Origin of the sequence: Sphingomonas cynarae, from assembly GCF_039537815.1 — a bacterium.
Lineage (GTDB): Bacteria > Pseudomonadota > Alphaproteobacteria > Sphingomonadales > Sphingomonadaceae > Sphingomonas > Sphingomonas cynarae.
In genome coordinates, this window is sequence record NZ_BAABBF010000003.1 from 170,070 (window position 1) to 227,340 (window position 57,271).

The following is a 57,271-nucleotide window of genomic DNA, read 5'->3' on the forward strand; positions in this document are numbered from 1 at the left end:
TATTACGACTATAACTGCGGCTATTGTCGCGCCAGCCTGCCCGCGATCCGCCAGTTGATCGCCGAGGACCCCAAGCTGCGCGTCGTCTTCCGGGAACTGCCGATCCTCGCCGAATCGAGCCGCAGCGCGGCACGGATCAGCCTGGTCGCGGCGGCACAGGGCCGGTTCAACGCCTTTCACGACGCGCTCTATGCCGGTGGCCGGGTCAGCGATGCCAGCATCGCCGCCGCCGCGAAGACGGCGGGCATCGATGTGAGCAAGCTTGCCGCGCTGGCACCCCGGATCGATGCGGAGATCGCGCGCAACATGGAAACCGCCGCACGTCTGGGCGTCACCGGCACGCCCAGTTGGGTGATCGGCGACCGGGTATTGTCAGGCGCGCTGCCGGTCGAGGAGCTGAAGCGGGCGATCGCGGCGACGCGGACGGGCCGATGACCGACCCGATCCTGTCGATCGCGGGGGTATCCAAGACCTATGCCGCCCGCGGCAATGCCGCCGCCGTCACCGCGCTGCACAGCGTCGATCTCGACATCCGGCGCGGCGAAATCTTCGCGCTGCTGGGACCGAACGGTGCGGGCAAGACGACGCTGATCTCCATCGTCTGCGGCATCGTCGTCCCCTCCACTGGTACGATCACCGTCGATGGGCTGGATGCGATCGCCGAGTATCGGCAGGCGCGCCGCCGCATCGGCCTCGTGCCGCAGGAATTGTCGACCGACGCGTTCGAAAGCGTCCTGGCCACCGTCACCTTTTCGCGCCGGCTGTTCGGGCGTTCGGCCAATCCCGCCTATATCGAGCAATTGCTGCGTGACCTGTCGCTATGGGACAAGCGCCATGCCAAGATCATGGAACTGTCCGGCGGTATGAAGCGCCGCGTGCTGATCGCTAAGGCGTTGAGCCACGAACCCGATATCCTGTTCCTCGACGAGCCGTCCGCCGGTGTCGACGTGGCCCTGCGCCGCGACATGTGGGTGATGGTGCGATCGCTGCGCGACCGCGGCGTCACGATCATCCTGACCACGCATTACATCGAGGAAGCGGAGGAGATGGCCGACCGCGTCGGCGTGATCGCGGGCGGCAAACTGTTGTTGGTCGACGACAAGGCGGCGCTGATGACCAAGCTGGGCAAACGCACGCTCGACCTGACGCTGGCCGAACCGCTGGCGACGGTGCCTGCGGCACTGGCCACGTGGGCGCCGACGCTGGAGCATGACGGGCATACGCTCCGCTACGTGTTCGACGTGACCGGAGAGGGCACGGGCATCCCGTCGTTCCTGCGCGCGGTGGGCGACGCCGGCATCCAGTTCCGCGATCTGGATACGGCGAAGTCGAGTCTTGAGGACATCTTCGTCGATCTGGTGGGAGAACGGCCGTGAACCTTCACGGTATCTGGGCGATCTACCGGTTCGAGATGGCCCGGTTCGGGCGGACGATCTGGACCAGTCTGATGGTCCCGGTCATCACCACCTCGTTGTATTTCATCGTCTTCGGCTCTGCGATCGGATCGCAGATGCAAGAGGTGTCGGGCGTGCCATATGGGGCGTTCATCGTGCCGGGGCTGATGCTGCTCGCGATCTTCTCGGAGAGCATTCTGAACGCCTCGCTCGGCATTTACATGCCCAAATTCACCGGTACGATCTACGAACTCCTATCCGCGCCGCTGTCGCCGCTGGAAACCGTGCTGGGCTATGTCGGCGCCGCCACGACCAAGTCGGTGGTGATCGGCCTCGTCATCTTCGCCACCGCGCATCTGTTCGTCGACCTGCCCGTCGCGCATCCGGTGGCGATGATCGCCTATCTGTTGCTGGTCGCCGCCGCCTTCTGTCTGTTCGGCTTCGCGATCGGTATCTGGGCGAAGGGGTTCGAGCAACTGCAGGTCGTGCCGTTGCTGGTCGTCACCCCCCTCACCTTCCTCGGCGGGGCATTCTATTCGGTCACGATCCTGCCGGAGCCGTGGCGGACGGTGACGCTGTTCAACCCGGTCGTCTATCTGATCGACGGGTTCCGCTGGACCTTCTTCGGCACCAGCGACGTGGGCGTCGGACCGAGCCTGGCGGTGACGGTGGCGTTCCTGCTGCTGTGCTTGGGCGCGATCACGCTGATCTTCCGGACCGGCTGGCGGCTGAAGAACTGAGCGCCGGCCACACCACCAGCCCGTTCAGGTCGATCAGTATGTGCAGGGCGATCACCAGCCACAGCGCGCCGCTGACCAGATAGACGGCAGTCATCACCCCGCCGAACGATGTCGTAACGATCATCCCGCGCCAGCCCTGATAACGGTGCATCGCCCCGAACAGGATCAACGCCAGCCCGAAGCCGGCGGCCGCGCTGCCGGTGACGATCGCTACCAGCAATGGCAGCAGCAGTCGGAAGAACGGTTCCTCCGTGGCACCCGCGACGGTCGCCACCGCCGCACCCCAGGGCAATTCGTGGCGGGCCCGGGGCATCATTGCACCGGGCCGCCCGATCGGCCGGCCGCCCCGTCGCGCCCGCCATGCCGCAGCCGCCAGACCGATCAGCGTGCCCGCCAGCGCCCCGACGATGACATCGCCCGCCGCCATCTCCGGCAACCAGGGCCGGGCGGCAGCGAACTCGACCGGCAACCGCCACAACGCATCCAGCCGTCCGAGCAGTGCCAGCGCCACCAGCGTCGGCAGCGCGAACGCCATGCCGGCCCTCCGCATCCATGCCCGGTAACGGCCCGCGCGCGTGTCGGCCGCCACACGCGGCCACAGGAACCAGCACGCCGCCGCCAGCGCGCCCGTCAATAACAGGGACGCGAGCAGCGGAGCCGGCATCAGCCCAGCCGGTGTTCGCCCTTCACCCAGCGCACCGTACCCGACGAAGCGCGCATCACGACGCTCTCGGTCGTCATGATCTTGCCCTTGCGCTTTACGCCGGCCAGCAGCGATCCGTCGGTCACCCCGGTCGCGGCGAAGATGCAGTCACCCTTGGCGAGATCGGTCAGGTCGTATTGGCGGTTCAGATCGGTGACGCCCCACTTGGCGGCGCGGCCCCGCTCGTCATCGTTGCGGAACAGCAGCCGGCCCTTGAACTGGCCACCGACGCAACGCAGCGCCGCGCAGGCCAGCACGCCCTCCGGCGCGCCGCCCGATCCCATATACACGTCGATCGTCGTGTCCGGATTGGTCGTCGCGATCACGCCGGCCACGTCGCCGTCGCCGATCAGCATCACGCCGCAGCCCAGTTCGCGCAGTTCGGCGATCATCGCCTCGTGCCGGGGCCGGTCGAGCACGCAGACGATGATGTCGCGCGGGGAGACGCCCTTGGCCTCCGCCACCGCACGCACGTTCTCGCTGGGCGAGCGATCCAGGTCGATGATACCCTCGGGATAGCCGGGGCCGACCGCGATCTTGTCCATGTACACGTCGGGCGCGTTCAGCAGACCGCCCTTTTCCGCGATCGCCAGCACCGCCAGGCTGTTGGGACCGGCGGTGGCGCAGATCGTGGTACCTTCCAGCGGATCGAGCGCGATGTCGATCGCCGGGCCGGTACCGGTGCCGACCTTCTCACCGATGAACAGCATCGGCGCCTCGTCGCGCTCGCCCTCGCCGATCACGACGGTGCCGTCCATGTCGAGTTCGTTCAGCGCGGCGCGCATCGCCTCCACCGCGGCGGCATCGGCCGCCTTTTCGTCACCACGCCCGACCATCGGCAGGCAGGCGATCGCCGCCGCTTCGGTGACGCGCACCATTTCGAGGACGAGGACACGATCGAGGACGGAGCTGGCAGTCGCGGTCATGGTATCTCCCTCGGCGCCCGGCCGATGCGTTGAACACGTTAAACAATGCGATACGCCGGCCGGCCGGTGGGGGCAAGGCCAAGCCGCCCTGCCCCGGGTCGCCCCTGCGATCAGTCCCGCAGCAATTCGTTGATGCTGGTCTTCGACCGGGTCTGCGCGTCGACCCGCTTCACGATCACCGCGCAATACAAAGCCGGCTTGTCGCCGCCGCCGCCGATCGTGCCGGGGACGACCACCGCATAGGCCGGCACCTCGCCACGGAACGTCTCGCCCGTCGCGCGGTCGATGATCTTGGTCGAGGCGCCGAGGTACACGCCCATCGACAGCACCGCCCCCTCGCCGACGCGCACGCCCTCCGCCACTTCGGCCCGCGCGCCGATGAACGCGCCATCGCCGATGATGACGGGATCGGCCTGCAACGGCTCCAGCACGCCACCGATGCCTGCGCCGCCCGAGACATGGACGCCCTTGCCGATCTGCGCACAGCTGCCGACGGTCGCCCAGGCATCGATCATCGAACCCTCACCGACATAGGCACCGATGTTGACGAAGCTGGGCAGCAGCACCGCACCTTTGCCCACGAACGCGCCGCGACGGACGATGCTGCCCGGCACCGCGCGAAAGCCGGCGGTGCGGAACGCCGCCTCGTCCCACCCGGCGAACTTGGACGGCACCTTGTCGAACCAGTGGGCGCCCCCCGGCCCCTCCATCACGACGTTGTCGTTGAGGCGGAACGACAGCAGCACCGCCTTCTTCAGCCACTGGTTGACCTGCCAGCCGCCCTGCCCGTCGGGCTCGGCCACACGCGCCTCACCCCGGTCGAGCAGGGTCAGCGCCTGCTCGACGGCATGACGGACGTCGCCACCGGTGGAAAAGCCCAGATTGGCGCGATCGTCCCAGGCGGCGTCGATGATGGCGAACAGGTCGGTCATGGGGTCTCCAAGATGGATTCGAGCCACGGCGTCAGCGCGTGGAGGTGGAAATCGATGAAGCTGCGATCCTCTTCCGGTCCCTGTTCCGATCCGTTGTCGATCCAGACGGTGGTCATGCCGATCGCCTTGGCAGGTTTCAGGTTGCGGGCCATATCCTCGACGAACAGGCTGGCATGCGGATCGATGTCGAGCGCGGCGCATAGCCCGGCATAGGCGGACGCCTGCGGCTTGGGGCGCAGGTCCATCGCCACGATATCGTGGATCGCCTCGAAACTGCCGCCCAGCCCCAACCGGTCGAGCACCTTCAGCGCATAGGGCTTGTCGCCGTTGGTGAAGACCAGCTTGCGCCCCGGCAGCCGCGCCAGCGCGGCGGCGAGCGGTGCATCCTCCTCCAGCACGTCCATCTCGATATCGTGGACATAGGCGAGGAAGGCGTGCGGATCGACGTCGTGTTCCGCCATCAGCCCGGCCAGCGTGGTACCATGGCCGTGGAAATACGCCTTCTGGATACGCCGCGCCTCCACCGGATCGGCGCCGGTCAGATCGGCGATGAACGCGGTCATCCGCCGGTCGATATGCGCGAACAGATCGGCACTGGCCGGATACAGCGTGTTGTCGAGATCGAAGATCCAGTTGCGGACATGGGAAAGGCGCGCGATCATCGCGTCGGCCTGTAGGCAGGTGCGGCGGCAGCGGCAAGGCGAGGGTTGATGTGTGATGCCGCGCCCATGCCTACGGTTTTGCAATATTTCGGTGTCATGGCCGTGATATGAACAGGACGGCACGATCACAGGGGGGGCATGGCAACGTGGATCGAACGTCATCGGAACCCCGCGCCCATCATGCCGGGACGAGCAAGGCTGCAAGGCGTGGTGCGGGCACATTGACGTTCGCGATGCTGCTTGCCGGCTGTGGCGGCGGCAGCGGCGGGGTGGGCAGCACGCCGACACCGCCCAGTGCGGAGATTCCGACGCCCATCGCGACTCCCGCACCCACACCCCCCGCCACGCCGACGCCCGCCCCGACGCCCAGTGCCACGAATTACGACACCGCCGAGTATCGCGCCACCGTGGGCGCGGTGTCGATGAACGCGCTGACCGCCTATAGTCGCGGCGCGACCGGCGCGGGGGTATCGATCGGTATTATCGACAGCGGTATCGACCTGCAAAGCGAGGAGTTCTCCGGCCGCCTGTCCAGCGCCTCCGCCGATGTCGCGGGCAATACCGGGTTCGACGACGAAGATGGCCACGGTACCGCCGTCGCCTTCACCGCCGCTGGCCGCCGCAACGGCGCCGGTACGCACGGGGTGGCGTTCGAGGCGACCGTCGTCGCGCTCCGTGCCGATCGCCCCGGCACTTGCGCGACCGCGGTCGAGGGGGACGACAGCACCGGCTGCAAGTTCGGATCGGACGCGATCGCACGCGGCGTCGACGCGGCGCGTGCGGCCGGGGCGAAGGTCATCAACATGTCACTGGGCGGCACCAACATGCCGACGTCGCTCCAGAACGCGATCGCCCGCGCCACGGCGGCGGGGATCGTGATCGTCATCTCCGCCGGCAATGACGGCACCGAGAATCCCGATGCCTTCACCGAGGTGGCCAACAACGCCGCGATTGCGCGGGGGCAGATCATCGTCGCCGGATCAATCGGCAGTGGCGACGCCATCTCGTCGTTCAGCGACCGTGCCGGCACCGGCGCCGCGCATTATCTGACCGCGGTGGGGGAGCGGGTACGGGCGCCGGACGAGACGGGCAGCGTGTTCCTGTGGTCGGGCACCTCCTTCGCCGCGCCGCAGATCGCGGGCGCGGTGGCACTGCTGGCACAGGCATTTCCCAACCTGTCCGGGGCGCAGATCGTCCAGATCCTCTATGCCAGCGCGCGCGATGCCGGCGCCAGCGGCGTCGACCCCGTCTATGGCAACGGCGTGCTGGACCTGAGCCGCGCGTTCCAGCCGCTGGGCACCAGCAATGTCGCGGGCAGCACGGCGGCGGTATCGATGGCGGTCAACGCGACCCTCTCCGCCCCGATGGGCGATGCGCGCCAGGGCGGGCTGGGTGCGGTGATCCTCGACGGCTACGACCGCGCCTTCGCGATCGATCTGGCGCAGACGATCGATCGCGCCGCCCCGCCCCGCGCGCTGCTCGGCGCGCTGCAGTTCCGCGGGCGGCAGGTGGCCGCCGCGATCGGCGGCACCAGCGTGTCGATGACGCTCGCCCCCCGGATCGGCGGCAGCGTCGCGGTGGAGCCGACCCGGCTGACCGGGCGCGACGCCGGCATGGCCCGCGCGATCGCCGGCACGGTGACGCAGGCACTGGGGTCGACCCTGTCGTTCGGATTCGGCATTGCGCAAGGGGCGGGCACGCTGACCGCGCAACTCACCGGGCGACGCGAACCCGCTTTCCTGGTCGCGACGACGCCCGGTTTCGGCATCGACGGCACCGCGCGCGCCAGCAGCGCGATCCGCCGGGAATTCGGGCGCTTCGGCCTCACCGCCGCAGTGGAGAGCGGGCGGATGACGACGCGCGGCCGTGATGGGGCCCCCGGCACCGATCCCTATCTTCGCGGCGGCTTCGGCCGGGCCGCGCTGTCGCTCGACCGGCGCTGGGGCCCGTTGGCGCTGCACCTGACGGGATCGGGGCTGGATGAGCGCGACACCCTGCTCGGCGCGCGGTTCGGCACCGGTCTGGGTGCGACGCGCGCGACGAGCTGGTTTGCCGATCTCGATGCGCGCGTGGAGGCGGGCGATGGCTGGACGCTGGGCGGGTCGCTGCGTCGGGGCTGGAGCGGGGCGCGCGTCCGCCACGGCATCGACGGCACCGGTCTGGTCCGCACCGCCGCCTTCGCCGCCGATCTGGGCAAGGATGGCGTGTTCGGCGCCGACAGCATCGGCCTGCGCATCGCGCAGCCGCTGCGCGTCACGACGGGTGGGATTGATTTCCGCCTGCCGACGCTGTGGGATTATGCGACCACCAGCGTCGCGACCTGGACGACGCAGCGCCTGAACCTCGCCCCCGACGGCCGCGAGATCGATGTGGAGGCCCGCTATGCCCGGCCGTTCGGCCCCGGCACGGTCCAGACCAACGTCTTCTGGCGCCGCGATCCCGGCAACATCGCCGCACTCCCTGCGGATTACGGACTGGCGGTGCGATACGGCTTCGGCTTCTGATCGGGGGCCGGGCAGAAGTTTTGCTTGGGCGGCAACGGGAAAATCACCCAGGCCTGCGCCGTGGCGATCATGACGGATCGCCCCATATAGTCTTGATGACCCAGCTATCGTTTCTCGATCTCGTTCCCGTCGTCGAAGGCGGCACCGTGCGTGAGGCGCTCGACCGCAGTGCCGATCTCGCCGCCCATGCCGAAAGCCTCGGCTTCGGCCGGTTCTGGGTGGCGGAGCATCACGGCATGACCGGCATCGCGTCCGCCGCCACCGCCGTCGTACTCGCGCACATCGCCGCCGCGACGCGGACGATCCGGGTCGGGGCGGGCGGGATCATGCTGCCCAACCATGCGCCACTGGTGATCGCTGAACAGTTCGGCACGCTAGATGCGCTGCATCCCGGCCGTATCGACCTGGGCCTCGGCCGCGCGCCGGGATCGGACCAGCGGGTCGCGCGAGCGATGCGGCGGACGCTGACCAGCGATGCCAATGCCTTCCCGCAGGACGTGCTGGAACTGCAAAGCTATTTCGCCGACGACGGCCAGACCGGCATCACCGCCACCCCCGGCGCGGGCGCGACGCCAGAGTTGTGGATATTGGGGTCCAGCCTGTTCGGGGCGCAGGTCGCCGCCGCGTTCGGCCTCCCCTATGCCTTTGCGTCGCACTTCGCGCCCGACGCGCTGGATCAGGCGCTGGCGGTGTACCGCCGCGATTTCCGCCCTTCCGCGCAACTCGGCAAACCTTATGCGATGGCGGGGTTCAACGTCTTCGCCGCCGACACCGCGGCGGAGGCCGAACTGCTCGCCTCGTCGCAGCAGCAGTCGTTCATCGCCTTGCGCACCGGTGACCCGCGCCAGTTGCCGCCGCCGGTTTCGGGTTATCGCGCATCGCTGGGGGCGCAAGGCGCCGCCATGCTCGATCAGGTCCTGTCCTGCTCGTCGATCGGTACCCGCGACACGGTGGCGAACGATCTGGCCGCGTTCGTCCGCCGCACCGACGTCGACGAGGTGATGGTGACCAGCGCGATCTACGACCATGCCGCCCGCAAGCGCAGCCTGACGATCACGGCAGAGGCGGTGCGCGAGGTCGCCGCCGTCGCGTAGAGCCCGTTCCTATCCGGCCACCGGCAGGCGCAACCGCACCAGCAACCCGCCCAGATCCTCGCTTTCCTCCAGCGTGACGGTGCCTTCGTAGATTTCCGCCACGTCGCGCACGATCGCGAGGCCGAGTCCCGTGCCCGGCTTGCCGGTGTCGAGGCGGACGCCGCGATCGAAGATGCGGATGCGGTCTTCCTCGGGGATGCCGGTGCCGTCGTCCTCCACCAGTATCTCGACGAACCCCGCCTCCGCCGCCACCGTCACGAACACGCTGCCGCCGCCATATTTCGCGGCGTTCTCGATCAGGTTGCCGAGCATTTCGTCCAGGTCCTGCCGTTCGACATGCACCGCCACGTCCTTGCGCCCCGCCACGTCGATACGGACGTGGCGATACAAGCGTGCAACCGCGCGCTCGACCGATTCGACACTGGGCCACACCTCCGCCCGGCTGTGCGCGGAGCCGCGCCGGCCGACCGCGCGGGCGCGGGCAAGGTGATGGTCGACCTGCCGCCGCATCGTCCGCGCCTCGCGCACCACCGTCTCGGCCAGATCGTCGGCATGGGCGGTGGCGGCGTTCATGATGACGGTCAGCGGCGTTTTCAGCGCATGGGCAAGGTTGCCGGCATGGCGCCGCGCCTCCTCCGCCTGCCGCTCATTATGTTCGATCAGCGCGTTCAGTTCCTCGACCATCGGCTGCACTTCCAGCGGCATCGCCTCCGACACGCGCGACGACTGGCCGGCGCGCATCCGCGCGATCTCCGCCCGGACCCGCCGCAGCGGCCACAGACCGTAGAAGGTCTGAAGCGCGACCAGCGCCAACAACCCGAGGGCCAACAGTGCGAACGACCGCACCAGCGTCCGCCGCAGAATGGTGATCTGCGAGTCGAGCCCTTCCCGGCTCTGCGCTACCTGAAACCGCCAGCTGACGGGCGAACCCGGCAGTCGCACGTCACGTTCGACGACACGCAGTTTCTCCAGCCCGAACTGCGCGCTGTCATAGCTGTGGACGCTGCGGTCGGCATGCGAGACGCCGTAAGCCAGGCGCCGATCCCACAGCGACCGCGACGGAAACGGCTCGCGCCCCGGCGCCGAAACCTGCCAGTACAGCCCGGAACCAGGCTCCAGGAACCGCTGGTCCGCCGCCTCGCGCGTGAACATCACCTCGCCATCGGGATCGATCTCGGCGGACACGATCAGCGCGGTCATGACATATTCGAGCTGGTCGTCGAAATTCTGCGTGACGGCGGAGGCCAGCACCCGGTCGAGCGCAAAGCCGCCGCCCGCCAGCAGCACGGTGATCCACACCGCCGCGATCAGGATCATCCGCCGCGACAGCGACCCCGTCGCGCGGGGTCGCGGCGACCGGGGTTCGGGCTCGGTCATGACCGGGTCAGGCGTCCGGGTCTTCCAGACTGTAGCCGAGGCCGCGGATCGTGGTGATCACCTCCTGCCCCAGTTTCTTGCGGATGCGCGTTACGAACACCTCGATCGTGTTCGAATCGCGATCGAAATCCTGATCGTAGATATGTTCGATCAATTCGGTGCGACTGACGACCTTGCCCTTGTGATGAAGCAGGTAGCTGAGCAGCTTGTATTCCTGCGCGGTCAGCTTCACCGGCTCGCCCGCCTTGGTCACCTTGCCCGACCGGGTGTCGAGCCGCACGTCGCCGGCGGTCAGTTCGGACGAAGCGTTGCCGGAGGCGCGGCGGATCAGCGCGCGCAGGCGGGCGATCAGTTCCTCGGTCTGGAACGGCTTGGCGACGTAATCGTCCGCACCCGCATCCAGCCCGGCGACCTTGTCCGACCAGCTGTCGCGCGCGGTCAGCACCAGCACCGGCGCGGTCCGCCCCTCCTTGCGCCAGCGGTCGAGCACCGTCAGCCCGTCCACCTCGGGCAGGCCGAGATCAAGCACGATCGCATCGTAATTCTCGGTGGAGCCCAGATAATGCCCCTCCTCGCCATCGGTGGCGAGATCGATCGCATAGCCCGCGCCTTCCAGCGTGTTCTTCAGCTGCTGGCCCAGATTGGGTTCGTCCTCGACGATCAAGACGCGCATCTTCTCTCCAGTCCCCGTTGTGCCGGCATCCGCTAGCATGACGGACGGGTTACGGAAACGTCGCTGTCGCCTGCCTTAACGGATCGCACCGGCGATCGTCATCGACCGGTGCGGCCGATCACCTGCCCCGACCGGCCGTCCACATCGACCCAGATGACGTTGCCGTCGCGCAGGAACTTCAGCGTGTAGATGCCGCTGCCGCCGTCGAACTCGAAGCCTAGATATTCCGCGCCGTTCATCGTTGGCACCACCCGCCGCTCGATCTCCGGCATCGGCAGCAACTTGCCCTGCTTGCGCGCCCGATAGGCCTGCATCTGATCGCCCCGCTTCTGCGGTTCCGCGACGGCGGGAACCGTGGCGGCGATGATCGCGAGAACGAGGAGGGTTTTCATGGATGACGAGATAGCTAAAGCGCATTGAACGCGCTGTGAATGCCTCCGCCGACGAAGCTTGTGCAGTGCGGCATACGGGCAACAGCCCCGTCGCGACCGCACGACAGGTTGTCGCGGGCGTCCATGCCCCCTAGGTGCCCAAGGATATGGCCGCACCCATCCTCTCATATGAAAATCTCGGCCTGATCCAGGGATCGGGCTGGTTGTTCCGCAATCTCGACATCCATGTCGGCCAGCGCGACCGGCTTGCGCTGATCGGCCGCAACGGCGCGGGCAAGTCGACGCTGCTGCGCCTGCTCGCCGGACAGGTCGATCCGGACGAGGGGCGGCGCACCGTCGTGCCCGGCACCCGCGTCATCATGCTGGAACAGGACCCCGACGTCTCGCGCTTCGCCACGCTGCGTGATTATGTGGAATCGGGCGACGACGCGCCGCTGGGGCATGAGGCGAACGCGATCGCCGACCAGCTCGGCATCGACCTCGACCGCGAGGCGGCATCGGCCTCGGGCGGCGAACGGCGTCGGGCTGCGATCGTCCGCGCGCTGGCGCAGGAGCCGGACGTGCTGCTGCTCGACGAGCCGACCAACCATCTCGACATCTTCGCGATCGACTGGCTCGAACAATGGCTGTCCCGCTACAATGGCGCGTTCATCGCGATCAGCCACGACCGCACCTTCCTGACCCGGTTGACCAGACAGACGCTGTGGCTCGATCGCGGCAATGTGCGCCGCGCCGAGATCGGGTTCGGCGGGTTCGAGGCATGGACCGAACAGGTCCATGCCGAGGAACAGCGTAACGCCGAACGGCTCGATGCCAAACTGAAGATCGAGGAGCACTGGCTGCACCGCGGCGTCACCGGCCGCCGCCGCCGCAACCAGGGCCGGCTGGCGAAGCTGCACGAGATGCGCGCCGAACGCGCCGCGATGATGGGGCCGCAGGGCACCGCCGCGATCGGGCTGGGGCATGAGGATGGCCGGTCCAAGGTGGTGATGGATGTCGACCACGTCTCCAAGAGCTATGGCGACCGGCCGATCATCCGCGACTTCTCGCTGCGTGTCACCCGTGGCGACCGGATCGGCATCGTCGGCGCGAACGGCGCGGGCAAGACGACTCTCCTGCGCCTGCTGACCGGCGAACTGGAACCCGACACCGGCACCATCAAGCTGGCCAAGACACTCGACGGCATCGTCATCGATCAGCAGCGCCGGCTGATGGCACCGGACAAGACAGTGCGCGACGTGCTGGCCGATGGCGGCGAATGGATCGACGTGCTGGGGGTGCGCAAGCACATCCACGGCTATCTGAAGGAGTTCCTGTTCGATCCCTCGCTGACCGAGGCGAAGGTGGGTACGCTGTCGGGTGGCGAGCGATCACGGCTGCTGCTGGCGCGCGAATTCGCACGGCCATCGAACCTGATCGTGCTGGACGAACCGACTAACGACCTTGATCTGGAAACGCTCGACCTGTTGCAGGAGGTGATCTCCGATTACGACGGCACCGTCCTGATCGTCAGCCATGATCGCGACTTCCTCGACCGCACCGTCACGATCACGCTGGGCCTCAACGGCAGCGGCCAGATCGACGTGGTCGCCGGCGGGTACGAGGACTGGCAGCGCCGCCGCCGTCCGCAGGCGGATGCGAAGAAATCGACGAAGGCCGTCACCGCCCCGCCTGCCCCCGCCGCGACGCGCAAGCTGTCCTACAAGGACCAGCGCGATTACGATCTGCTGCCCGCCCGCATCGAGGAGATCGAGGCGGCGATCATCCGTGACGAGGCGCTGCTGGCCGACCCCGACCTCTACCGGAAGGATCATGCCCGCTTCACCCGCCTGACCCAGGCGATCGACAAGGCCCGCGCCGAAAAGGACGCCGCCGAGATGCGCTGGCTGGATCTGGCCGAACAGGTGGAGACGCTGGGGCAGGCGTGATACTCTTGCCCCCGGAGGTATGGCGCGATGGGTGAGATGCGACGAATCGAGATCGAGATCGACGCCGCGATGCTCGCGGCGGCGGACGACGCGGTCGAAACCGGCCGCTTCGCCGATCGCGATGCGGTGATCCGCCATGCGCTGACCTTCTGGAACAATGAAGTGGGTCGCGTGCGCCAGTTGATCGACGAAGGCTTCGCCAGCGGTGATCCGATCGAAGGCAATTTCGATGCCGACGACATCAAGCGTCGGGGCAGGGCACGGCTGGCCGAACAACTCCATCGGGCCTGACCCGCCGTGCGCATCGTCAGGAGGCCGGCGGCGCAGGACGATATGGATGCGCTATGGTCGTACACCGCGCGTCATGACATTGCCGCGGCCGATCGGGTGGTCGACCGTATCGTTCACTCGACGGAGCGGCTGCGCCTGTTCCCCCATTCCGGCAGGGATCACGGCGATTGGCAACCGGGCCTGCGTAGTGTCCCCGCATCCCCCTATATCGTCTTCTATCGTGTATCGGCCGACCGGATCGAGATCATCCGGGTCCTGCACGGTGCCCGTGACGTCCCAATCATGACCGGCCTCGACTAAACCCCCCGCCCCTCGCGTCCCGCGACATCGACGACATATTGCCACGCCACCCGGCCCGACCGGCTGCCGCGTTGCGTCGCCCAGCGGACCGCCTCGTCGGCATCGAACGGCAGGTCGTGCGCCTGCGTATAGCCGCGCACGATGCGGAGATAATGATCCTGATCGACCGCATGGAATCCCAGGCTCAACCCGAACCGGTCGGCCAGCGCCAGATGATCGTCGATCGAATCGCGCGGGTTGATCGCGCTGTCCTGTTCGGCGATGTCGCGCGGCATCAGGTGACGGCGATTGGCGGTGACGAGCAGGCGGACATTGGCCGGGCGCGGTTCCGCCCCGCCCTCCAGCATCGATCGCAACGCCCGCGCTTCCGCGGGGGCATCCACGCCCAGATCGTCGACGAACAGCGCAAAGCCGCGCGGCACGGGCGCCAGCGCGGCGAACAGCGCGGGCAGCCGGTCGAGTGCCGTCACCTCGACGAGTGCGAGATCACCGCCACTATTTTGGTCCCTCGCGGCCTGCACCGCCGCCACCGCGCTTTTCACCAATGCCGATTTGCCGGTGCCGCGCGCGCCCCACAACAGCACGTCCTGCGCGGCATGGCCAGCCGCCAGCCGCGTCAGGTTCGCCACCAGCGCCGCCTTTTGCCGGTCGATCCCGATCAGCCGGTCGAGCGGCAGCGGTGCAAAGCCGCGCGTCGGCACCAGTGCCTCGCCGGTCCAGCGATAGGCGGGGTGCGCGCGTGGATCGGCGGCGGGGGCGGGTGGAGGCGACAGGCGTTCCAGCGCCGCGGCGATACGGTCGAGCGGGTCCATGACGTTCGCCCTTGCGGGGCCCGGCGCGCGGACGCAACCCGTCACGGCGACAGGTCGTACGCCTTCAGCAGATCGTACAGCGTCGGCCGGCTGATCCCCAGCAGCCGCGCCGCGCCCGAGATATTGCCGTCCGCCCGGGCCAGCGCGCGGCCGATCGCGCGCCGGTCCGCCCCTTCGCGCGCGGCGCGCAGGTTCAGGTCGGCGGGATCGGCCGGCGTGGCCAGATCGAGATCGGCGGCGGTCACCAGCTTGCCATCGGCCATGATGACCGCGCGCTTCACCCGGTTCTCCAACTCGCGGACGTTGCCGGGCCAGCGCCACGCCTCCACCGCCGCGCGCGCATCCGCCGCCAGCCCGGTAACGGCCGGGTTGAGCGTCGCGGCATAGCGTGCGACGAAATGCCGCGCGAGCAGGCCGGCATCGCCGGTGCGGTCGCCCAGCGCCGGGATACGGACGACGATCTCCGCCAGCCGGTAGTACAGGTCCTCGCGGAACCGCCCGTCGGCGACCATCGCGTCGACATCCTGATGCGTCGCGCAGACGATCCGGGTATCGACCGCGATGCTGCGCCGCCCGCCGATCCGCTCGATCACCCGTTCCTGCAGGAACCGCAGCAGCTTGACCTGCAACGCCAGCGGCACATCGCCGATCTCGTCGAGGAACAGCGTGCCGCCCGCCGCCTGTTCGATCTTGCCCTCGGTCGTCTTCACCGCACCGGTGAATGCCCCCTTCTCGTGCCCGAACAGTTCGGATTCCAGCAGCGTCTCGGGGATCGCGGCGCAATTGATCGCGACGAACCGGCCACGCGCACGCGGCGAGGCGTTGTGCAGCCCGCGCGCCAGCAATTCCTTGCCCGTCCCGCTCGCGCCCAGCAGCATCACCGACACATCGGCGGGGGCGACCCTTTCCAGCGTCCGCGCTACCGCCGCCATCTCGGGCGAGGCATAGAGGAGTCCGCCGAACCCCGCCCCGCCTGCCCCGGCCGCCAGCCGCCGGTTCTCCGCCTCCAGCGCGTGGACGTGAAACGCGCGCGCCACGATCAGCCCCAGCGCATCGATATCGATCGGCTTCTGGTAGAAATCCCATGCTCCGTCCGCGATCGCCGCGCGGGCGCTGGCCCGCGCGCCGTGTCCGCTGGCGACGATCACCTTGGTGGCGGGCGCCATCGCCCGGATCGCGTGCAGCGTCGCGAATCCCTCCGTCGTGCCGTCTGGATCGGGGGGCAGGCCCAGGTCGAGCGTCACCACCACCGGCTCGTGCAGCCGCACCGCGTCGATCGCGGCGGCGCGGTCGGCGGCGATCACAACCTCGTAATCCTCATACGCCCAGCGGAGCTGGCGGGCGAGCCCGGCATCGTCCTCGACCATCAGCAGCACGGGCCGGGTCATGCCGCCACCGCCATCCCGGGCGCCATCGCCGAAGCCATCACCTGCGCGAGCGGCAACAGGATGCGAAAGACGCTGCCCTCCCCTTCGCGGCTTTCGACCTGCAATTCACCCCCCATCGCGCGTACCAGCTGCCGCGCCTCGCACGCACCGATCCCGAACCCGTCGGGCTTGGAGGAGACGAACGGCCGGAACAGCCGATCACGGACGAAGCCGGGGGCCATGCCACCGCCGCGATCGACCACCGCCAGCGTCAGCCGATCATCCACCTGATCGAGCCGCAGCCGCACCGGTATCCCCGGCGGGCTCGCCTCGATCGCGTTCTGCACGAGGTGCGACAACGCCTGTTCCAGCCGCGCCGGATGGCCCCATGCGAGCGGCGTCGGTTCGCCCTCGACGGTGACCGGGTGTTGCGCCCGGCGCGCTGCCGCCACGCGGGCGGCAAGTGCCGGCAGGTCGATCGACTGCAACGGCTCCGCCCGCGTGCCGTCATGCTGGCCCAGCCTGGCGAGCAACGTCGCCATTCGCCCTGCCGATTCGCGCAGCGTCACCACCATGTCGGCGCGAAAGGCGGGATTGTCGGCATGGCGTTCGGCATTGCGCGCCACTAGAGTCAGCTGGCTCGCCACGTTCTTGATATCATGGAGCAGGAAGGCGAAGCGGCGGTTGAAGGCGTCGAACTCCTGCGCATCGACCAGCGCGGCCTGGCTGCGATCCTCCGCCAGATAGCTGGCTGCCTGCCGCCCGGCGATGCGCAACAAATCGAAATCCTCCCAGTCGAGCGCCCGGTCGACCGGCGGCCGCGCCAGCAGGACCGCTCCCGCCAGTTCCCCACCATGGAGCAGCGGCACGATCGCCCAGGCGGCGTCATCGTCCAGCAGCCATGCCGGCACCAGCACTGCTTCCCCTGTACCGTCCCCTGTACGCAGCGTGTCGAGCGACACGATCCGGCCGGTCGTCGCCAGATGCGCGGCCAGCGACGCCGGCAGTTCGGCGCCGCCATCCGCCCAGCGCCAGCCGGCCCAGGGCGTCAACACCCCATCCGCCGCGACCAGCAGCAGGGCGGCGGGCGCATCGGTCAGGTCAGCGACCGCCTTGGCGATCCGCTCGCCCAGCGGTGCCGCCCCCTTACCCGGCAGGCCCAGCGTCGTGGTGAAACGCTGCCATTCGATCCGATAGTCGTAACGATGATCGAACAGATGCTTGGCCGCCTTTACCCGTAGCCACGCGCGCAGCCACGGCGTCGCGGTAAAGGCCAGTAGCGCGGCCGCCGCGCCGCAGACGATCGCGGTCTGCACCGCGCGGGCGACGGGCGGCGACAGCATCGATGCCAGATCGACCGCCAGCGCCGTCGCCGCGACGTACAACAGCAACGCCAGAACGATCAGCGCCCGGGTGGCGATGGTACGCGACACCGCCACCGACCCCTCGCCCCGATGCGTCGCGGCGACGGCGAGCAGGATCGCGACCCCCATCATCACCGGTCCGCGCGCCACGACCGGCATCATCGTCCAGCGCGGGCCGGCAAAGGCCAGCAACGCGATCGCCAGATCGAGCCCCCACATCGCCCCCAGCGCCAGTGCGAACAGCCGTACCCCGCCGGCCTGCGGCCCCGTCGCCGCCTGCGCCAGATGGCACAGCAGCAGCAAAGCGCCCGCCATCGCCATCATCCGCAGGACGTGACGAGTGATCTCCACCGCCAAAACCATGTCCTGGTCCATCGGCATCCGGGCAATCGGTGCCAGCGCGGTCGCGGTCAGGACGACGAACATCACCACCCCGTATAGCGCCGCCAGCGCACCGCCGTCGGCGCGGGCGCGCAGCACGAACGCCGCCATCACCCCCGTCCACGCCAGATTGCGGGCGCCTTCCGCCAGATGCACGCTGATGTCCCATGGCTCGACCCCGGCGATGGCCAGCGCCCACAAGGCGGTCAAGGCCGCGGCGGCGACCACCGCCAAGGCGGGACCGGCCGTCACGTCCCATCGCCGCCGCCAGCGCGCCAGCGCCAGCGTGCCGAACAGGATCGCGGCGAGTGCATGGCCCCACAGGATCAGGACTGCCGTCATCGTCTCGTCATCACCCGCTGCAAGGGCCGTGACCCGACCTTTCCCGCAAGGATGCCGGAAAAACGCCAATAAAGGCTGAACACGTCCGTAAATGGCGGCAGATCGTTGGGAATTCCGGCGTTCCGCGATAAGGCCGGCACTCAGGAGGATTCATGACCGCAAGCACCATCGTTCCCGTCATTCTTTCCGGCGGCTCGGGCACCCGGCTGTGGCCGATGTCGCGGCCCGAACGCCCCAAGCAGTTCCTGCCGCTGACCGCCGACGAGACGATGCTGCAACTGACGCTGCGCCGCGCGGTGGGCGATGGCTTCGGTGCCCCCGTGATCGTCGCCAACGCGCAGCACGTGGACGAAGTGGAGGCGCAACTGGCCGCCGTCGGCGTCGAGGCGGCGGCGATCATTCTGGAGCCGGCGGGTCGCAACACCGCACCCGCGATCGCACTGGCGGCGCTGGCGGCCCCCGATCCGGAGGCGGCGCTGCTGGTGATGCCATCCGACCATGTGATCGCCGACATCCCCGCCTTCCATGCCGCGATCGCCGCCGCCCTCCCCTTGGTCAACGACGGCTGGCTGGTGACGTTCGGGATCGAACCCGATGCGCCCGAAACCGGCTATGGCTGGATCCAGACCGGCGAGCCGATTGCGCCCGGCGTCCACCGTGTCGCCCGCTTTGTCGAGAAACCGCCGCTGGACCGGGCGGAGGCGATGCTGGCGGCGGGTGGCCACGCCTGGAACGGTGGCATCTTCCTGTTCCGCGCCGACATCTATCTGGGCGAACTGGCCGCCCACGCGCCGGCGATGCTGAATGCGGTGCAGGATTCGATGCGCGCCGCCCGGTACGAGGGGCTACGCCTGTTCCCCGATGCCGCCGCCTTCGCCACCTCGCCCGCAGACTCGATCGACTATGCGGTGATGGAGAAGGCGGAACGGGTCGCGGTGGTGCCCGTCGCGATGGGCTGGAACGACCTCGGTAGCTGGGACGCGCTCCATGCGATCAGCGACGTGGATGCCGCCGGCAACGCCCATGGCGGTGAGGTGATCGCGGTCGATACCAGCGATTGCCTCGTCCGGTCGGACGGGGTGCGGATCGCGATGGTCGGCGTCTCCGACCTGATCGTGGTGGCGAGCGGCAACGACGTGCTCATCATGCCACGCGGCCGCAGCCAGGAGATCAAGAAGCTGATCGAGGCGATGAAGAACGCGTGACTGCGATGTCCCGTGACCGGCCCCGGTAGCGGGGTCAGTCGCGGGCGAAGATTTCGGCCTCGGTCAGCGTGATCGACAGCGACGGCAATTCCACGTCATGGGGTTCGGCGAACGTCGTGTCGCGCCAGCCCGTCTCGTCCAGCCGCTGATAAGTGCGCGTCAGGCGGTTGATCGGATCGACGAAAACGATGGTATCGACACTGGGCAGACGGCGATATTCTTCAAGCTTCCGCCCCTGATCGATCGTCGTCGTGCTGGGTGACAACACCTCGAACAGCACGACTGGATCCGCGAATGCCTTGGCCTCGGGCGCGGTCAGCCAATCTGGCCGGCAGACGACCGAAACGTCGGGATATCGGACGTCATGTTCCGTTACGCGGATGCCCATGTCTGAGTTGAACGGACGGCATCCGGTGCCGCGCAGCTTGGTGCGCAAGGCGAAATAGATGTTGCCGGCGACATGAGCATGCTTGTCGGACCCACCGGTCATCATCTGGATGACGCCGTCCGACAGCTCGAACTTGCGGTCGCTGCCGAAGTTCATCCCGAGAAACTCGTCCACCGTGATCGGCTGGTAGAGCGGATCGGATGCCATGCAACCGAAGATAGCAAGGGACGCTGGATAAACAAAGGGCCGGTGGAATGATCCACCGGCCCTTCGCCTTTGGTCAGGTCGTCTTGGTCGGCTGGCGACGGCAAAGCCATCGCTGGACGTCGGACCGGTTCGGCGGTGCCGACCGGCCGTCCGATCCGATGCGGGTCCTGCGCCGGCATCACCGACGCAGGCCGCATTCGGATCAGAAGTCCATGCCGCCCATGCCGCCCATGCCGCCGCCGCCCATTGCGGGCATGGCGGGCTTGTCTTCCGGCATCTCGCTCACGGCCGCTTCGGTCGTGATGAGCAGGCCGGCGACCGAGGCCGCGTTCTGCAGCGCGGTGCGAACGACCTTGGTCGGATCGATCACGCCGGCTTCCACTAGGTTCTCGTAGGTGTCGGTCGCGGCGTTGAAGCCGATGTTCGAGTCGTTGCCGTCGAGCAGCTTGCCCGATACCACCGCACCGTCATGGCCCGCGTTGCTGGCGATCTGGCGAACCAGCGCGGTCAGCGACTTGCGGACGATATCGATACCGCGCGTCTGATCCTCGTTGGCGCCCGTGAGCCCCTCGAGTGCCTTGGTCGCGTACAGCAGCGCGGTGCCGCCACCGGGGACGATGCCTTCTTCGACGGCTGCGCGGGTCGCGTGCAGCGCGTCGTCGACGCGGTCCTTGCGCTCCTTGACCTCGACCTCGGACGAGCCACCGACCTTGATGACCGCGACGCCGCCGGCGAGCTTGGCAAGACGCTCCTGGAGCTTCTCCTTGTCGTAGTCGCTGGTGGTGTTCTCGATCTGCTGGCGGATCGCCTCGGTGCGGCCCTTGATCGCGTCGGCATCACCGGCACCGTCAACGATGACGGTGTTGTCCTTGTCGATCGTGACGCGCTTGGCGGTGCCGAGCATCGCGGTGGTCACGGTTTCCAGCTTGATACCGAGGTCCTCGGAGATCATCTCGCCCTTGGTCAGGATCGCGATGTCTTCCAGCATCGCCTTGCGACGATCACCGAAACCGGGGGCCTTGACCGCTGCGACCTTCAGGCCGCCGCGCAGCTTGTTGACGACGAGCGTGGCCAGAGCCTCGCCCTCGATGTCCTCGGCGATGATCAGGAGCGGACGACCCGACTGCACGACCGCTTCCAGAATCGGGAGCATCGCCTGCAGGTTCGACAGCTTCTTCTCGTGGATCAGGATGAACGGATCGTTGAGTTCGACCGTCATCTTCTCCGGGTTGGTGATGAAGTAGGGCGACAGATAGCCGCGGTCGAACTGCATACCTTCGACGACGTCGAGCTCGAATTCGAGACCCTTCGCTTCCTCGACGGTGATGACGCCTTCCTTGCCGACCTTCTCCATGGCTTCGGCAATCTTCTCGCCGACTTCACGGTCGCCATTGGCCGAGATGATGCCGACCTGCGCCACTTCCTTCGAACCGGACACCGGCTTGGAACGCGCCTTCACGTCCTCGACAACCTTGACCACGGCGAGATCGATGCCGCGCTTCAGGTCCATCGGGTTCATGCCGGCCGCGACCGACTTCATGCCCTCGCGCACGATCGCCTGCGCCAGGACGGTCGCGGTGGTCGTGCCGTCGCCGGCGATGTCGTTGGTCTTCGAGGCCACTTCGCGCAGCATCTGCGCGCCCATGTTCTCGAACTTGTCCTTGAGCTCGATCTCCTTGGCGACGGTGACGCCGTCCTTGGTGATGCGCGGTGCGCCGAAGCTCTTGTCGATCACGACGTTGCGGCCCTTCGGCCCCAGCGTGACCTTGACCGCGTCGGCGAGGATGTCGACGCCGCGCAGGATGCGCTCGCGCGCGTCGCGGCTGAATTTCACGTCCTTGGCTGCCATGTGGCTACCCTTTCAGTTGAGGTTGTAACGTCTCGAAAGTCGCATCCTACAGGGGTTATCCGCCCCGGATGCGACGTATCAGGTCAGCCGACGATCCCGAGGATGTCGCTTTCCTTCATGATGAGCAGGTCTTCGCCGTCGACCTTGACCTCGGTGCCGGACCACTTGCCGAACAGCACGCGATCGCCGGCCTTCACCTCCAGCGGGTGGACCTCGCCGCTCTCGCTGCGGGCGCCGGTGCCGGCGGCGACGACTTCGCCTTCCTGCGGCTTTTCCTTGGCGGTGTCGGGGATGATGATCCCACCGGCCGTCTTCTCCTCCGCCTCTACGCGGCGGACGAGAACGCGGTCGTGCAACGGACGAAAGTTCATTGCTGTGCCCTTTCTGAGACTATGACAGATTTCTGGCACTCAGGGGTCCCGAGTGCCAACGCGGCTTATATGTGAAGCGCGCGCGGGACCGTCAACGGGGCAAGGGAACTAAATTCGATGGACCGTGGCGGGCAGCAGGCCCAGCCGCGCCCGCGCGCTCCACCGCCACAACAGCAGCACCGACACAGCGGCGAGACCGGCGGCAAGACCCCACCAGATACCCAGCCCCTGCCAGCCGAACCCGAAGCCGAGCAGCACCGCGCATCCCGCCCCGATCACCCAATAGCCGAACAGTGCGACCAGCATCGGCACCCGCGTATCCTGCAATCCGCGCAGCACGCCCGCCGCCACCGCCTGCGCGCCGTCGAACAGCTGGAACGCGGCGGCGACGCCCAGATACTGCACCGCCAGCGCGACCAACGCGGCGTTGGCAACGTCGTCCGGATCGACATAGACGCCGACGAACAGGCGCGGCGCGATCAGCAGCAGCGATGCGGTGAACACCATGAAGCCGATCCCGACCACCAGCGACACCGCGCCCGCCCGGCCGATCCACACCCGGTCGCCGGCGCCGTACGCCATGCCGACCCGGATGGTCGCTGCCTGCGCGACCCCGAACGGCACCTGGAACGCGATCGCCGCGATCTGGAGCGCAATGGCGTGGGCGGCGACCTCGGTCACCCCGATCAGCCCCATCAGAAAGCCGGCGGCGGAGAACAGCGCTCCCTCGAACGTCATGGTCAGCGCGATCGGCAGACCGAGGCGCAGGAGATCGGCCAGCCGCGACCATTCGGTCCGCCACCAGTTGCCGAACAGGCGATAGCGACGCAGTTTTGGATCGAGCAGCAGGATCGCCACGAAGGCGAGCATCATCGCGGTGCTGGTGACAACGCTGGCGATCGCCGACCCCTCCAGCCCCAGCGCGGGGAAGCCTGCCTGCCCGAAGACGAGCAGCCAGTTGCCGAGGATGCCGGTGGCGAGGCCCAGCGCCATGACCACCATCGCCCAGCCCGGCCGGCCAAGCGCGGAGGCTGTGACGCGCATCACCCCCGTCGCCACCGCCGGAATCGTCGCCCACAACAGGATGTCGAGGAACGCCCCGGTCCGCGCCGCGACGTGCGGGTCCTGCCGCGCGAGCAGCAACAGCCGCTCGCCATTGGCGAGGATCGCCATCGTGACGAGACCCGCGCCGATCGCCAGCCACATCGCCATCCGGAACGACCGCCGCACCTGCCGCACCGCATGGCGGCGGCGGCCCAGTTCGGCGGCGATCAGCGGCGCTGCCGCCCCGACCAGCCCGATCATCGCGAAGGCGAGGACGCTGTAGAGATAGACGCCCAGCGTCGCGGCGGCGAGTTCGGTGGTGCCGAGCCGCGCGACGAAGATCACGTCGATCGAATAGACGCCCATCTGGAGCAGGTTGGCGGCGACCAGCGGCGATGCCAGCGCGATCGTGGCGCGCAACTCGGCTCGCGTCGTGGCGGGCGCGGCGGTGAGCGCGGGGGGCGGGGCGACGACAGGTTGCACGGCGCGCGCTGTAAGGGGTGCGGCGGGGGTTGGATAGCACCGCCCGACGCGGTCCACCGCGTTAGGGATTGCGCGTAATAAAATTGCCTCTAGGCTCGCGTCCTTTCACGACCAACGGGGCGCATCGACGCCCCTTCATCCCTGGGGGGACGCGAGTTCATGTTGTTCGGGCGCGTAAAGCCATTGGACGCGATTCTGGCGGCGGCGGAGCGAAAGTCGCTCCACCGTACATTGGGAGCCTTCCAGCTCACCCTGTTCGGGATCGGATCGGTGATCGGCACCGGCATCTTCGTGCTGACCGCCGCGGGCGCGCAGAAGGCGGGGCCGGGGTTGATGCTAGCCTTCGCCATCGCCGGCGCGATCTGTATCGTCGCCGCGCTGTGTTACGCGGAGATCGCGGCGATGATCCCGGTCGCGGGGTCGGCCTATACCTATACCTATTCGACGATGGGCGAACTGCTGGCCTGGACGGTCGGCTGGGCGCTGGTGCTGGAATATGCGGTGGCCGCGTCGGCGGTGGCGGTCGGCTGGTCCGGCTATTTCTCCGGCACGATCCTGCAACAGTTCCTCGGCATCCAGTTGCCGATGTGGCTGAGCGCCGGGCCGCTGGCGCTGGGCGGATCGCCGGGCGGGTTCATCAACCTGCCGGCGGTGGTGATCGCGCTGCTCGTCACGTGGCTGCTCATCATCGGCACGTCGGAAAGCGCCAAGGTCAACGCGATCCTCGTTGGCATCAAGGTGGTGGCGCTGACCGCGTTCATCGCGCTGACCGCGGGCAAGATCGATACCGCGCAGTTCAGCCCGTTCCTGCCGGCGGGCGTGTTCGGCGGCTTCGGCACCGGGGTCGGCGCAGTCGGCGCGGCGGCGACGATCTTCTTCGCCTATGTCGGGTTCGACGCGGTGTCGACCGCGGCGGAGGAAACCAAGAATCCGCAGCGCAACGTGCCGATCGGCCTGATCGGATCGCTGCTGTTCTGCACCGTGTTCTATATCCTGGTCGCGGCGGGCGCGATCGGCACGATCGGCGGCCAGCCGATCATGGGGCCGAACGGCGTCCCCTTCCCCGCCGGATCGGAAGAACTGGCGCGCCAGTGCGCGATGGCGGAATATGCCGGGCGGCTGGTCTGTTCGAACGAGGCGCTGGCGCATGTGCTGCGTGCGATCGGCTTCGGCACGATCGGCAACATGCTGGGCATCGCCGCCTTCGTCGCGCTGCCGTCGGTGATCCTCGTCTTGTTGTTCGGCCAGACCCGCATCTTCTTCGTGATGAGCCGTGACGGCCTGCTGCCGCCGATGCTGAGCAAGGTCCATCCAAAATGGAAGACGCCGCACGTCGTGACCGCGATCACCGGTTCGGCGGTAGCGTTCGCCGCCGCGTTCCTGCCAGTCGGCGCGCTGGCGGACATCGCCAATGCCGGCACGCTCTATGCGTTCATGATGGTCGCGTTCGCAGTGCTGATCCTGCGCCGGACGGAGGCGGACCGCCCCCGCTCGTTCCGCACGCCCGCCGTATGGTTCGTCGCACCGGCGACGATCCTCGGTTGCATCTTCCTGTTCTTCAACCTGCCCTCGGCGGCGATGCTGGTGCTGGTGGTGTGGGGCGCGATCGGGCTGGTGGTGTATTACCTCTACGGTTACCGCACGAGCAACGTCGCGCAGGGCCGGATCGAGGTGCTGGTCGACGACGACCTGCCCTGAGGTCAATGGCTCTGAAACCGATGGCCATGAGGTGAGTGGCCCCTCCTCTTAACGGGGAGGGGCCTTTTTCTTAGCCCAGCGTATCGGCTAATGCCTTCAGGTCCACCTGCGGGCGGGCGCCGAAATGGCTGATGATCTCCGCGGCGCACAGCGCGCCGAGCGTCAGCGAGCGTTCCAGATCATGCCCGCGCGTCTGCGCGTGGAGGAAGCCGGCGGCGAACAGGTCGCCCGCGCCGGTGGTGTCGACCACCCGCTCGATCGGCTGCGCAGGCACGGTGACGCGCTGGCCGCCGCGCATCGCACAGGCACCGCGCTCCGCCAGCGTCACCACCAGCGTCGGCACCTTGTCCTGCACCGCAGCGATCGCGGTATCGACGTCGGTCGTCTCGGTCAGCGCCATGATCTCCGCCTCGTTGGCGAACAGCACGTCGATCAGGCCCTGATCGATCAGCGCGTGGAAATCGGCGCGGTGACGGTCGATGACGAACTCCGCCGACAGGGTGAAGGCGATCTTGCGCCCTGCCTGACGCGCCACCTCGATCGCGGCACGCATCGCGGCGCGCGGCTCTTCCGGGTCCCACAGATAACCCTCGATATAGAGGTACGCGGCATCCGCAATCAGCGCGCGGTCCAGCGCGACCTCCGGCAGATAGTGCGACGCGCCGAGGAAGGTGTTCATCGTCCGCTGGCCATCGGGGGTCACGAAGATCAGGCAGCGGCCGGTGGTCGGCGCGCCGGCGCGGACCGACGTATCGTAGCGGATGCCGGCGGCGCGGATGTCGTGCGCGAACACCTGCCCCAGCTGGTCGTCGGCGACCTGACCGATGAAGGCGGTGCGCCCGCCCAGCGCGGCGATGCCGGCCAGCGTGTTCGCCGCCGAGCCGCCCGAAATCTCGCGTCCCGGCCCCATCCGGCCATAAAGCGCGTCCGCCTCCTCCGCCGAGAAGATCAGCTGCATCGCGCCCTTGGTCATCCCCTCGGTCGCAAGGAAGGCGTCGTCGGTCTGGGCAAGGATGTCGACGATCGCATTGCCGATCGCGACGACATCGTAGGTAGGGGTGGTCAAGGTGGCGGACTCCGCAAAAAAGGTAGGCGGTCGCCCTAGATGCGCGGGCCGGCGCAAGCAATGTTGACGCCGCCGGGGCGCCGCGCCATCCCGGTGCGATGACGCGCGCCTTCCTCCTGTCGCTGGGCCAGCTGGGCGACCGGGCGGTGCTGGGCGTCTTCGCCAAATCGCTGGGGGTGACGCTGGCCATCTTCGCGGTCGCCGGGTTCGCGCTGTGGTATGCGATGCAGGCGGTGCTGGCGCACTGGAACGGCTGGGGCGCGACCGGGCTGGCGACGGCGTTCGCGGCGGTCGTCACCGTGCTGGCGCTGTGGCTACTGTTCCGCGCGGTGGCGGTGGCGGTGGTCGGGCTGTTCGCGGACGAGGTGGTCGCGGCGGTCGAGCGACGGCATTATCCGGAGGCGCTGGCGACCGCGCGGCCGGTGCCGTTCGCGCGCGGACTGGCGATGGGGCTGCGATCGGCGGCGCGGGTGATCGCGGTCAACCTGATCCTGCTGCCGCTCTATGTCGTGCTGCTGGCGACGGGCATCGGCACCGCCGCCGCGTTCCTGATCGTCAACGGCTGGCTGCTGGGCCGCGATCTGGGCGACATGGTCGCGGCGCGACACATGGACGCGGGCCGCATGGCGGCATGGCGGGGCGAGACGCGGGGGCGGCGCTTCCTGCTGGGGCTGGCCGATGCCGCGCTGTTCCTGATCCCGGTCGTCAACCTGGCCGCCCCCGTGCTGGGCGCGGCGATGGCGACGCATCTTTTCCATACGAGACGCCGATGACCCGCGCGACGATCCTGCTGGCGACCCTGCTGATCGCGGGGTGCGCCGCCGCCCCCACTACCCGCCCGGTCAAGGCGCCGCCGATGGCGATCGCCTATCCCACGGTCGGGCTGGAACGGGTGATCGGGCAGGATGCCAGCGGCCTCGTCAAGCTGTTCGGCACGCCCGATGCCGATGTGCGCGAAGGGGCGGCACGCAAGCTTCAGTTCGGCAGCGCGATCTGTGTGCTCGACACCTATCTCTACCCCCAGACCAGCGGCGGCGAAGCGCGCGTGACGTATCTCGACGCGCGCGAACCCGATGGCAGCGCGATCGACCGGGCAAGCTGTGTCGCGGCGCTGACCCGGCGGGACGGGGGGCGGTAAGCCCACCCGCAAGACCGGATGCACGGCGGCGCGGTTCCTCGCCATGCATCCGGTCCTTTCCGTCAGGCAACGATCCAAGTTTTGCGACGACGCGCCGCAGCGCCGATCATCGCGAAACCAGCGAACATCAGGCCCCAGGTTGCCGGTTCTGGCACGGCAGTCGCCACTGCGTTAACGGTCAGGCTCGACAGGTCGAATGAGAAGCCCTCGACCTCCGACCGGCCAGCACGCAGTATGATCAGCGATGAACCGCTGTCGCCCAGCAACGTATAGGTTCCCGTCGGGGCACCGCTATAGGTATAGGTGTAGAAATCAAAGTCGAAGGCATCGCCTGCCGCGAGATTGAAGTTGGTAAAATAATCGTCAAGTTCGGTCGTTACGCCGCCGAACCGGCCGCTGGTGGTAAACTGAGTGATCGATCCCCCGCCAATGGCAGCGCCGACATAGTCGGTGAGCGCTTCATCACCGGTATTGGTTACCCGGCCACGGATAACGACCGTGCCGGACGATGGGCCGGCGATATCCGTATCAAGCAATTGGAAATTGAACGATGCCGCTGCCTGCGCAGCGGCAGGAATCGTTATTGCTGCAAGCCCCGAAAGAACAGCCAGCGCAAGCTTTCCGATCGTCATATTATTCCCCCTTATTAACCAGACATTTCCTCATTTTACTATGTCGGACGCCATCGTTCACACAAGAACCGAATGCTCCAGGAATATCATGTCAAAATCATTCGACGGCAATGTTATCAATAACTTGAAAGTCGTCGGTCCCGAAGTGGGACATAAAGACGAACCCGGACTACCGGAACGGTAGCATCCCCCATCAGCCACGGTGTTCAGTCGCTCGCCAACCGCGCCACCGCCCACCCCGCCGCATCACGCACCACCGGCGATGCGTCGTCCAACAGCGGTGCCAGCACCGCCAGTAGCGCCGGATCGCCGCTGTTGCCCGCCGCGATACAGGCGTTGCGGACCATGCGGTCGCGGCCGATCCGCTTGATCGGGGAGCCCGCGAACACCTGCCGGAACCCCGCATCGTCGAGCGCGAGCAGGTCGGCCAGTTCGGGTGCGACCAGTTCGGCGCGCGGGGCGAACGCCATGTTGGCGGCGGCGGCCTTGGCGAACTTGTTCCACGGGCACACCGCCAGGCAGTCGTCGCAGCCATAGATACGGTTGCCGATCGCGGTCCGGAACTCCTCCGGGATCGGCCCGGCATGTTCGATCGTCAGGTACGAGATGCAGCGTCGCGCATCGAGCCGGTACGGCGCGGGGAAGGCGTCGGTCGGGCATGCCGTCTGGCAGGCGTCGCACCGCCCGCAGGCGCCACCGCCGGGGCCGTCCGGCACCATGTCGAGCGTGGTGTAGATCGCGCCCAGGAACAGCCAGCTGCCCGCCGTCCGGCTGACCAGATTGGTGTGCTTGCCCTGCCAGCCGATCCCCGCCGCCTCCGCCAGCGGTTTCTCCATCACCGGCGCGGTATCGACGAACACCTTCAGGTCGTGTGCGCTTTCCTGCGCCAGCCAGCGGCCGAGCGCCTTCAGCTGGCGCTTGACGACATCGTGGTAATCCTGCCCTTGCGCATAGACGGAGATGCGGCCGATCCCGCCCTCGCCGGCCAGTGCCAGCGGATCGGTGGCGGGCGCGTAGCTCATGCCCAGCGACACGACGCTGCGCACCGCCGGCCACAACCCGGCCGGACTTTCGCGGTGATGCGCGCGTTCGGCCATCCAGATCATGTCGCCGTGCCGCCCCTCGGCCAGCCACTCGTGCAGGCGTGCCGCCGCGAGCGGCGCGGCGTCGGCACGCGCGATGCCGCAGGCGGCGAAGCCCAGTTCGGCCGCCTTCGCCTTCAGCCGGTGTTCTAGCTTGTCATCCGCCACGCCCCCCCGCTACCACGGCGGCACGCGCCGGAGGAAGATGTTGACGATACAGGGGATGACGGCCGGCAATCAGGAATGGGCGGTCACCGCCGCAGGACTGGTCAAGCGCTTCGAGGATCGCCGCGTCGTCGACGGGATCGACCTGATGGTGCCGCGTGGTGCGATCTACGGCGTGCTCGGACCCAACGGCGCGGGCAAGACCACGACGCTGCGCATGTTGCTCGGCATCATCGAGCCGGACGAGGGCGCCCGCACGCTGCTGGGCGAGGCAAGCCCGCGCGATGCCAGCGACCGGGTCGGCTATCTGCCCGAGGAACGTGGACTGTACCCGGCGATGAAGGCGCGCGAGGCGATCGCGTTCATGGGCGCGCTGCGTGGCCTGTCATGGAGCGAGGGCCGCCGACGCGCCGCGACGATGCTGGAGGAAGCCGGCCTGGGCCATGCGATCGACGAGAAGGTGCGCAAACTGTCCAAGGGCATGGCGCAGATCGTCCAGTTGCTCGGCTCCGTCGTCCACCGCCCCGACCTGATCGTGCTGGACGAGCCGTTCTCCGGCCTCGACCCGGTCAATCAGGAAAAACTGGAGGCCCTGATCGTCGCGGAGCGCGACCGGGGGGCGACCATCCTGTTCTCCACCCATGTCATGGCCCATGCCGAGCGGCTGTGCGACCGGCTGGCAATCATCGCGGGCGGCAAGCGCCGGTTCGAGGGGACGGTGGACGAGGCGCGCGGCACCCTGCCCGCGCAGGTCCATTACCAGCCGCAGCGCCCCGACCCTGCGCTCGCCGCGCTGTTGCCGGCCGATGCGCGGGGCGAGGGCGAAGGCTGGCGCTTCACGCTGCCGCCCGGCGGGATCGAGCCGGTACTGGTCCGCCTGATCGCCGCCGACCATGGCATCGCCGGGCTGACGATCGAGCGGCCCGGCCTGCACGAGGCGTTCGTGCGGATCGTCGGCGGCCGCGCCGCGACCGGAGAGGCTGCCGCATGACCCGTTTCCGCCGCACGTTGCGCCAGACGCTGACGATCGCGCGCCGCGACTTCATCGCGACGGTGTTCACCCCGATCTTCCTGCTGTTCCTGTTCGCGCCGATCCTGATGGGATCGTTCGGCGCGATTGGCGGCATCGGGGCCGCCAGCATGAACGACGGCGCGGCCGACCGGTCGCGGCTGGTTGCGATCGTGCCGCCCGCCACCGCTGCGGTGATGCAGGGGCAGGACAGCCGCCTGCGCGCGCTGTTCCGCCGCGACGAACGCCCCGCCCCCCTCGCCTTCCAGACCCCCGGCCGCGACATGCGCGCGCAGGCGAAGGCGGCAATGGCGGACCGCGATCACGATGTGGACGCGGTGCTGTACGGTCCGCTGGCGACGCCCACGATTCTGGCCGCCCCCGGCACCCGCCGCGCCGCGCCCTATCTGGAAACGGTGGCGCAGGCGACATTGTCCGCGCAGGCACCGGGCGCGGTGACGGTGGCGGCGACACGCGAACGGGCGGCCCGCACCGGCACGTCGATCGGCGGCCAGCACCAGTCGGGCTTTTTCGCGGTGTTCGGTATCTTCTTCCTGACGCTGTTCCTCGCCGGGCAGGTCGTCGGCACGATGGCGGAGGAACGCAACAACAAGGTGGTCGAGATTCTGGCGGCGGCGGTGCCGCTGGAGGCGGTGTTCTTCGGCAAGCTGATCGGAATGTTCGGGGTCGCGGTGCTGTTCGTCGGCTTCTGGGGCACGGTCGTCGGCCAGATCGCCAGCCTGTTGCCACCGGGCGCGGCGGCGGCGATCGGCGATCTGACGCCCGCGGTCGGCGGACCGATGTTCGCGCTGTTGTTCGCGGCCTATTTCTCGATGGCGTATCTGCTGCTCGGCTCCGTCTTCCTGGGCATCGGCGCACAGGCATCGACGATGCGCGAGATCCAGATGCTGTCGCTGCCGATCACGCTGGTGCAGGTGGGGATGTTCGCGCTCGCTTCCGCCGCGGCGCGGATGCCGGGCAGCGGCGTGGCGATGCTGGCGGAGATATTCCCGCTGTCCTCCCCCTTCGCGATGGCGGGGCGCGCGGCAAACTCACCAGAACTGTGGCCGCACGCGCTGGCGCTGCTGTGGCAGGCGGTGTGGGTGGCGCTGTTCATTATGGCGGGCGCACGGCTGTTCCGGCGCGGGGTGCTGAAATCCGGGAGCGGGCGGCCGTTCTGGCGGCGGCGGGCGCGGGCATAGGAGCGAGGTCTGGCGTCGCCCCTTCCCGCCCCTATATCCCTGCCATGACATCCCTTTCCGATCGCCGCTCCTTCCTCGCCGCCTCCGGGCTGGGCGCCGCCGCCATCGCGCTGTTCGGGTGCCGCGACGAGGCGGTGGCGGCGGAGCGGTTTCCCGTAACGATGACCGATGCGCAGTGGCGGCAGAAGCTGCCCCCCGCCGCATACCGGGTGCTGCGCCACGAGGACACCGAACGACCGTTCAGCAGCCCGCTGAACGACGAGCATCGAGCCGGCACTTTCCAGTGCAGGGGCTGTGCGCGGCCGCTGTTCGCCTCGAAGACCAAGTTCGACAGCGGTACCGGCTGGCCCAGCTTCTGGGCGGCGCTGCCCCGTGCGGTCGGTGCCCGCACCGACGGATCGATGATGATGGCGCGGACCGAGGTGCATTGCGCCGGCTGCGGCGGGCATCTTGGCCATGTCTTCGACGACGGCCCGAAGCCGACCGGCAAGCGTTATTGCATGAACGGCGTGGCGATGGCGTTCAAGCCGGGCTGAGGCAGGATCGGGAGGTCAGCCCGCCGCCTGCACGGTCGGTGCCCCGGCGATCAGCAACGGAGACTGCAGCGGCGCCACCGGGGGCTCCATCGGCGCCGGCGCCTGATCGGCATAGATGAAGCCGCTGGTCGGGTAGGTCGAGGTGCCCAGGCCACCCGTCGGGCCATACCAGACGCGCACCTGGCTCCAGTCGCCCTCGGGCGATACATCCACCGCGCGCACGTCCGTCTCGACGCGGCCACGGCGCGACCAGTTGGCATGGGTCAGCAGGACTTCGCGGGGGGACACGATGCGCGACACCATCGCGACATGGCCGACGCGCATCCGCGCAGTCGCCTTGAACGCCAGCACCGCGCCCGGTTGCGGCGCATCGCCGCGCGCATAGCGCCCCTCGGCCTGCCCCCACCACGTATCGGCGTTGCCGTGCAGCGCGATGCCGGACACCGAGCGGGCGAAGGGCGCGCACTGCCAGAACTGCGCCGCCGCCGGGGTGGCCATCATCAGGCCGCAAGAAACCACCAGCGCGAAACGCACTGCCAACGCCTTCATCATGACCGGATACCCGCTCGTTCGATTGCTGTGCAGGCTGGCTAGGGGCGGATCGGTTAATTGGAAATAACGATCGGAACCTTATCGGGTGAACGGTGTTTCGGCGGCGACAGTCCGCATTTCCGCCATAATCCGGCGGAACGCCGAGCGCGCTTGCTGCCCGCCCCCACCTGTCTTACCCCATCGCCAAAACCATAGGAGAGCGCGCGATGGACACCGGCACCCTGTTTCGACTCGATGGGCGCGTCGCGCTCGTCACCGGCGGCAGTCGCGGGATCGGCCGGATGATCGCGGCGGGCTTCGTGGCGCAGGGCGCAAAGGTCTATGTCTCGTCGCGCAAGGCCGAGGCGTGCGAGGAAACCGCCGCCGAACTGGGGTCGAACTGCATCCCCCTGCCCGCCGACATCGCCACCGTCGACGGTTGCCGCGCGCTGGCCGCCGCCTTGGCGGAACGGGAGGGGCAGCTCGACATCCTCGTCAACAACGCCGGTGCGGCCTGGGGCGTGCCGTTCGAGGATTTCCAGGAAGCGGGCTGGGACAAGGTGATGGACCTGAACGTGAAATCGCCCTTCTTTCTGACGCAGGCGCTCCATCCGCTGTTGAAGGCGTCGGGCAGCGGCGCGCGGCCGGCCAAGGTCATCAACATCACCTCGATCGACGGCCAGCGGCTCAACGCCTGGGAGACGTACAGTTATCAGGCGTCGAAGGCGGCGCTGATCCACCTGACCCGGCGAATGGCGGCGCGGCTGGTGCAGGACGGGATCAACGTGACCTCGATCGCGCCCGGCGCCTTCCCCAGCAGCATGAACAAGGCCGCGCGCGATCATGGCGACGCCGTGGCGAAGAACATCCCCGCGCGCCGGATCGGCGTGGCGGAGGACATGGCGGGCGCGGCGATCTACCTCGCGGCGCGCGCCGGCGATTATGTGGTGGGGGAGACGATCACCGTCGACGGGGGGCTGGTCCACGCTTCACTGGGAGCCAGCATCGACGGGTGAGGGATGGCGAGCGTGGAAGATGCGGGGTCACCCTCCGCGTCTTTCCCGTTTTCCCGTCATCAATGGCTGTTTCGGAAATGCGCTATCCGCAGGCGCTCGTCCGTGATGGCGGCACCGCAATCAGATCGCCTAGATGGACTTTAGCCGCTTGCGGCAGGAGGGCCTGCCATCCGGTTAGCTGAAATGTGAATTCGCGCAACGTGGCTTGGCTGGCCAGCGCTGGCGCAATCCTGTACCTGTTTTAGGAGACGGCGAGCTTTGCAACAGGCCGGTACTGCCGAACTATATCCGGAGCCTGTACCGGGCGTCCGTACAAATATCCCTGCGCCTCCTCGCATCCGAGCGCGATGAGCGCCTTCTCCTGCCCCGCGCACTCCACGCCCTCGGCAATGACGACAAGCCCCAGGCTCTTCGCCATACAGACAACGGCGCCGACGATTGCCGCATCACCCGCTCCCTGATCGATACAAGCCACAAAGCTCCTGTCGATTTTCAGGCGGGTTAACGGGTATTTCTGGAGAAGGCCCAATGACGCAAAGCCCGTACCGAAATCATCGAAGGCCACCCCGACACCTAGCGTCTTCAACTTGCGGAGCGCCTTGGCCGAATGGCTGCTGTGCCGCAGCACCGTATTTTCGGTTATCTCGAGTTCCAGCTGATCCGCACCAAGGCCGTGACGTGCCAGCGCGTCGAGTACGACCTGGAAGAGGCGGGCGGAGCGAAGCTGAACGGGGAACAGGTTTACGCCCATCCTGATCTTGCCCAATCCCCCACGTTCCCAGGCGGCTGCGGTCGAACATGCTTCGTTTATGATCCAGTCGCCCACGATCTCGGCAACCACGCTGCGTTCAAGAATATCGATGAAGGCGTGAGGCTGCAGCAGGCCGTGGCGGGGATGACGCCAACGCAACAGGGCCTCGACACCTACGAGGCTGCGGTCGGCAAGGGAAACCTGTGGCTGATACCAGAGTTCGAATTCGCCGTTCGTCAACGCCGAGCGAAGCTCCATACTCAAGCGAAGCTCTTGTTCGGAGCGGTTCTGCATCGCTCTGACGAAGAACGTCCGGGCACCGCCGCCCTCGCTCTTGGCGCTATAAAGGGCAAGGTCGGCGCTCGACAGAAGCTGATCGGCGCTGGTGCCGTCCTTGGGCGACATCGCTATGCCGATGCTCGTGTTCACGAACACGGATTGCCCAGCCAGCTCGATGGGAGATTGCAGGCTTGCAAAGACCCGATCGGCCGTCTGCTCGATCAGACGCGGGTCGGCGCAATCCGGCAAAAGGATCGCAAACTCGTCACCACCGAAGCGCGCCACGAAACCGACATCCCCTGCCGCATCGTTCAGGCGCTGCGCCACGCTGGCGAGAAGTTCGTCACCGACGGAGTGGCCAAGGCTGTCGTTGACGTGCTTGAAACCGTCCAGGTCCAGCATCAGCAAGACGCATGCACCCGCCTTGATCGTGTCCGCCAGATGCGCCTGAAGGGCATTGCGGTTTGGAAGCGACGTCAAGGTGTCGCAATGGGCCAGATGCTCGAGCCGCCGGCGCGCCCGCTGCCTGTCGGTCACGTCACGGATGAGCGCGCCGAACATCGGCTTGCCCGCCTCGAACCACATCGACAGGGAAAGATCGACGGGAAATTCATAGCCATCGGCGTGCCAGGCAAACATCTCTACCGCTTGTCCGGCGAGACGCGCCTTACCGGTCTTTACCGCCCTGGCCAGCCCGGCATCATGCGCCGCCCGATGCCGCTCCGGCATGATGATCGAAAGCGGCATCCCTACTGCCTGATCGACGCTGTACCCGAACAGCATCTCTGCAGCGCTATTCCACGAGATAATCAGATTATCCTGTCCTGCACAGATCGCAGCGGTCGCAGAGTTGGCGAGCATTTGCTCGTACCGATCCCGCACCCGGTGGGAATCGATTCTCTCCTTGTCCATCCAAAAGCTCCCCCCGGCCTTTCGTATCGATCCCAATATTAATCCTAATACAACAAGAAGCAAAAAATGAATTTTGAACACAGAATGACGGCTTCGTCACCGCACGCCGAAGCATGGCACGGCCAAGGCGCGAGAAAGCCCTCGTGGCCGCCAGAAGCGCCATGAAAACGGACGACCGACAGGAGATAGCTGGCCGATCGCGCTGAACATTATCGACCAGGATTTTAGGGCCACCACCCCCGACAAGAAGCGAGGCGTGGGCATCTCGTACATCCTGACGCGGAAAGCCGGTGGAGGGTGGCTCTATCCAGCGGTGGTCATCGACCTATTTTCCCGCCATGTCGTCGGCTGGACCGGCAGCGACCGGCTGCAACGCGATCTGGCGCCCGCCCCCTCGCCCTATCCCCGACGCGGGGTCAGCAGCCATACTTTCGGTCCGCCGGTGGGTTTCGCGGTGCCGTCGATCCGTACCGCGCGGATCAGGCGGACGGGGCGCAGGATCATCTGCCCCTTCATCGAATCGAAGCCGCCGCCCGATGGCTCGGCGAGGATGCGTTTCACCACCTCCATGCCGCCAACGACATGGCCGAACGCGGCATAGCCCTTGTAACCGGGCCGGGCGTCCATCTGGGGCGTCGGCCCTACGGTCAGCACGAAATTGCCACCGGCCGAGGCGGGATCATCGCCCCGTGCCATCGAGATCGTCGCATCCAGATGGCGGATGCCGGTCTTGCTGGTCGACTCGAACGGGAAGGAGGGCAGGATGCGCTTGGCATCGGTGCGGATGCCGGCCTGCACGAACCCCTTGGTCGGATCGACCTTGCCGCGCGCGGCGCGGTAGAAGCTGGTATCGTCGAACCGGCCATCATCGACATAAGCCATGAAGTTCGCGGTCGTCTTCGGCGCCCGGCGCGCGTCGAGCGCCAGCATGATCGCCCCGCGCGACGTATCCAGCCGCACCCGCACGATGCCGGGCTTTGCACCCGGCGCCTGCGCGGTGGCGGGGGTGACCGCGGCGATGGCAACGATCGCGAGGGCCGAGCGGAAAAGAAATCTGTTCATCATCGTTCTACCTCCCCGGCGAAGGCCGGGGTCCAGCTGGAATGGCGGCCGTTGGTCCATCACGAACGTCCGTCCAACTGGACCCCGGCCTTCGCCAGGGAGGTAGCCATGGTCGGCGGCAGGGACAATTGACTTATCGTCGCCGATACGGCCGCCCTGCCTCCCCCCTCAGCGTGCGATCCCGCCCGCCGCCAGCACCGCCAGCGTTACCAGTTCGCTCGCAGTCGAGGTCATCGGCGCGATCTGCACCGGCTTTTCCATGCCGATCAGCATCGGGCCGATCATGTCGTCGCCGCCCAGTTCGCGCAGCAGCTTGGCGGAGATGTTGGCGGATTGCAGGCCGGGCATGATCAGGATGTTGGCCGGACCGGACAGCCGCGCGAACGGGAAGTTCTTCAGCTGCTTCGGGTTCAGCGCCACGTCGGGTGCCATCTCGCCTTCATATTCGAAGCTGACCTGCCGGCCGTCGAGCACCTTCACGCCGTCACGGATATTGTCGAGCCACTGGCCGTCCGGATTGCCGAAGGTGGAATAGCTGAGGAACGCGACGCGCGGCTCATGCCCCATCCGCCGCGCGACCTGCGCGGTCTGTTCGGCGATATCGGCCAGTTCCTCGCCGGTCGGCCGCTCGTTGATCGTGGTGTCGGCCATGAACACGGTGTGGCTCTGCCCGACGAGCAGGTGGATGCCGAACGGCACCTTGCCCGCCATTGGGTCGATCACCCGCCGCACGTCCTTGAACGTCTTGGCATAGGTGCGGGTGATGCCGGTGATCATCGCATCGGCATGGCCAAGCTGGAGCAGGATGGAGCCGAAGGTGTTGCGGTCCTGATTGACCATCCGCTCGATATCGCGGCGCAGGTAACCGCGACGTTGCAGCCGCTGGTACAAGAACTCCACCATCTGCGGCACCAGCGTCGAGGTGCGGCTGTTATGCACCTCGTAATCGTCGGGATTGGTCACGCCCAGCGCGCGGAGCCGATCGTGGACGTCGTCGCGGCCGACCAGCACGGGGACGCCGTAGCCACCCTCCTTGAACGCGATCGCGGCGCGCAGCACCACTTCCTCCTCGCCCTCGGCGAACAGCACGCGCTTGGGATGCGCCTTGGCGCCTTCATAGGCAAGCGTCAGCACCGAGGTGGTCGGGTTCAGCCGTTCGCGCAGCGACTGGCGATAGGCGGCCATGTCGATGATCGGCTTGGTCGCAACGCCGGAATCCATCGCCGCCTTGGCGACGGCGGAGGGCACGATCTCCATCAGCCGCGGATCGAACGGCGACGGGATGATGTATTCCGGGCCGAAGCTGTGCTGCACGCCGTAAGCGACCGCGACCTCGTCGGGCACGCGCTGCCGCGCCAGTTCGGCGATGGCGTTGGCGGCGGCGATCTTCATCTGGTCGTTGATGCCGGTCGCCCGCACGTCGAGCGCGCCGCGGAAGATGAAGGGAAAGCAGATCACGTTGTTGACCTGGTTCGGATAATCCGACCGACCGGTGGCGACGATCGCATCGGGGCGCGCCGCCTTGGCCAGTTCGGGGCGGATTTCCGGTTCCGGGTTGGCCATCGCGAAGATGATCGGCGACGGCGCCATGTCCTTCACCATCTCCGGCTTCAGCGCGCCCGCCGCCGACAGGCCAAGGAACATGTCCGCCCCCTCCAGCGCCTCGGTCAGGGTGCGGCGGTCGGTGGCGGCGGCATGGGCCGACTGCCACTGGTTGATGTCGTCGCGGCCCTGATAGATCACGCCCTCGCGGTCGCACATCAGCACGTTGTCGTGGCGCACGCCCATCGCCTTGATCAGTTCGGTGCAGGCGATCGCCGCCGCGCCCGCGCCGTTCACCACCACCTTCACGTCCTTCAGGTGACGGCCGGTCAGCATGCATGCGTTGATGAGGCCCGCGGCGCAGATGATCGCGGTGCCGTGCTGGTCGTCATGGAAGACGGGGATGTTCATCCGCTCGCGCAGCGTCTGCTCGATGATGAAGCATTCGGGAGCCTTGATGTCCTCAAGGTTGATGCCGCCGAACGTCGGCTCCATCAGCTCGACCGCGTCGATGAAGCGGTTCACGTCCTCCGTCTTCAGTTCGATATCGATCGAATCGACGTCAGCGAAGCGCTTGAACAGCACCGCCTTGCCCTCCATCACCGGCTTCGCGGCCAGCGCGCCGAGATTGCCCATACCGAGGATCGCGGTGCCATTGGAGATCACCGCGACCAGATTGCCCTTGGCGGTGTAATCATAGGCGGTCGTGGGATCGTCGGCGATCGCCTGCACCGGTACCGCGACGCCGGGGGAATAGGCGAGTGCCAGATCGCGCTGCGTCGCCATCGGCTTGGATGCGATGATCTCGATCTTGCCAGGCCGCCCCTCCGAATGGAACAGCAGCGCCTCGCGCTCGGAGAACTGGACGTTGACGGCTTCGGACATGAAGGGCTCTCCCGCGGGTTTTGCGACCGTACTAGGCCCAGCGTCCGCCCAAGGGAACGCCAGAATTCGACCGATATACGGCGGAATTCCGGCCACCCGTCGCTTTACTGCTGCTCGCAAGCCCCATCATGTGCAGGAATCGGCACATCGCGTGAGCGGGTTGATACCGTCAGAAAATAGATTCCGGATCACGCGCGACGATCATGGCCGGGGTTTCCAAGCCGGCAGGCGCGGGCATATAGTCGACACGATGAAGCATGAGCCGGGCATCTTCGACGAGCGCGACAACGAGGCGGGGGCGGCATCGCTGGCCCACGCCCGCGCCGATGTCGCCGCTGGCCGGGTCCACGATCAGGCGATCACCGGCGAATGGCTTGCGGCGCGGCGCGGTGGGGTCCAGACGACCACAATCAGCTATTCATCGTCTTTGCTAGCGTAGCGAAGCAACCCGGAGCGTCAGGTGCGTGGCCACTGGATTGCCGCGTCGCGTCGCTCCTCGCAATGACGGATCATGGTGATGTCCCCCCCCACCCCGATGATGGCCCAGTACCTCGCGCTGAAGGCGGAGGCTCAGGATTGCCTGCTGTTCTATCGCATGGGCGATTTCTTCGAACTGTTCTTCGAGGATGCGCGCGTCGCCGCCGCCGTGCTCGACATCGCGCTGACCGCGCGCGGCGAGCATGAGGGGGAGCGGATTCCAATGTGTGGCGTCCCCGTCCACGCCGCCACCGCCTATCTGCAACGCCTGATCAAGGCGGGGCACCGCGTCGCCATCGCAGAGCAAACCGAAAGCCCGGAGGCGGCGCGCAAGGCGCGCGGCAGCAAGGCGCTGGTCAACCGCGCGATCGTCCGCGTCGTCACCGCCGGCACGCTGACCGAGGAGGCGCTGCTGGATGCACGCACCGACAACTGGTGCGTCGCGATCGGCGAGGCGGGGGGCGACGTGGCGCTGGCCGCCGCCGACGTATCGACCGGGCGGTTCCAGGTGATCCTGCTCGACCCCGCAGCGTTGCCTGCCGAGCTGGCGCGGCTGGCCCCGGCGGAAGTCGTGGCGTCGGAGGCGGGGGACACCGCCGATCTCGCCACCACCACCCGGCCGAAGACGGATTTCGACAGCGGCGCGGGCGAGGCCCGGCTGAAACGCCTGTTCGGGGTCGCGACGCTGGACGGGTTCGGCCAGTTCGGGCGGGCGGAATTGGCGGCGGCGGGTGGCCTGGTGGCCTATCTCGATCATACCGCCCGGGGGGCGCTGCCGTTCCTGCGCCCGCCGGTGCTGCACCGCGCCGCGACGACGATGGCGATCGACGCCGCGACCCGCGAAAGCCTGGAGCTGACGCAGACCACGCAGGGGCAGCGGCGCGGCAGTCTACTCGATGCTGTCGACCGGACGGTGACGGGCGCGGGCGCGCGGGCGCTGGCGGCGGATATCGGTGCGCCGCTGATGGACCGGGCGGCGATCGACGCGCGGCTCGATCTGGTCGGCTGGTTCCACGACGATGCCGCGTTGCGCGAACGGGTGCGCGCGGCGCTGCGCGCGCTGCCCGATATCGGCCGGGCGCTGGGGCGGCTGGTCGCGGGGCGCGGCGGTCCGCGCGATCTGGGTCAGTTGCGTGACGGGCTGGACGCGGCATGGGCGCTGGGCGAGCGGATCGCGGTGCCCGGCGCCCCGCCGCTGCTGGATCAGCTGGCGCCGCAGTTGCGCGGGCATGGCGGCCTGATCGACCTGCTCCGGCGCGCGCTCGTCCCCTCGCCGCCGATCGAGGCGGGCGATGGCGGCTATATCGCGGCAGGGTACGACGTCGCGCTCGACGACCTGCGCGATGCCGGTGCCGGCGGCCGCCGCACGATCGCCGCGCTGGAGGCGGAGTTCCGCCAGCAGACCGGCGTCACCGCGTTGAAGATCCGCCACAACAACGTGCTCGGCTATCATGTCGAGGTGCCGGCCCGGGCCGCCGATGCGCTGATGAAGCCTGACAGCGGCTTTACCCATCGCCAGACGTTGGCCGGCGTCGTCCGCTTCAACACCCCCGCACTGCACGAGGTCGCGACCAAGGTGGCGCAGTCGGGTGCGCACGCGCTGGCGGCGGAAGCGGCGCATCTGGAGGACCTGACGGCGCAGGCGCTGGCGGTGCGCGAGGGCATAGCCGCCACCGCCGACGCGCTTGCCCGGCTGGACGTGGCGGCGGGCCTTGCCGAACGCGCCGCCGAGGGCGGCTGGGCGCGGCCGGTACTGGTCGAGGATCGCTGCTTCGCGATCGAGGGCGGCCGCCATCCGGTGGTCGAGGCGGCGGTGGCGCGCAGCGGCGGCCGCTTCGTCGCCAATGACTGCCGTCTGTCGGAAAGCTCCCGACTGTGGCTGGTGACGGGGCCGAACATGGGCGGCAAATCCACCTTTTTGCGCCAGAACGCGTGCATCGCGGTGCTGGCACAGGCGGGCAGCTATGTGCCCGCCACCGCCGCCACACTGGGGCTGGTCGACCGGTTGTTCAGCCGCGTCGGCGCATCGGACAATCTGGCGAGGGGCCGCTCCACCTTCATGGTCGAGATGGTGGAGACCGCCGCGATCCTGGCACAGGCGACGCCGCGCAGCTTCGTGATCCTCGACGAGGTCGGACGCGGCACCAGCACCTATGACGGGCTGGCGATCGCCTGGGCGGTAGTGGAGGCGATCCACGAGGACAATCGCTGCCGCTGCCTGTTCGCGACGCATTACCACGAACTGACGCGGCTGGCCGAACGGTGCGACGCGCTGACGCTCCATCACGTCCGCGCACGCGAGTGGAAGGGCGATCTGGTGCTGCTCCACGAACTGGCCGATGGCCCCGCCGACCGCAGCTACGGTCTCGCCGTCGCCCGTCTCGCCGGCATGGCGCCGCAGACGGTGGCGCGCGCCAAGGCGGTGCTGGCCAAGCTGGAGGCGGGCCGCGCAAAAACTGGCGGACTAGCGGCGGGACTGGACGATCTGCCCCTGTTCGCCGCCGCACAGGCCGCCGAGGAACAGCAATGCGACGCGATCCGCGCCGAGGTGGAGGCGATCGACGTCGACGCCCTCACCCCGCGCGAGGCGCTGGACACGCTGTACCGGCTGAAGGCACTGGCACGCGAAGGATAGGATCAGCCGCCATGCCTCACCCCGACTTTCGCCTCGCCCCCGCGCTCAATCGCGCTGCGATCCGCGACGCCTATTGCCGGGACGGACGGGTGCGGGTGCGCGGTTTCCTGGCGAACGACGGCGCGGCGATCCTGCACCGGTGGCTGCGCGACCGGGAGGAATGGCGGCAGATCCTGAACAGCGGCGACAAGGTCTATGAACTCGACCGCGCCACGCGCGACGGCATGACCGGGGAACAGCGGGCGAATCTGGACGATGCGGTGATGGCGGGGGTCCGTGCCGGGTTCCAGTATCGCTACGAATCGATCCGCGTACCCGATGGGGGCACGGCGCGGGCGGCGACCGACGGCCCGCTGGCTGCCTTCGCCACCTGGCTGTCGGGCGCGGAGGCACTGGATTTCCTGCGCGACGTGACCGGCCATGCCGACACCGTCTTCACCGATGCGCAGGCGACCGCCTATGCTCCCGGCGATCTGCTGACCGCGCATGACGATGCCGTGCCGGGCAAGGATCGCCGCGCCGCCTATGTCCTCGGGCTCAATCCCGAATGGCGGACGGAATGGGGCGGGTTGCTGCTGTTCCACGACGACGTGGACCGGGTGGCCGGCATGGTGCCCGCGTTCAACACGCTGGACCTTTTGTCGGTGCCGCAGGCGCACAGCGTGTCGATGGTAACGCGGGCTGCACCATCCCGGCGTTATTCCATCACCGGCTGGCTGCGTGCACAACACCAGCCCGATTGACGACCACCCGCATCCGGCAAGGCGCACAGGCATGGCATCGCGTTTCGAACACCTCCCCCATCGCCGCGCGATCGTCGACCGGCGCGCGCTGGCTGAGACCATCGCGGCGCTGCCGGAGGACGGCCTGCGCAACCGCGCGGTCGCGCTGCTGAAGGAGGCGCTGGCCACCGGGCGGACGGAGATCGCCCGGCGGCTGGCGGAACGGCCGACACGCGGGCTGGAGATCGCGGCGGCACAGGCGTATCTGATCGACCGGCTGGTCGTGATCCTGTTCGACCTCGCCACCACCCGCCTGCATCCGGAAGGCGAGCCGATCGCGCTGCTGGCGGTCGGCGGTTACGGCCGGGGCGAAATGGCGGCCCATTCCGATATCGACATCGGTTTCCTGACCCGTAATGCCCCCGCCCCCGCCACCGCGCAGGTGATCGAGACGATGCTGTACGCGCTGTGGGACCTGGGCCTGAAGGTGGGCCATAGCAGTCGATCGCTGGACGAAATGATCCGCCAGGCCAAAGCCGACGTCACCGTCCGCACCGCATTACTGGAAGCACGCTTCGTGACAGGCGACGCCACGCTGTACGACGATGCCGCGCGCCGCTTCAAGGCGGAGATCCAACGCGGTACCGAGCGGCAGTTCATCGCCGACAAGCTGGCCGAGCGCGACGCCCGCCACCGCCGGATGGGCGACACCCGCTACGTCGTCGAACCCAACGTCAAGGAGGGCAAGGGGTCGTTGCGCGATCTCCATGCGCTGTTCTGGATCGGCAAGTACATCTTCGACGTGCAGCGCGCACGCCAGCTGGTCGATGTCGGGTTGTTCACGCCGCAGGAATATCGCGGTTTCCACCGCGCCGACGATTTCCTGTGGGCGGTCCGGTGCCACCTCCACGTCATCACGGGCCGGGCCGAGGACCGACTGACCTTCGACGTGCAGCGCGAGGTGGCGGCGCGGATGCGGTTCCACGACCGCAACGACAAGCCGGCGGTCGAACGCTTCATGCAATTCTACTTCCTGCAGGCGCGTACCGTCGGCACGCTGACCGGCGTGTTCCTGGCACATCTGGACGAACGCTTCGCCTCGCGCGGGCGGCGGTTCGGGCTGCCGCACCTGCGCCGCTCGCCGAAACGGCTGAACGGCTTCGTGCTGGATCGCGGCCGCCTCGCCCTGCCCGACGACGGCTTCTTTCGCGACGATCCGATCCGGCTGCTCGAAATCTTCGCGCTCGCCGATGCGCACCGGCTGGAAATCCATCCGCTGGCGATGCGCGCCGCGTCGCGCGATGCCAAGCTGATCGACGAATATCGCCAGCACCCCCGCGCCAACGCCCTGTTTCTGGAAGTGCTGACCAGCCCCGGCGATCCCGAACTGGTGCTGCGCTGGATGAACGAGGCGGGGGTGATGGGCCGCTTCATCCCCGATTTTGGCCGGGTCGTGGCGATGATGCAGTTCGACATGTACCACCACTTCACCGTCGACGAGCATACGATCCAGGCGATCGGTCTGCTCGCCCGGATCGAGGCGGGGACGCTGGCGGAGGATCACCCGCTGGCCTCGGCGATCTTCGACCAGATCGTGTCCCGCCGGGTGCTGCGCGTCGCGGTGCTGCTGCACGACATCGCCAAGGGGCGCGGCGGCGATCATTCGATCCTCGGCGCGGAGGTGGCATTGCGCCTGTGCCCGCGGTTCGGCCTGACCCCGGCGGAAACGGAGACGGTGTCGTGGCTTGTCCGCCATCACCTGCTGATGTCGGACACCGCGTTCAAGCGCGACCTGTCCGACTTCAAGACCATCCTCGATTTCGCCGGCACCATTGCCAGTCCGGAACGGCTGCGCCTGCTGCTGGTGCTGACCATCGTCGATATCCGCGCGGTAGGGCCGGGCACGTGGAACAGCTGGAAACGCCAGTTGCTGGCCACGCTGTTCGAATCCGCGGAAGAGGTACTGCGTCTCGGCCACAAGCAGCGCGGCCGGGCGGAGCGGATCGCGGCGCGACAGGCACGGCTGGCCACCACGCTTGGCTGGGACGAGGAACGCTTCGCGGCCTTTGTCCGCCGCCTGCCCGAACCCTATTGGATCGCGGAGCCGGACGATGTGCTGGAACACAATGCCCGGCTGATGGCGGCGGCGGGCGATGCGCCGCTGTCGATCGACGCACAGGTGTACGAGGAGCGCGGCGCGACGCTGGTCACGATCTATGCCGCCGACCATCCCGGCCTGTTCTATCGTATCGCCGGAGCGATCCATGTCGCGGGCGGCAACATCATCGATGCGCGCATCCACACCACGCGCGACGGCATGGCGATCGACAATTTCCTGGTGCAGGACCCGTTCGGGCGCCCGTTCGACGACAGCACGCAACTGGCCCGGCTGCGCGTCGCGATCGAGGATGCGCTGGCCAATCGCGGCAAGCTGAACGACCGGCTGGTCGCCAAGCCATCGGCGCGGACGCGCGCGGATGCCTTCACGATCCAGCCCAACGCCCTTATCAACAACGAGGCGTCGAACCGCTTCACCGTGATCGAGGTCAACGCCCGCGACCGGCCGGCGTTGCTCAACCAGCTGGCGCAGGCACTGTTCCAGTCGAAGGTGACCATCCATTCCGCCCATGTCGCCACGTACGGCGAGCGCGCGGTCGACACCTTCTACGTCACCGACCTGACCGGCGACCGGCTGACCGGCGCGACCCGGATCAAGGCGCTGGAGAAACGGCTACTCGTCGCCGCAGCGGGCGATGCGATGGACATGGCAGCGTGACGTGAAGCCCCTCCCCCGTCCGGGGGAGGGAGCGATGCGTTTCCTCAGAACCGCGAGCGCAGCGTCACGCCGTAAGTGCGCGGTTCGGCGAGGAAGGCCGAGTAGAGCGCGTTGGAGGTGCTGCCGAACGCCTGCGTGTTCGCGATCGAGCCGGCACCCTGGAACGGGGTGTTGAACGCCACCTGGATGTAATCCTGATTGAGCAGGTTCTGCGCCCAGAACTCGATCGCCCAGCGCTGGTCGGCCCCGCGCAGGCCGATGCGCGCATTGACCAGCGCGAACCCGTCCTGCTTCTTTTCCGGTGCCAGATCGGACCCGGTGTTGTAGTCGGAGCTCAGCCGGCTATCGACGTAGAACAGCGCCGACAGGCCGTTGCTGCCAATATCCGGCGTCCATGCCAGCGAGGTGGTGACGACGTTCTTCGGCGCATTCGACATCTGGCGGCCGGGCAGCAGGAACAACGCGGGATCGATCGCCTCACCCGCCGAACTGCCGACCAGATTGTTGCGGAAATGCGTGTCGGCATAGGTGTAGCCGGCGCTGAAGGTCAGGTCGCGGATGGGGTTCATCGTCGCTTCCAGTTCGACGCCCTGCGAGATCACACCGGCACGGTCGGCCCGGCCCGGGCAAGCGCCGGTGCCGGGCACGGCGGGGGCGTTGTCACGATCCGCGCCACCCAGATTGTCCTTGCACGACTGGATGTTCTGCACGACGAACACCGATCCGTTAAAGGTGTTCAGCTGGAAATCGGTGAATTCCTGCCGGAACGCCGCGACGTTCAGGCTGAAATGGCCGCGGATATTGTACTTCGCGCCGATTTCGTAGGCGTTGACCTTCTCGGCATCGAAGCGAAGCCCGGGCGCATCGGCGTTGGTGCGGGCGGCGAACACGCCGTTCGGCCCGCCCAGATCGGAACGGTCGAGATTGTAGCCGCCTGCCTTGTACCCCTTGGCATAGGAGGCATAGGTCATTAGCCGCGGTGTCGGCTTCCACGAGATCACGCCGGTGCCGGTGAACTCGCCATCGTCGAACCCGTCGTCGAGGTTCAGCGCGTTCAGGCCGGTCGACGAATTGCCGGTGCAGCTGAGCGTGACGATCGCGGCGAGATACTGCCGCGCCGCCGCCGGCACCGCCTGATTGGCGATCAGGGGTGACAATATGTTCTGCTGCTGCGGACAGATCGTGTTGTTGTTGTTGAAATTGGCGCGGAAGTCCTTGCTTTCATGGGTGTAGCGCAGGCCCAGCGTCACCGAGAGCGTATCGGTGATGTTCAGGATGTTGTGCGTGAAGAAGGCGTAGTTCTCGCTGTCCTGCCGATAGACCGACCGCTGGTCACCCAGATTGTTCAGCTGCGACAACCGGTCCAGCCCGCCCAGCACGGTGCCCGCCAGCGTGCCGAAATTCGATCCCAGCGCCTGCCGTGCGGTCGCACCGCCCAGCGCGGCGATCGGCGTCGTGCCGAGACAGCCGGGGTTGTTCTGGTTCTGGAGGAACGCAGCCGGGTTGGCCGTCGCGACCAGCCGGCAAGCCGCGAATGCGCCGTAATTGGCACCGAACACGACGTTGTCGACCAGCTTCAGCTTCTCCCGCGAGTAGAAGCCGCCGACCAGCCAGTCGAGCTTGCCCTCGAACAGCGAGCCGTTGAGCCGCACTTCCTGCGTAAAGGTCTTGAACTGGCGATAGGCATTGCCGTCCGCCGCGCGGTGGGTGAGGTCGACATTGGTATAGTCGACATCGCCGGCATTACCCGCCTTGTACTGGCGATAGGCGGTGATCGAGGTCAGCGTGGCGCCGCCCAGATCCCAGTCGATCTGGCCCGACCCGCCATAATCCTCGGTCTTGTTGCGATAGGTCTGGCCCGGCGTCACCGCCACCTGCCGGTTGAACGGATCGGGGAAGGTGCCCGCCAGCGGGAAGGCCGCGCCCTGCCGGCGCAGGATGTCGACGATGCGATTGCTGGTGTTGTACTGGATCGCGCCGGTGGTGTTCACCGTGCTGCCATTGGTGTTGTTGGTGACGACGGTACCGGCGGGCACCTGTGTTTCCTGCTGCCCGTAATAGACCGCGCCGCAGCAGCTTTCGTTCCGGTGGGTATAGTCGCCGATCAGGCGGACGCTGATCGCGTCGCTCGGCTTGAACAGCAACTGGCCACGAACGAAATAGCGGTCGCGATCGTTGACGCGCGATTCGCTGCCATTCGCGGCGGTGACGTTGCGGTAGAAACCGTCGCGCTTGTTATAGACGCCATCGACCCGGAAGGCGAGCGTATCGCCGATCAACGGCCCGGTCAGCCCGCCGACGAAGCGGTAATTGTCGTAATTGCCATAGGTCGCCTCCGCGATGCCGCCGAATTTGAATTCGGGCGCGCGGGTGACGATGTTGATGAGGCCGGCGGAGGCGTTGCGCCCGAACAACGTACCCTGCGGCCCGCGCAGCACCTCGACCCGTTCGATCTCGCCCAGTTCATTCAGGCCGACGCCGGTGCGGCTGCGATAGACGCCGTCGATGAACACCGCGACCGAGCTTTCCAGGCCGGGATTGTCGCCGACCGTGCCGATGCCGCGGATGCGGGCGGAGGCATTGGCTTCCGATCCCGTCGACGAGATGAGCAACGATGGCGCGAGCTGGTTGAGCGAGCGGATATCGTTGGCGCCGGTATTCTGGAGCGATTCCTGCGTCACCGCGCTGACGGCGATCGGCACGTCGGACAGCGGGCTGGCGCGGCGGGTGGCGGTGACGATGATGTCGCCGACGCTGGCGGCGGCGTTATCGTCGCTGGTGTCGGGCCCGGCATTGGCACTGCCGGACTGGACCGCCCCATTGGCGGTGGCGGCGCTGGGCACCTGCCGCGCCGCGCCGTTGGTGGGAACAGGCTCCTGCGCCCATGCCGGGGCGGCAAGCGCCACCGTGGCGGCGGCAGACAGCAGGTACGCGGTCGCACGCTTCATCGCATCTCTCTCCTGGTCGACTTTTTCGAACTTATGGTTTGATCGTTTTGTAAGGAGAGAAAAGAGGGCGCGTCAATGTTTTTGAATGTCGCCCCTGCTGGGCATCCCGTTTCGGGCGGGCGGTGTCGCTGCCGGGCAACATCGTGCGCTGCAGCAATCGGGGTGCAATCGATGATGCCATTTGGATGGTCGACAGGCGGCCAGAAAGCCCGTCATGGCGGCACGGTCTCGTGTTCATCGGCCCCGAAACGAAACGGGGCGACCGTTGCCGGCCGCCCCTGTTCACGCATCGATCAAATGAATCGGCAGGCTTATTTGGGCGACAGCACCATCAGCATCTGCCGGCCTTCCATGCGCGGATAGGCTTCGACCTTCGCGACTTCGGCCGTGTCCTGCGCCACGCGCTGGAGCACCGCCATGCCAAGCTGGCCATGGCTCAGCTCGCGGCCGCGGAAGCGCAACGTCAGCTTGACCTTGTCGCCCTCGCCGATGAACTCATGCACCTTCTTCATCTTGGTGTCATAGTCATGGTCGTCGATGTTCGGACGCATCTTGATCTCCTTGATCTCCTGCGTCTTCTGCGACTTGCGGGCGAGGTTCGCCTTTTTCTGTGCTTCGTACTTGTACTTGCCGACGTCGAGGAACTTGGCGACGGGCGGATCGGCATTGGGCGACACTTCAACCAGATCGAGGCCGAGTTCCTGCGCCTGCGCCTGCGCCTCACGCGTGTACATCACGCCAAGATTCTCACCCTCATGGTCGATCACGCGAACCTTGGGGCTGACAATCCATTCGTTGAAACGAGGACCGTTCATTGGCGGCGCCTGGTTGGGTCGGCGCATCATGGGAGGACGTATGGGGTAAACTCCTGTGGCAACTGCCTGCATAATATAAGGCATCGGCGGTGCTTTGGGAAGATGCCGTTCCACCCCCCGCGCATTGGCCCGTTGCATCGCCCCCCGCCTTCGGCAAGATAGGCGCGGCTTATCGGGAGGAATGGATGCGCGGACGGGTACTTGGCGTGGATGCACGCACCGGCGACGGACTGGTCGCGGGTGACGACGGCCGCCGTTACACCTTCCAGCCCGCCGACTGGGCCAGTCGTGGCGAGCCGGCGATCGGGATCGAGGTGGATTTCGATGCCGACGACCGTCGCGCGCTTAGTATCTATCCGATTCCCGTCGCCACGCCGCCGGTCGCGGCGCAACCCGCGTCACCGCTGCGGAACGACCGCAACAAATATGTCGCCGCCGTCATCGCCTTCCTGCTGGGGTCGTTGGGCATCCATCGCTTCTATCTGGGGCGGACCGGATCGGGCATCGCGATGCTGGTGCTGACCTGCACCGTCGTCGGGCTGCTGATCACCGGGCCATGGGCGTTCATCGACATGATCCGGTACCTCATCATGTCGGACGAGGAGTTCGCGGCGCGGTATCGGCGGGATTAGAGCAGGAAAATATCAGCCTAATCCATCCCGCTCCACTTACGTCATTGCGAGCGTAGCGAAGCCATCCAGGGCGTCACTCACCGGGCACCGGTTTGCTTCGCTACGCTCGCAATGACGATCAGTGGTTCATCAACCTCACGCTGCGTAAAGGCGTCTCCTCACCGCAGGTCGGGCGCCAGCGCCTCTCCCGCCAGCATCGCGGCGACTTCGTCCAGCGACAGCATGGTCTGGCCCTGGCTGCCCAGTCGGCGCAGCGCGACCGTGCCTTCCTCCGCCTCGCGCTTGCCGACCACCAGCAGGTTGGGCACCTTGGCCAGCGAGTGTTCGCGCACCTTGTAGTTGATCTTCTCGTTGCGCAGGTCCGTCTCCACCCGCAGCCCGGCCTTGCGCATTGTCGCGGCCACCTGTTCCGCATAACCGTCCGCGTCCGACACGATCGTCGCCACCACCGCCTGAACCGGCGCCAGCCAGAGCGGAAAACGGCCGGCATGATGCTCAATCAGGATGCCGAGGAAACGTTCGAACGTCCCTAGAATCGCACGGTGCAGCATCACCGGGCGGTGGCGGTTGCCATCCTCGCCCACATAGCTGGCGTCGAGCCGATCGGGCAGTACCCGGTCGGACTGGATGGTACCGACCTGCCACGTCCGCCCGATCGCGTCGGTCAGGTGAAATTCCAGCTTGGGGGCATAGAACGCACCCTCACCCGGCAGTTCCTCGAACTTCGCCTTGATCGCGTCGGACAGCGTCGACTGCTGTACCGCCTCGCGCAGTTCCGCCTCGGCCACGTCCCACATCGCGTCGGAACCGAACCGTTTTTCCGGGCGCAGCGCCAGCTTCACCGCATAATCCTCGAAGCCGAGGTCCTTGTACACGCTGTCGAGCAGTTCGCAGAACTTGCGCACCTCCTCGACCAATTGGTCCTCGCGCACGAAGATATGCGCATCGTCCTGTGTGAACTGGCGGACGCGCATGATGCCGTGCAACGCGCCGTGCGGCTCGTTGCGGTGGCAGCAGCCGAATTCGGCCATGCGGATCGGCAGGTCGCGATACGACTTGATCCCCTGCTTGAAGACCAGGACGTGCGCCGGGCAGTTCATCGGCTTCAGCGCCATCAGGTCGCCCTCGCCCGACAAGACCGCGCCTTCGTCCTCGGTATTGGGCACCTCGTCGGGCACCACGAACATGTTTTCGCGATACTTGCCCCAGTGACCCGACTGTTCCCATTGGCGCGCGTCCATCAACTGCGGGGTCTTCACCTCGTCGTAATCGGCGGCGTCGAGGCGGCGGCGCATATACGCCTCCAGCTGCCGCCACAGGATGAAGCCCTTGGGATGCCAGAATACCGAGCCCTGTGCCTCCGACTGCAGATGGAACAGGTCCATCTCCTGCCCGATCTTGCGGTGGTCGCGCTTGGCGGCCTCCTCCAGCCGGAACAGGTGCTGGTCGAGCTGCTTCTTGTTGAGCCAGCCGGTGCCATAGACGCGGGACAGCATCGCGTTCTTCTGGTCGCCGCGCCAGTACGCGCCCGATACCCGCGTCAGCTTAAACGCCTGCGGGTCCAGCTTGCCGGTCGATACCATGTGCGGCCCCCGGCACATGTCGAGCCACCGGCCCTGTCGATAGATCGTCAGTTCCTCGCCATCGGGCAGTTCGGCGGCCCATTCGGCCTTGAACGTCTCGCCCTGCCGCTGCCATGTCTCGATCAGTTGCTCGCGCGACCACACCTCGCGCACGAACGGCTCGTTGCGGGCGATGATGCGGCGCATCTCCGCCTCGATCGCAGGCAGGTCCTCGTCGGTGAACGGCCGGTCTTTCGGCGCGAAGTCGTAATAGAAGCCGTCGTCGGTGGCGGGGCCGAAGGTGATCTGGGTGCCGGGGAACAGGTGCTGCACCGCCTCCGCCATCACATGCGCGAAATCGTGGCGCGCCAGTTCCAGCGCGTCCTTCTCGTCCTTCGCGGTCACCAGCGCGAGGTGCGTATCGCCGTCGAACGGGCGCGACAGATCGCGCACCTCGCCATCGATGCGCGCGGCGATCGCCGCCTTGGCAAGGCCGGGGCCGATCGCGGCGGCCACGTCCGCGGGGGTGGTTCCGGGCGCAACCTCGCGGACGGAACCGTCGGGCAGCGTGATGCGGAACATGGCAGACATGGGAAGAACTCACTCGGTCAGGGATGTGGCGGCTTATGCCGCTGCGCCACCCATATAGGCAAGCGGCACGGAATTCACCCGCTTCGACGTGCTCCCGCCGCCCGCGCCAGCCCGGCGAACCAGCGATCGGTCGCCGTGACGTCGCGGTCCCCCACCCGCCACGCCGCGATCAGCACGGGCGCCCCCGCCGGCGGCAGCAGCACGCCGACGTCGCCCATCGCGTTCCGATCGGTCGCGGTGGGGCGATCGGTAGTGTAGGTACCGGTCTTGTGGCCGATCCGCCAGCCGGCCGGCAGCCCCGCCTTCAGCCGCGTCGCCCCGGTTTCGCAGGCGATCAGCCACGCCATCAGGTGCGCGCGCGACGCGGTGGTCAGGACCGGGCCGTAGAGCAGCCGGTCGAGCAGCCGCAGCATCGCCGTCGCGGTCGTCGTGTCGCGCGGATCGCCCGGCAGCACCCGGTTCAGCGCCGGCTCGATCCGGTCGAGCCGCGTGACCCGGTCGCCCTGCCCGCGCAGCCAGATGGTAAGGCCGGCGGGGCCGCCGATCCGGGACAGCAGCAGATTGGCCGCCGCATTGTCGCTTTGCGCCACCGCCGCCCGGCACAATTCGCCGACGGTCAACCGTCGGCCATCGGCAAGCGCGGCGCGGACGACCGGCGCATAATCGAGCAGATCGCCCGGCCCGAACGCCACGGCCCGGTCCAGCCCCTCGTGCCCGCGATCGACATGCCACAACAGGCAGGCGGCCAGCAGCCATTTGAACGTGGAGCACATCGGCACCCGCACGTCCGCCTGCGCACCCGTCATTCGCCCGGTCGCCTTGTCGAGGGTCGCCCAGGCCGCGATCACCGGCGGTGCGGCGACGACGGCACCCGTCCCGACGACGCTTGCCCCTATCCCGGCCAGCACCATGCGCCGATCCATCACGCGATCCCGAACGGCACGACCATGTTGGTCTGCGCATGGCCGATTGCCGCGCGCCCCAGATACGGCACCCCCATGTCGCGGCACCAGCGATCCATCATCGCCTCCAGCGTCTCGCCCCAGGGGGGATCGTTCGCCTGGATATCGTTCACGATGCCCAGCCGCACGCCGGCCAGCCCCTTCAGCTGCGTCGCGTTCGCGATCGTGAACAGCATCCGGTCGACATTATAGAGTGGTTCCGACACCTCCTCGATCATCAGCACATGATCGGTCAGGTCGGGCATCCACTGCGTGCCGACCAGCGCATTCAGGATCGCGAGGTTGAAGGCGGCGGCGGGTTGCCCATCCAGCGTCGGCTCCAGCCCCTGCCGGTCGCCGCGCAACAGCCAGCCCAGCGTCCGCGCCACCGTCTCGTCCCCGTGTCCGCGGTTGATGTCGGTCGCCATCGGGCCATGCACCGGCCGGCCGATCCGGCGCGCGTACAGCGCGGCGAGCAGGAACCCCATGTCCGAATAGCCGACATAGCTCTTGGCCCGCGCCGCCGGCCCCAGCCGGGGCATCACCGCCGCGAGGATGCGGTTGGAGCCATAGCCGCCGCGCGCGAACCACACCGCACCGACGCCCGGATCGTTCGCCACCTCCAGGAACGCCGCCGCACGCACCGCATCCGATCCGGCGAAATGCCCTTCGCTGGCGAAGCATTGCGGGTGGAACACCAGATCGACTTCGGGATAGGCGATCGCCGCGAACGCACCCGCGCGGGCGGCGACCACCGGGTCTATGGCCCGCGCCGGGGCCACCACTGCGATCTTCACGATATGTCCCCGGCTTGCCCTATGCTGGCGATGCCGATAGCCCGCCGCCATGGAGCATCGCAAATTCTTCTTCGTCGGCATCGGGGGATCGGGAATGATGCCACTGGCGATGATCGTCCGCGCGCGCGGCGGCGACGTCGCCGGCTCCGACCGCGGGCTGGATCAGGGCCGCACCGCCCCGAAGTTCGATGCACTCGCCGCGTTGGGCATCCACCTGTTCCCGCAGGACGGCAGCGGCGTGACGCCCGACCGCCTCGTCGTCGCCTCTGCCGCGGTGGAGGACAGCGTACCTGACATGGTTGCTGCCGCACAGGTGTGCGCGCCACGGATGAAGCGCCCGGCACTGCTGGCGACCCTGTTCAACGACGCGGCACTGCCGATCGGGATCGCGGGCACCAGCGGCAAATCCACCGTCACCGGCATGATCGGTCTGATCCTCCACGCCTGCGGCCGCGACCCGACGGTGATGAACGGGGCGGTGATGAAGGATTTCATCCGCCCCGACGCGCCCTTCGCCAGCGCGCTGGTCGGCGGCGGCGATCCGTTCGTCAGCGAGGTGGACGAAAGCGACGGGTCGATCGCGCTCTATCGTCCGCGTATCGCCGTGCTGAACAACGTGACGCTCGACCACAAGTCGCTGGACGAGCTGCGCGGCCTGTTCGGCGATTTCGCGCGCGCGGCCGACCGGGTGGTCGCGAATGCCGGCGATCCGGAAACCGCCGCGCTGCTCGCCACCCTGCCCAGCGAACGGCTGACGACCTTCGCGGTCGAAGGGAAAGCCGATCTGGTTGCGGAGAACCTGCGCCCCGAATCCCATGCGATCGGGTTCGACCTGATCGCGGGCGAGGCGCGCATCCCGGTGCGGCTGGCGGTACCCGGCCGCCACAACGTGTCCAACGCGCTCGCCGCGATCGGCGCGGCGGCGGCGGCGGGGGTGCCGCTGGCGCAGGCGGCACAGGCGGTTTCAGGCTTCACCGGCTTGCGTCGCCGCTTCGACCTGGTGGGCGAGGCGGGCGGCATCGCGGTGATCGACGATTTCGGGCACAATCCGGACAAGATCGCCGCGACGCTCGACACGCTGCACGACCAGCCCGGCCGGCTGCTCGTGCTGTTCCAGCCGCATGGTTACGGCCCGCTGAAGGTGATGGGGCGCGAACTGGCACAGACCTTCGTCGATCGCCTCGGCCCGGACGACGTGCTGACGATGCCCGACCCGGCCTATTTCGGCGGCACCGTGGAGCGCGACGTGGGCAGCGGGGATATCGTCGCGGCCGTCGTGGCGGGCGGTCGTATCGCCCATCACGATCCCGACCGTGCCGATGCCGCCGCCCGCCTCGTGGACCTGTCCCGGCCGGGGGACCGGATCGTCGTGATGGGCGCGCGCGACGATACGTTGAGCGCCTTGGCGGCGGATATGCTGGCGGCGATCGCGAGCCGCGGTTCCGCCGGGTAAGAATATTTCACTGGCGGTTTTAACCCCCTGTACCTGCTCCCATATGCGCGCCTCGCTTTCCCCCGAGGTAATTAATTCATGCCCACCCCCGCCAGCGGCTATGCCGCGCCATCCGCCGCCGCCCCGCTCGCTCCGTTCAGCTTCGAGCGGCGCGATCCCGGTGCCACCGACGTCGCGATCGACATCCTGTATTGCGGCGTCTGCCATTCCGATCTGCACACCGCACGCGGTGAGTGGGAAGGCACGCTCTACCCTTGCGTTCCCGGTCACGAAATCGTCGGGCGCGTCACCGCGGTCGGCAGCGACGTGACGAAGTTCACGGTCGGCGATATCGCCGGCGTCGGCTGCATGGTCGGCAGCTGCGGCCATTGCCCGTCCTGCGACGATGGCGAAGAGCAATATTGCGAGACGACCGGCATGGTCGGCACCTATAACGGCCCCGATCCCGTGCTGGGCGGCTATACGTTCGGCGGCTACAGCGATCATATCGTCGTCGACGAAGGCTTCGTGCTGAAGGTGACGCATGACGAGGCCGATCTGGCCGCCGTCGCGCCGCTGCTGTGCGCAGGGATCACCACCTATTCGCCGCTTCGTCACTGGAAGGTCGGGCCGGGGCAAAAGGTCGGCATCGTCGGACTGGGCGGGCTCGGCCATATGGGCGTGAAGATCGCCGCGGCGATGGGCGCGGAAGTGTATGTCTTCTCCACCTCCCCCAACAAGCGCGACGATGCGAAGCGGCTGGGTGCGACCGACCTGATCGTGTCGAAGGATGCCGATGCGATGGCCGAACACGCCAACAGCTTCGACTTCATCCTGAACACCGTCGCCGCACCGCACGATCTCGACCAGTTCCTGATGCTGTTGAAACGCGACGGCACGATGACTTTGGTCGGCGTGCCCGCCGAACCGCACCCCTCGCCCTCGGTCGGCAACCTCGTGTTCCGTCGTCGCCATCTGGCCGGCTCGCTGATCGGCGGGATCGCCGAGACGCAGGAGATGCTCGACTTCTGCCGCGAGCACGGCCTGACCGCCGATATCGAGACAATCCGGATGGATGAGATCGAAACCGCCTATGAGCGGATGGTGAAGAGCGACGTGAAGTACCGCTTCGTCATCGACATGGCGACGCTGACGGCGGCCTGATCCACGCCGGTCGCCGGCTTCCCATGTTCCACCTTTGTTCCACGTGAAACGGTGGCGATATGGTTGGCCGCGACCGCGTCGTCGGGTAAGGCGGGGGATGAGCACCGAACGCCCCCGCCTCGCCTTCCACCTGACCGAGGGCGCCGGCCCGGTCGTGATCTTCCTGCCCGGCTATGCCTCCGACATGAACGGCAGCAAGGCGCTGACGCTGGAAGGGTGGGCGAAGGCGAACGGCCGCGCCTTCCTGCGCTTCGACTATGGCGGCTGCGGCCAGAGCGAGGGCGCGTTCGCCGATCAGACTCTGACGGGCTGGCGCGACGACGTGCTGGCGATGATTGACGATATCGCCACCGGCCCGGTCGTGCTGGTGGGGTCGTCGATGGGCGGGTGGCTGATGCTGCTGGCGGCGCGGATGCGGCCCAACCGGGTACGCGCACTGGTAGGGATCGCCCCCGCGCCCGACTTCACCGACTGGGGCTTCACCCAAGAGGAGAAGATGACGATCCTCAATACCGGGCGGCTGGAACGCGCCAATCCCTATGGC

At 67.6% G+C, this 57,271-nt stretch carries 50 protein-coding genes (2 of these 50 only partly in view); 24 read left to right on the forward strand and 26 right to left on the reverse strand.

All coding sequences use genetic code 11. The features are described from left to right. The 3 genes in view from ABD719_RS07445 to ABD719_RS07455 are tightly spaced (each overlapping or abutting the next) and all read left to right on the forward strand, a layout consistent with a single transcriptional unit that may run on beyond the window. Positions 1–435, forward strand: partial view of a DsbA family protein gene (locus ABD719_RS07445; protein ID WP_344692732.1) — the 3' portion only. Its footprint begins 255 nt before the window's first position; 435 of the gene's 690 nt are visible here — the last part of the coding sequence; its start codon lies off the left edge, out of view; its stop codon occupies positions 433–435. Further along, positions 432–1,376, forward strand: a complete 945-nt coding sequence (locus ABD719_RS07450) for an ABC transporter ATP-binding protein (protein WP_344692733.1) — start codon at positions 432–434, stop codon at positions 1,374–1,376. Before ABD719_RS07445 ends, ABD719_RS07450 begins: the two co-directional genes overlap by 4 nt. Continuing rightward, positions 1,373–2,134: an ABC transporter permease gene (locus ABD719_RS07455; RefSeq protein ID WP_344692734.1), complete on the forward strand. Its 762-nt coding sequence runs from the start codon at positions 1,373–1,375 to the stop codon at positions 2,132–2,134. Before ABD719_RS07450 ends, ABD719_RS07455 begins: the two co-directional genes overlap by 4 nt. Here ABD719_RS07455 and ABD719_RS07460 read toward each other — a convergent pair. The 4 genes from ABD719_RS07460 to ABD719_RS07475 form a co-directional block, all read right to left on the reverse strand. Continuing rightward, the gene (locus tag ABD719_RS07460) at positions 2,094–2,798 is read right to left on the reverse strand and encodes a CPBP family intramembrane glutamic endopeptidase (RefSeq protein WP_344692735.1); all 705 of its coding nucleotides are present in this window, start codon (positions 2,796–2,798) and stop codon (positions 2,094–2,096) included. The genes ABD719_RS07455 and ABD719_RS07460 overlap by 41 nt on opposite strands. Further along, complete coding sequence (gene glpX / locus ABD719_RS07465) at positions 2,798–3,763, reverse strand: class II fructose-bisphosphatase (RefSeq protein ID WP_192123948.1); 966 nt, start codon at positions 3,761–3,763, stop codon at positions 2,798–2,800. Before glpX ends, ABD719_RS07460 begins: the two co-directional genes overlap by 1 nt. A 110-nt stretch (positions 3,764–3,873) precedes the next feature. After that, complete coding sequence (dapD, locus tag ABD719_RS07470) at positions 3,874–4,695, reverse strand: 2,3,4,5-tetrahydropyridine-2,6-dicarboxylate N-succinyltransferase (protein WP_344692736.1); 822 nt, start codon at positions 4,693–4,695, stop codon at positions 3,874–3,876. After that, positions 4,692–5,357 carry a pyrimidine 5'-nucleotidase gene (locus tag ABD719_RS07475; protein ID WP_344692737.1) on the reverse strand — a complete coding sequence of 222 codons (666 nt, stop codon included), beginning with the start codon at positions 5,355–5,357 and terminating at the stop codon, positions 4,692–4,694. Before ABD719_RS07475 ends, dapD begins: the two co-directional genes overlap by 4 nt. Positions 5,358–5,578: 221 nt before the next feature. On the opposite strand from ABD719_RS07475, the gene ABD719_RS07480 reads away from it, so the two are divergent. Both ABD719_RS07480 and ABD719_RS07485 read left to right on the forward strand, forming a co-directional pair. Continuing rightward, on the forward strand, positions 5,579–7,861 hold the full coding sequence (locus ABD719_RS07480) for a S8 family serine peptidase (RefSeq protein WP_344692738.1): 2,283 nt from the start codon (positions 5,579–5,581) through the stop codon (positions 7,859–7,861). Between the two features lie 95 nt (positions 7,862–7,956). Further along, the gene (locus tag ABD719_RS07485; RefSeq protein WP_344692739.1) at positions 7,957–8,955 is read left to right on the forward strand and encodes an LLM class flavin-dependent oxidoreductase; all 999 of its coding nucleotides are present in this window, start codon (positions 7,957–7,959) and stop codon (positions 8,953–8,955) included. A 9-nt stretch (positions 8,956–8,964) separates the two neighbouring features. Here the strand turns inward: ABD719_RS07485 and ABD719_RS07490 are convergent, their stop codons facing one another. The 3 genes from ABD719_RS07490 to ABD719_RS07500 form a co-directional block, all read right to left on the reverse strand. Next, positions 8,965–10,332 carry a sensor histidine kinase gene (locus tag ABD719_RS07490; RefSeq protein WP_344692740.1) on the reverse strand — a complete coding sequence of 456 codons (1,368 nt, stop codon included), beginning with the start codon at positions 10,330–10,332 and terminating at the stop codon, positions 8,965–8,967. Positions 10,333–10,339: 7 nt separating this feature from the next. After that, on the reverse strand, positions 10,340–11,005 hold the full coding sequence (locus ABD719_RS07495; protein ID WP_192123957.1) for a response regulator transcription factor: 666 nt from the start codon (positions 11,003–11,005) through the stop codon (positions 10,340–10,342). A gap of 98 nt (positions 11,006–11,103) precedes the next feature. Then, entirely contained in the window at positions 11,104–11,397 is a 294-nt protein-coding gene (locus ABD719_RS07500; protein WP_344692741.1) for a hypothetical protein, read from the reverse strand. A 146-nt stretch (positions 11,398–11,543) separates the two neighbouring features. Between ABD719_RS07500 and ABD719_RS07505 the strand changes: the two genes are divergently transcribed. Genes ABD719_RS07505 through ABD719_RS07515 form a run of 3 tightly spaced genes read left to right on the forward strand, consistent with a single transcriptional unit; the run spans position 11,544 to position 13,916 of the window. Further along, positions 11,544–13,325, forward strand: coding sequence for an ABC-F family ATP-binding cassette domain-containing protein (locus ABD719_RS07505; RefSeq protein ID WP_344692742.1), 1,782 nt, complete (start codon positions 11,544–11,546; stop codon positions 13,323–13,325). Between the two features lie 27 nt (positions 13,326–13,352). After that, a complete protein-coding gene (locus ABD719_RS07510; protein WP_344692743.1) occupies positions 13,353–13,616 on the forward strand; it encodes a ribbon-helix-helix domain-containing protein in 264 nt (87 codons plus the stop codon). Positions 13,617–13,622: 6 nt separating this feature from the next. Beyond that, a complete protein-coding gene (locus ABD719_RS07515) occupies positions 13,623–13,916 on the forward strand; it encodes a type II toxin-antitoxin system RelE/ParE family toxin (protein WP_344692744.1) in 294 nt (97 codons plus the stop codon). On the opposite strand, the gene ABD719_RS07520 is transcribed toward ABD719_RS07515, so the two are convergent. Genes ABD719_RS07520 through prsK form a run of 3 tightly spaced genes read right to left on the reverse strand, consistent with a single transcriptional unit; the run spans position 13,913 to position 18,182 of the window. After that, positions 13,913–14,728, reverse strand: a complete 816-nt coding sequence (locus ABD719_RS07520; RefSeq protein WP_344692745.1) for a DUF815 domain-containing protein — start codon at positions 14,726–14,728, stop codon at positions 13,913–13,915. The genes ABD719_RS07515 and ABD719_RS07520 overlap by 4 nt on opposite strands. 41 nt (positions 14,729–14,769) lie before the next feature. Further along, a complete protein-coding gene (gene prsR / locus ABD719_RS07525) occupies positions 14,770–16,116 on the reverse strand; it encodes a PEP-CTERM-box response regulator transcription factor (protein WP_344692746.1) in 1,347 nt (448 codons plus the stop codon). Further along, the gene (gene prsK, locus ABD719_RS07530; RefSeq protein WP_344692747.1) at positions 16,113–18,182 is read right to left on the reverse strand and encodes an XrtA/PEP-CTERM system histidine kinase PrsK; all 2,070 of its coding nucleotides are present in this window, start codon (positions 18,180–18,182) and stop codon (positions 16,113–16,115) included. Before prsK ends, prsR begins: the two co-directional genes overlap by 4 nt. Before the next feature lie 152 nt (positions 18,183–18,334). Here prsK and ABD719_RS07535 point away from each other — a divergent pair, with 152 nt between their 5' ends. Continuing rightward, positions 18,335–19,387: a mannose-1-phosphate guanylyltransferase/mannose-6-phosphate isomerase gene (locus ABD719_RS07535; protein WP_344692748.1), complete on the forward strand. Its 1,053-nt coding sequence runs from the start codon at positions 18,335–18,337 to the stop codon at positions 19,385–19,387. A gap of 34 nt (positions 19,388–19,421) precedes the next feature. Here ABD719_RS07535 and ABD719_RS07540 read toward each other — a convergent pair whose 3' ends face one another. The 4 genes from ABD719_RS07540 to ABD719_RS07555 all read right to left on the reverse strand — a co-directional run bounded on the left by ABD719_RS07540 (position 19,422) and on the right by ABD719_RS07555 (position 23,729). Further along, positions 19,422–19,982, reverse strand: coding sequence for a Uma2 family endonuclease (locus tag ABD719_RS07540; protein ID WP_344692749.1), 561 nt, complete (start codon positions 19,980–19,982; stop codon positions 19,422–19,424). A 202-nt stretch (positions 19,983–20,184) separates the two neighbouring features. Next, on the reverse strand, positions 20,185–21,831 hold the full coding sequence (groL, locus tag ABD719_RS07545) for a chaperonin GroEL (protein WP_192123982.1): 1,647 nt from the start codon (positions 21,829–21,831) through the stop codon (positions 20,185–20,187). A gap of 83 nt (positions 21,832–21,914) precedes the next feature. After that, the gene (gene groES, locus ABD719_RS07550) at positions 21,915–22,202 is read right to left on the reverse strand and encodes a co-chaperone GroES (protein ID WP_056531718.1); all 288 of its coding nucleotides are present in this window, start codon (positions 22,200–22,202) and stop codon (positions 21,915–21,917) included. Between the two features lie 108 nt (positions 22,203–22,310). Further along, positions 22,311–23,729, reverse strand: coding sequence for an MATE family efflux transporter (locus ABD719_RS07555; RefSeq protein ID WP_344692750.1), 1,419 nt, complete (start codon positions 23,727–23,729; stop codon positions 22,311–22,313). 159 nt (positions 23,730–23,888) lie between these two features. Here ABD719_RS07555 and ABD719_RS07560 point away from each other — a divergent pair, with 159 nt between their 5' ends. Further along, complete coding sequence (locus ABD719_RS07560) at positions 23,889–25,427, forward strand: amino acid permease (protein ID WP_344692751.1); 1,539 nt, start codon at positions 23,889–23,891, stop codon at positions 25,425–25,427. 70 nt (positions 25,428–25,497) lie between these two features. Here the strand turns inward: ABD719_RS07560 and ABD719_RS07565 are convergent, their stop codons facing one another. Continuing rightward, positions 25,498–26,493 (reverse strand): adenosine kinase, encoded by a 996-nt coding sequence (locus ABD719_RS07565; RefSeq protein WP_344692753.1) that lies wholly within the window; start codon positions 26,491–26,493, stop codon positions 25,498–25,500. Between the two features lie 98 nt (positions 26,494–26,591). Between ABD719_RS07565 and ABD719_RS07570 the strand changes: the two genes are divergently transcribed. Together ABD719_RS07570 and ABD719_RS07575 are read left to right on the forward strand one after the other, a co-directional pair. Continuing rightward, positions 26,592–27,266: an EI24 domain-containing protein gene (locus ABD719_RS07570; RefSeq protein WP_344692754.1), complete on the forward strand. Its 675-nt coding sequence runs from the start codon at positions 26,592–26,594 to the stop codon at positions 27,264–27,266. Further along, positions 27,263–27,631: a hypothetical protein gene (locus tag ABD719_RS07575; RefSeq protein WP_344692755.1), complete on the forward strand. Its 369-nt coding sequence runs from the start codon at positions 27,263–27,265 to the stop codon at positions 27,629–27,631. Before ABD719_RS07570 ends, ABD719_RS07575 begins: the two co-directional genes overlap by 4 nt. 62 nt (positions 27,632–27,693) lie before the next feature. Here ABD719_RS07575 and ABD719_RS07580 read toward each other — a convergent pair whose 3' ends face one another. Next, entirely contained in the window at positions 27,694–28,263 is a 570-nt protein-coding gene (locus tag ABD719_RS07580; protein WP_344692756.1) for a PEPxxWA-CTERM sorting domain-containing protein, read from the reverse strand. A gap of 206 nt (positions 28,264–28,469) precedes the next feature. Next, complete coding sequence (queG, locus tag ABD719_RS07585) at positions 28,470–29,513, reverse strand: tRNA epoxyqueuosine(34) reductase QueG (protein ID WP_344692757.1); 1,044 nt, start codon at positions 29,511–29,513, stop codon at positions 28,470–28,472. A gap of 37 nt (positions 29,514–29,550) precedes the next feature. Between queG and ABD719_RS07590 the strand changes: the two genes are divergently transcribed. From ABD719_RS07590 to msrB, 3 genes are read left to right on the forward strand one after another with little or no spacing between them, the layout of a single operon-like run. Next, positions 29,551–30,501: an ABC transporter ATP-binding protein gene (locus ABD719_RS07590; protein WP_344692758.1), complete on the forward strand. Its 951-nt coding sequence runs from the start codon at positions 29,551–29,553 to the stop codon at positions 30,499–30,501. Then, positions 30,498–31,721, forward strand: coding sequence for an ABC transporter permease (locus ABD719_RS07595; protein ID WP_344692759.1), 1,224 nt, complete (start codon positions 30,498–30,500; stop codon positions 31,719–31,721). Before ABD719_RS07590 ends, ABD719_RS07595 begins: the two co-directional genes overlap by 4 nt. Positions 31,722–31,765: 44 nt before the next feature. Continuing rightward, complete coding sequence (gene msrB / locus ABD719_RS07600; RefSeq protein WP_344692760.1) at positions 31,766–32,257, forward strand: peptide-methionine (R)-S-oxide reductase MsrB; 492 nt, start codon at positions 31,766–31,768, stop codon at positions 32,255–32,257. Positions 32,258–32,272: 15 nt separating this feature from the next. On the opposite strand, the gene ABD719_RS07605 is transcribed toward msrB, so the two are convergent. Next, positions 32,273–32,806 carry a CHAP domain-containing protein gene (locus ABD719_RS07605; protein WP_344693078.1) on the reverse strand — a complete coding sequence of 178 codons (534 nt, stop codon included), beginning with the start codon at positions 32,804–32,806 and terminating at the stop codon, positions 32,273–32,275. A gap of 209 nt (positions 32,807–33,015) precedes the next feature. Between ABD719_RS07605 and ABD719_RS07610 the strand changes: the two genes are divergently transcribed. Next, a complete protein-coding gene (locus ABD719_RS07610; protein ID WP_344692761.1) occupies positions 33,016–33,804 on the forward strand; it encodes an SDR family oxidoreductase in 789 nt (262 codons plus the stop codon). A 241-nt stretch (positions 33,805–34,045) separates the two neighbouring features. Here ABD719_RS07610 and ABD719_RS07615 read toward each other — a convergent pair whose 3' ends face one another. From ABD719_RS07615 to ABD719_RS07625, 3 genes are all read right to left on the reverse strand, one after another. Continuing rightward, positions 34,046–35,746: a putative bifunctional diguanylate cyclase/phosphodiesterase gene (locus tag ABD719_RS07615; RefSeq protein ID WP_344692762.1), complete on the reverse strand. Its 1,701-nt coding sequence runs from the start codon at positions 35,744–35,746 to the stop codon at positions 34,046–34,048. Positions 35,747–36,145: 399 nt separating this feature from the next. After that, positions 36,146–36,808, reverse strand: coding sequence for a peptidylprolyl isomerase (locus ABD719_RS07620; protein WP_344692763.1), 663 nt, complete (start codon positions 36,806–36,808; stop codon positions 36,146–36,148). A gap of 168 nt (positions 36,809–36,976) precedes the next feature. Further along, positions 36,977–39,235 carry an NADP-dependent malic enzyme gene (locus ABD719_RS07625; RefSeq protein ID WP_344692764.1) on the reverse strand — a complete coding sequence of 753 codons (2,259 nt, stop codon included), beginning with the start codon at positions 39,233–39,235 and terminating at the stop codon, positions 36,977–36,979. Positions 39,236–39,485: 250 nt separating this feature from the next. Between ABD719_RS07625 and ABD719_RS07630 the strand changes: the two genes are divergently transcribed. From ABD719_RS07630 to ABD719_RS07645, 4 genes are all read left to right on the forward strand, one after another. Continuing rightward, the gene (locus ABD719_RS07630; protein ID WP_344692765.1) at positions 39,486–39,674 is read left to right on the forward strand and encodes a hypothetical protein; all 189 of its coding nucleotides are present in this window, start codon (positions 39,486–39,488) and stop codon (positions 39,672–39,674) included. A gap of 96 nt (positions 39,675–39,770) precedes the next feature. Beyond that, a complete protein-coding gene (gene mutS, locus ABD719_RS07635; protein WP_344693079.1) occupies positions 39,771–42,347 on the forward strand; it encodes a DNA mismatch repair protein MutS in 2,577 nt (858 codons plus the stop codon). A gap of 11 nt (positions 42,348–42,358) precedes the next feature. Further along, a complete protein-coding gene (locus tag ABD719_RS07640) occupies positions 42,359–43,090 on the forward strand; it encodes a 2OG-Fe(II) oxygenase (RefSeq protein ID WP_344692766.1) in 732 nt (243 codons plus the stop codon). Between the two features lie 31 nt (positions 43,091–43,121). Further along, the gene (locus ABD719_RS07645) at positions 43,122–45,845 is read left to right on the forward strand and encodes a [protein-PII] uridylyltransferase (protein WP_344692767.1); all 2,724 of its coding nucleotides are present in this window, start codon (positions 43,122–43,124) and stop codon (positions 45,843–45,845) included. 44 nt (positions 45,846–45,889) lie between these two features. Here the strand turns inward: ABD719_RS07645 and ABD719_RS07650 are convergent, their stop codons facing one another. Together ABD719_RS07650 and infC are read right to left on the reverse strand one after the other, a co-directional pair. Then, complete coding sequence (locus ABD719_RS07650; RefSeq protein ID WP_344692768.1) at positions 45,890–48,793, reverse strand: TonB-dependent receptor; 2,904 nt, start codon at positions 48,791–48,793, stop codon at positions 45,890–45,892. A 311-nt stretch (positions 48,794–49,104) separates the two neighbouring features. Next, a complete protein-coding gene (gene infC, locus ABD719_RS07655; protein ID WP_192124337.1) occupies positions 49,105–49,638 on the reverse strand; it encodes a translation initiation factor IF-3 in 534 nt (177 codons plus the stop codon). Between the two features lie 176 nt (positions 49,639–49,814). On the opposite strand from infC, the gene ABD719_RS07660 reads away from it, so the two are divergent. Then, positions 49,815–50,240, forward strand: a complete 426-nt coding sequence (locus ABD719_RS07660) for a TM2 domain-containing protein (protein ID WP_344692769.1) — start codon at positions 49,815–49,817, stop codon at positions 50,238–50,240. A gap of 158 nt (positions 50,241–50,398) precedes the next feature. On the opposite strand, the gene thrS is transcribed toward ABD719_RS07660, so the two are convergent. The 3 genes from thrS to ABD719_RS07675 form a co-directional block, all read right to left on the reverse strand. Further along, a complete protein-coding gene (gene thrS, locus ABD719_RS07665) occupies positions 50,399–52,393 on the reverse strand; it encodes a threonine--tRNA ligase (RefSeq protein ID WP_344692770.1) in 1,995 nt (664 codons plus the stop codon). 74 nt (positions 52,394–52,467) lie between these two features. Then, positions 52,468–53,316, reverse strand: coding sequence for a class A beta-lactamase (bla, locus tag ABD719_RS07670; protein ID WP_344692771.1), 849 nt, complete (start codon positions 53,314–53,316; stop codon positions 52,468–52,470). Beyond that, positions 53,316–54,131, reverse strand: coding sequence for an LD-carboxypeptidase (locus ABD719_RS07675; RefSeq protein ID WP_344692772.1), 816 nt, complete (start codon positions 54,129–54,131; stop codon positions 53,316–53,318). The genes bla and ABD719_RS07675 overlap by 1 nt, the downstream gene beginning before the upstream one ends. A 49-nt stretch (positions 54,132–54,180) precedes the next feature. Between ABD719_RS07675 and ABD719_RS07680 the strand changes: the two genes are divergently transcribed. The 3 genes from ABD719_RS07680 to ABD719_RS07690 all read left to right on the forward strand — a co-directional run. Then, positions 54,181–55,584 carry a glutamate ligase domain-containing protein gene (locus ABD719_RS07680; protein WP_344692773.1) on the forward strand — a complete coding sequence of 468 codons (1,404 nt, stop codon included), beginning with the start codon at positions 54,181–54,183 and terminating at the stop codon, positions 55,582–55,584. A gap of 78 nt (positions 55,585–55,662) precedes the next feature. Beyond that, entirely contained in the window at positions 55,663–56,727 is a 1,065-nt protein-coding gene (locus tag ABD719_RS07685) for an NAD(P)-dependent alcohol dehydrogenase (protein WP_344692774.1), read from the forward strand. Positions 56,728–56,824: 97 nt separating this feature from the next. Beyond that, on the forward strand, positions 56,825–57,271 hold the 5' portion of the coding sequence (locus tag ABD719_RS07690) for an alpha/beta hydrolase (RefSeq protein WP_344692775.1). The gene runs 288 nt beyond the window's last position; the window shows 447 of its 735 coding nt (coding positions 1–447); its start codon is at positions 56,825–56,827; its stop codon lies off the right edge, out of view.

Coding starts and splice junctions, on each gene's coding strand:
- ABD719_RS07450 (WP_344692733.1), top strand. CDS start 432: ATGACCGACCCGATCCTGTCGATCGCGGGGGTATCCAAGACCTATGCC.
- groES (WP_056531718.1), bottom strand. CDS start 22,202: ATGAACTTTCGTCCGTTGCACGACCGCGTTCTCGTCCGCCGCGTAGAG.
- ABD719_RS07640 (WP_344692766.1), top strand. CDS start 42,359: ATGCCTCACCCCGACTTTCGCCTCGCCCCCGCGCTCAATCGCGCTGCG.
- ABD719_RS07495 (WP_192123957.1), bottom strand. CDS start 11,005: ATGCGCGTCTTGATCGTCGAGGACGAACCCAATCTGGGCCAGCAGCTG.
- ABD719_RS07540 (WP_344692749.1), bottom strand. CDS start 19,982: ATGGCATCCGATCCGCTCTACCAGCCGATCACGGTGGACGAGTTTCTC.
- ABD719_RS07535 (WP_344692748.1), top strand. CDS start 18,335: ATGACCGCAAGCACCATCGTTCCCGTCATTCTTTCCGGCGGCTCGGGC.
- ABD719_RS07615 (WP_344692762.1), bottom strand. CDS start 35,746: ATGGACAAGGAGAGAATCGATTCCCACCGGGTGCGGGATCGGTACGAG.
- ABD719_RS07620 (WP_344692763.1), bottom strand. CDS start 36,808: ATGAACAGATTTCTTTTCCGCTCGGCCCTCGCGATCGTTGCCATCGCC.
- ABD719_RS07645 (WP_344692767.1), top strand. CDS start 43,122: ATGGCATCGCGTTTCGAACACCTCCCCCATCGCCGCGCGATCGTCGAC.
- ABD719_RS07630 (WP_344692765.1), top strand. CDS start 39,486: ATGAAGCATGAGCCGGGCATCTTCGACGAGCGCGACAACGAGGCGGGG.
- ABD719_RS07575 (WP_344692755.1), top strand. CDS start 27,263: ATGACCCGCGCGACGATCCTGCTGGCGACCCTGCTGATCGCGGGGTGC.
- ABD719_RS07505 (WP_344692742.1), top strand. CDS start 11,544: ATGGCCGCACCCATCCTCTCATATGAAAATCTCGGCCTGATCCAGGGA.
- ABD719_RS07625 (WP_344692764.1), bottom strand. CDS start 39,235: ATGTCCGAAGCCGTCAACGTCCAGTTCTCCGAGCGCGAGGCGCTGCTG.
- ABD719_RS07610 (WP_344692761.1), top strand. CDS start 33,016: ATGGACACCGGCACCCTGTTTCGACTCGATGGGCGCGTCGCGCTCGTC.
- ABD719_RS07570 (WP_344692754.1), top strand. CDS start 26,592: ATGACGCGCGCCTTCCTCCTGTCGCTGGGCCAGCTGGGCGACCGGGCG.
- dapD (WP_344692736.1), bottom strand. CDS start 4,695: ATGACCGACCTGTTCGCCATCATCGACGCCGCCTGGGACGATCGCGCC.
- mutS (WP_344693079.1), top strand. CDS start 39,771: ATGATGGCCCAGTACCTCGCGCTGAAGGCGGAGGCTCAGGATTGCCTG.
- ABD719_RS07460 (WP_344692735.1), bottom strand. CDS start 2,798: ATGCCGGCTCCGCTGCTCGCGTCCCTGTTATTGACGGGCGCGCTGGCG.
- ABD719_RS07475 (WP_344692737.1), bottom strand. CDS start 5,357: ATGATCGCGCGCCTTTCCCATGTCCGCAACTGGATCTTCGATCTCGAC.
- ABD719_RS07520 (WP_344692745.1), bottom strand. CDS start 14,728: ATGGACCCGCTCGACCGTATCGCCGCGGCGCTGGAACGCCTGTCGCCT.
- prsK (WP_344692747.1), bottom strand. CDS start 18,182: ATGACGGCAGTCCTGATCCTGTGGGGCCATGCACTCGCCGCGATCCTG.
- ABD719_RS07685 (WP_344692774.1), top strand. CDS start 55,663: ATGCCCACCCCCGCCAGCGGCTATGCCGCGCCATCCGCCGCCGCCCCG.
- ABD719_RS07650 (WP_344692768.1), bottom strand. CDS start 48,793: ATGAAGCGTGCGACCGCGTACCTGCTGTCTGCCGCCGCCACGGTGGCG.
- msrB (WP_344692760.1), top strand. CDS start 31,766: ATGACATCCCTTTCCGATCGCCGCTCCTTCCTCGCCGCCTCCGGGCTG.
- prsR (WP_344692746.1), bottom strand. CDS start 16,116: ATGACCCGGCCCGTGCTGCTGATGGTCGAGGACGATGCCGGGCTCGCC.
- infC (WP_192124337.1), bottom strand. CDS start 49,638: ATGATGCGCCGACCCAACCAGGCGCCGCCAATGAACGGTCCTCGTTTC.
- ABD719_RS07560 (WP_344692751.1), top strand. CDS start 23,889: ATGTTGTTCGGGCGCGTAAAGCCATTGGACGCGATTCTGGCGGCGGCG.
- glpX (WP_192123948.1), bottom strand. CDS start 3,763: ATGACCGCGACTGCCAGCTCCGTCCTCGATCGTGTCCTCGTCCTCGAA.
- bla (WP_344692771.1), bottom strand. CDS start 53,316: ATGGATCGGCGCATGGTGCTGGCCGGGATAGGGGCAAGCGTCGTCGGG.
- ABD719_RS07595 (WP_344692759.1), top strand. CDS start 30,498: ATGACCCGTTTCCGCCGCACGTTGCGCCAGACGCTGACGATCGCGCGC.
- ABD719_RS07605 (WP_344693078.1), bottom strand. CDS start 32,806: ATGAAGGCGTTGGCAGTGCGTTTCGCGCTGGTGGTTTCTTGCGGCCTG.
- thrS (WP_344692770.1), bottom strand. CDS start 52,393: ATGTCTGCCATGTTCCGCATCACGCTGCCCGACGGTTCCGTCCGCGAG.
- ABD719_RS07490 (WP_344692740.1), bottom strand. CDS start 10,332: ATGACCGAGCCCGAACCCCGGTCGCCGCGACCCCGCGCGACGGGGTCG.
- ABD719_RS07510 (WP_344692743.1), top strand. CDS start 13,353: ATGGGTGAGATGCGACGAATCGAGATCGAGATCGACGCCGCGATGCTC.
- ABD719_RS07680 (WP_344692773.1), top strand. CDS start 54,181: ATGGAGCATCGCAAATTCTTCTTCGTCGGCATCGGGGGATCGGGAATG.
- ABD719_RS07485 (WP_344692739.1), top strand. CDS start 7,957: ATGACCCAGCTATCGTTTCTCGATCTCGTTCCCGTCGTCGAAGGCGGC.
- ABD719_RS07500 (WP_344692741.1), bottom strand. CDS start 11,397: ATGAAAACCCTCCTCGTTCTCGCGATCATCGCCGCCACGGTTCCCGCC.
- ABD719_RS07590 (WP_344692758.1), top strand. CDS start 29,551: ATGTTGACGATACAGGGGATGACGGCCGGCAATCAGGAATGGGCGGTC.
- ABD719_RS07580 (WP_344692756.1), bottom strand. CDS start 28,263: ATGACGATCGGAAAGCTTGCGCTGGCTGTTCTTTCGGGGCTTGCAGCA.
- groL (WP_192123982.1), bottom strand. CDS start 21,831: ATGGCAGCCAAGGACGTGAAATTCAGCCGCGACGCGCGCGAGCGCATC.